Genomic DNA, 57,671 nt, shown 5'->3' with positions numbered 1-57,671 from the left:
CGGGCATATCGGCTGAAACATAGATCGCCTGCTCGTCTTCGCTGATATCGACCTTGAAGGAAGGCGTTATCATGGAAGAAAAGAACGGCGATACCTTGTCGTTGAAGACATCCTCGAACATCTTCAGCGGGTCCCTTCCATAAAGCTTCAATGACATGGCTGACTCTCCTTTTAAAAGTGCTATCAAAAACAGATACACGTATAAAAAAACAATAACGCGCCGGAAAGCAGAATAATTCCATCGCACGCAAGCCTTTATATCGTAAACGGTTATAACTGTTCTATGACTTTATCCCTTTTTTCTTTTTTGCGCCGCTTCCGATGCCGAGCAGGTCGGCGATGTTTGCTTTCGGGTCGATGACCGGCCTGATTAATGGTTCGGCAGAGGTCATGATGGTGGTGACTCCGGGGCCGTGGCCGGCTTCGAGGCAGTCGCTGTGGACGACGATGCCGATGGAGACGGCTCCCTTGCGGTATGCCCTGCCGTACCGGTTGTCGTGGTCCATGAGCGCAACGAAATCGCCGAAACGGATCCTGTCGATACCGTACTCCCTGACGGTTTCGGGGTCGCTGGTCATGATATCGTAATCACCCTTGGCCACATGGGCGGATCCGATGCCGGAACCCATACAGACTGCCGGTACGACCGTCGTGACCGGCACTTCGAGCACTCCGTCGCCGGTTTCGCGGATTTCAAGCTTGCGCAACAGATCGGGGTCGAGATTGAACAGCGTTATGCCTGTATAGTCGGAGAGTTTCAATCCCTGGCCTTTCGCCCTGATCATGATGGTGTCGCTGTAGGTCATTTTTTCCTTCACGTCGCGAGCAAATTCCACGATGAGGTGTTCGGAACCGCCATGGTGGCCGATGACCGTGCCTTTCTCGCCTTTCGCTTCTCCGGAGGTCAGTGTGGCGCTGTTGCCGACACAGGAGTACAACTGGAGTCCGACGTTGGGATGTTCGAAGGGCTTATGGGTATCGGCCGTACAGCTGACGCCCGGCTCCACATGGTCTCCGGCCCATCCGAAGGCCGGATCGCCGACCTGCACGTTCAGGGTTATGCCTCCGATCGAGGGAAGCAGAAAGGGTTTTCCCTGATGGTCAACTTCCCAGTTGCCGCGAGTTCTCGGCGGGCCGGGCTGGCATTGCAGAAGAAATTCCACAAGAGAGGATTCGTTTGTTTTCAGCATGGCAAAGCGATAAAGATAGAGTGATTAAAAAAAACAGTCCGAGGGTTACCTGCGGTCAATCGTCGAGGCCGGGTCTTCGGAAACTCCTGGATCCGGGAAAAAGCGCTTCCACGGATTTGCGCAGCCGATCGAGATGAAGCAGCATATCAAGCGCCGCATCTTCGTATTCAGGATACTCCCGATAGACCATCCCCCATGCGGCAAGGGATCGGTCAATGGCGATAAGAACGGTTTTTGCCGTTCCTTCGGCTCGCTCTCCGGCTTCTTCCGGGTTGTCGTGGCCGGAATTCGTCGTCATGCCGACCTCTATTGCCCGGACAAGTTTCGGGTAGAGAAAGCAATGATAGTGGCGGATTATCTCCCCGGCTTCTCCGGGAAACAACGGCCAGATTTTTCCGGAATCCTTCCACCCGTCTATCATTCCGGCATAATGCAGGGCCGCCTTCGCACAAGGATGCTCCCTGGCGGATTGATGCGGCGATGGCGCAGGAAAAGCCGAAGAAGGGCCCGGCTCTTCTTCCGCTATTCCTTTCAAGAGTACCGAGAGCTGTTCGTCGAGTTCGATCCAGAATGCCGCATTGAAAACATCGGGCTTGTCAAGTGCGGCATCCGGGCCGGACTGGCGCTCGATATGATAATGACGGCAATGCGACGTAAACGCACACCGTTCGCACCATCGGTCGCAGTATCGGTCTATTTCCGGTATGAAAACGTTATGATCTGGCATGATTGACGGTTCCTGTGTTGCCTGGCGAAAGGAAAATTGCATGTATTAACATGCTTTATCAAAGAAAAAATCCCCGGACAAACGCACTTGATGCGTATTTAAATTATTTTTCTTAAAACATATATGTAAATTTCCTGCTTTAATTCCGATTTATGCAGAGTCGCTTTATGCCGTTCTGAAACCGATTGCGTATGAAACCGTTGAAACCGTTCATTTCCAATGCAGCAAGGCAATTCAGGCTCTTTGTGAGCCGTCCGGATCGTACGGTCTGGCTCCCTCTGTCAGCCGCAGCCCTCGTCCTTATTTTATTCACAGCGAACATATATCAGTCGGCGCCCGGCACATGGGCCGATGAACTCGGTTTTACAGGTCACGACGACTACGTGGTCATCGACGATGCCTCAAAGGAAGTAAAACCCTCGATCCATAATAAAACTGTCCTGTCGGGCGAATCGCTCTACACTATCCTGACGTCGAACGGCCTTACTCCGACTGAAGTAAACGCTGTAACCAGACAGCTCAAGGGCAGCTTTTCAATCCGCGGATTCAAACCCGGCCAGCGGTACGAGCTCGAAAAAGGCGCCTCCGGAGATTTCAGGCGATTCACCTATTTTCAGAATCGTGCCGTCACCATACATATCGAGCGGGAATATGAAAACGGCGACATGAAGGTACGGCGCGACGCAAAGGAATATGAAAACAGAACCGCAGCAATAGAAGGTACCGTATCGGAAAGCCTCTCACGCGAGCTGGCTTCGATGGAGCGCTCCGGACTGATGCGTCCCTTAAGAAAACTGTTTGCCAGCCAGGTCCATTTCAGACGGGATATAAAACCCGGAACGAAATTCAGGATCCTGTTCGAGGAGAAATGGCTCGATGACGAATTCATCAGCACCGGAAAGGTGCTTGCTGCAGAACTGTCGGTTGCCAGGAAGCAATACAGCGCATACCGATTTACCGATTCGAACGGGGATACAGCTTATTACGACGACAACGGAAACCGGCTCGATGAGCGAAAAACTGCGCAGTTTATACAGCCCTGCAACTTTAAGCGGATTTCGAGCGGTTTCGGCTACCGGATCCATCCTATCCACAGAACCCGGCACTTCCACGGCGGTGTCGATATGGCCGCAAGCACAGGTACTCCGGTTAAAGCCATAGCCGATGGCGTCGTTATTTTCAGGGGAAGAAAAGGCGGCGCAGGCAATATGATCACCGTCCGTCACAGCGGGGGATACCACAGCCAGTATCTGCACCTGAGCCGCTATGCTCCGAAAGCCGGAAATGGAAGCAAAGTCCGGCAGGGTGAGGTAATCGGCTATGTCGGCTCGACAGGCACATCAACCGGACCCCACCTTGATTTCCGCATGATCCACAACAACAAACCGATCAATCCCGTTACGGCGCTTGCTATGTCGAAACCGGAACCCGGGCTTTCGCGCCGCGAAAGAAACAACCTGCTGGCTGAAATTTCGGTATTGAAAGCACAGCTCGAAAACAACAGGATACTGGTCGCCGAAACGGCGAAGAAACAGGCTCCGGTGATGTAAATTGCGAGTCGGCCTGACAGCTGAATAGCTTGAGGGCCGAAAAGTCATTCCGGGTCGGCCGGATTTCCACTCCTCGCGGAAGCAACGGACCAAAAGGACAAGCAAACACAACATCTTCCATTCGTAACCTTACAGATCGATGCGTTTTCGCATCGCTTTTGTTTCCGAACGCCTTTTCTTGATTTCGAGCCGTTTTTCCCTGGAACTCCCGGTCGGCCTGGTCGGCTTTCTCCTGACCGGGATCTGCAGTGCTCGCTGCAGCAGTTCCTGCAACCTGTGCATCGCATCCTCCCGATTCTTTTCCTGGCTCCTGTAGCATTGTGCCTTTATGATGATCACGCCATCGGCGGTAATACGGCGATCTTTCATCTGCAGCAACCGCTCCTTCACCGGTTCGGGCAGCGTTGATGTTCCGATATCGAACCGCAGATGCACGGCTGTTTCCACCTTGTTGACGTTCTGCCCCCCTGCGCCTTGTGATCGCATGGGACGCAGTTCGATTTCGCTTTCCGGTATCCGGATGGACGATGAAATAAAAAGCATCGCTCGGGCAACCTCCTGCACCCTGAAATAATTACCTGATCCGCATCTCCTGCAATGCCTGGCTCCAGTTCCTGAAGCGAACCGCCCGGATGCCTGCGGTGGTCGCGGCGCGGCAGTTGTCTTCGCGGTCGTCGATCAGCACAAACTCTCCGGCATTCCTGCCCGAAACGGAAAGCAGTTCCTGAAATGCCTCTGGCTCCCTTTTGAGATAACCGCGTTCGAAAGAGAGCCAGTATCGTTCGGCGGCCCTCAACACCGGAAGAGTATTGAGAAGCCGGGTGAAATGAAGAGGATCGGTGTCGCTCATGATCCAGACCCTGTGATCCCGCAGAATCTCGCCCACAGAATCCGAAACATCCGGTTTCGGGACGAAAATATTCTGCCATGCCGTTTTAAGCTCATGCATGCAGACAGCGCGGGTATCCGGATCGCCGGCAATCGTTTCGAGATACGATGAGGGCGCTATCGCGCCTTTATCGAAACGGTTTTTCAGTTCGCTTGCGCAATATCGGCCGTATATGGCCTCGGCACCGACTTCGCCGTTACGCGAAACCTTTCTGCAGAATGTCATGAAATCGACATCGACGAGCACGTTGCCGATATCGAGAAGAACGATGCTCATGAATTTTCAGCTTATGGGCGTTACGCTATTCCATTATTTTTTTCCGTAATATCCAGTGAACCTCTTAAAAGTTATTACGCACTCAAATTGCTCGGGTTGGTCGGTGCTCGAAATCCTCATGTACTAAGTGTACACTCCGGTTTCTCCGCTCCGTCCGCCTTGCACGTTGATCGCTCATCACACTTTTTAGAGGTTCACTCCATAACTTACACAAAGAGCGGGAATTTGCGCAGACCGCCGATACATCCGACTAACCATTTAACCCTGCAACCATGGACCTCTCATCACTGCTTCAGCTTGGCGCTTCGGTCATCCAGGGAAACAGCGACAGGAACACCACTGGCATTCCTGTCGAACAGATCAGTTCGGCTCTCGGAAGTCTTTTCGGCGGAGAAGGCGGAAAGCCTGATTTCAGATCGCTGCTTTCCGGCATGCAGGCCGGAGGTCTGGGAGAAATAGCGGCATCATGGCTTGGAAAAGGCGAAAACAAACCCCTTGCGCCGGATGCCGTGTCAGGAATCGTCGGACTCGATAAACTCAGGGAGTTCGCTTCGCAACTCGGACTTTCGGAAGAAAGCGCGAAAACCGCGATTGCCGACGCATTGCCTCAAATCATCGACAAAGCCAGCCCGGAAGGTTCCCTGCTCGATACTCTCGCGGACAATTTCGGCGGCAGCGGCCTGGGCGGGATTTTCGACGCAGCAAAAAAGTTTCTCTGAGCATGGCGAATCATGCCGGCAGGAACCATCTGCCGAACTGTCGCAACGACTGATATGCAAGAAGATCGGTATATCCCATGCTGACGGCAAGCTCCGTCAGCATGAGGACGGAAGGGTTTCTGCTTGTACACAGCATCACAGGACGCCATATCGGAGCGAACTTGTTTTTGAACCGGTACAGCGCTTCATGGTCGTATGCGTATCGAAGAAAAGATGCCGTCGCAACCATGAACTGCTCAAGAGAATTACGCGATTCTCCCGAGGGCTGAGAGGGCATCATGAACGGTACCTCTCCAAGACTCCACTCGATATATCCTTCGTTTTTCAGTGCCGCATGAACGGCGAATATAAGACACTCCATAATATCTCCGGGAGCATCAACATGCCGTAACATCAGTTCCGTATGCATCGCCCGCTCTCCTCTTGACGATAACGTTATCGCTGCATACCATTTGCCGGAAAACGACCTGAAAACGAACAAACGACACCCGGGATAAGGCTCCTGCCTGAACAGGTGCATGAGCTGCGGTTTTGCGGCATGTTGGGTTTCGTGCCTGAATTGCTCGAAACGATGCAGGTTTTCGTCATTAAAAAACACCTCTTCGACATATCCATGCCTTTTTCCTCTGGCAAGGGAACCCGCAACGGTTTTTCTGACCGGGGCCGCTTTCCGGAGATCCAGTACCGCTTCCGAACCTGTCCTGAGTATGCGGCAACTCCTGTCGAGAAAATAATCAGCCATTGCAGGAGTACAACCGCGAAAAACGAAGCCTGCCGGATATGCCTGCACCAGGTCTTCATAAAGAGTCCGCAGGGAAAATGCGTGTGGAATATCGGCACAGGTGATCCAGCGGATGCGGGACAAAGGAAGCGGAATATCCCGGTAAACCGGACGGATACACGCTGTTCTGGTCCAACTTAACGGCAGCAGATCATGCATATACAATTTCCGTCTCTCAAAGCCTGAGCAGATAAGCTCGTCGTGCTACATGGCTTTTTTCTGTTCTCCTTTGGGTTTCAACGGATTATCCATTCCCTTGAACGCCTCTGCAGCCTTGAAAACAAGCGAACCCGCCGCAAAAATACCAAGCCCCACCACGGCAATGCCGGCAAGTCCGTGCAGGAGAGGCGGCGCGACCGGAGCAATCAACGCTGCCCCGCCTGCAACCCCGACCGCGTTTTTCACCATAGTTGCTGTATCCGATTGAGCCATAACAATCACCTGTTTAATGGTTTTTCAAGATAACGATCCCTGAATGAAAAACAGGGCGTATTAAAAGATCTCCCGTTCGCGTTGCCGTACTGAAAACAGATAACGGACGGACTCCCTCTCGAGCAGCAGCCATTTGATGCAATGCCACCCAAACCGTAATTCCCTGAATTTTCTGCACTCTGACAACATGTGAGTTCTGAAGAAATTTGAACCGTGTATACCCGTAATTCAGTTGAGTTTGGGCTCACACTTACGGTTTCCGTTCATTACGCTCCGACTGTATTTTTCGCCTGAAACAAAACCTTCAATAAAAACGATCTCGGCGAACTCTTCGAGCGTCATCCCCATACTGATTTCCTGACTGAGGTAATTTTCCATCCTGTATGGCTTCATACTGTTGTTCATCCTTTTCACGTATGAACTCCATGCCCCTTTGACAGCCTGCATCCATAAGATTCTTGACATCGCATAAATGTTATTGAGAGGTTTAAGAGATCGAGGACATCCGTCTTGCCCCGCAGTATCAGATATTGGCCTCCGCCGCAATAGGGATGCGATCTTCATTGCCTGACGGCAACTCCTCGACAACAGTAACGGTAATGGGTACAGAAACAGGTAATTCAGGGACAGCCTTTGCGATTCTCCGGCGATGCCCTGAGGCAGACATGTTCGTCGCCTGAAATATTTTTGCAGCGATCGGACTCACGACTGTTGAAACCGCCGCGAAACCAGCACCAGTAATGACTGCGCCGCCGACAGCATGCAGCAAAAGAGGCAAACCAACCACGGGGGCCATCATGGCCAGGCCTTGTATGCCATCCGAGGGAAGCTGAACGGGTAACGTATCCGATCCTGTCATGGGTTGGATTGTATGTTAAAAGGTTAAAAGCAATAAGCCGGAAAGCGCCCCTGCTCCGCATCACAAGGCGCTTTTCCGATCGGCGTCACCTCTTATTTTTTCGGAGCAATAGCCGACGATACGTTCTGCAATGCCTGATTAATGGCATTGACGACGTTGCCTGCAAGGTCAATGGATGATTTACTCAGCGGTTCGAAAGCCGAAGAGGCAGATTTAATGCCGCTCGTAACCAGATCCACCTGCATCTGACCGATCTTGCCGACAGATTCCATCAGGTTGTCGATTGCGTTCCGGAACTCGTTTGATGTTTCGTTTGCCATAGCTGTTATGGTTTAAGGTTTGGATTATCCGAGAGGAACATAAAGAAAATCGCACACCCGCATCGTTAATCGCTAAAACGGTAATTCGTTCAGGAACGATACCCGGTGATCTGTCCCCACGGGGTTTTTCCGTTGTTCCGATAGCCCTCGTGAGGACTCCTGTTATAGGCGTGCAGCCATTGATCGAACTCATGCTGTACTTCGGCGACGGTATCGCAGGCAACCGGGTCATACAACCGGAGCTTGAAAAAATCTTTTGCGGCCGTTCTCCTGAAACGTTCGACAAACCCATTGACGTGCTCGACGCCGGCGTTATTGTTCCAGCCGATGCTGTTAAGATTCAGGTAATGACCGTAAGTTTTATCGACATCTCCGAATAAACCGGACGGTCCGGTCGTTATGATTCGGGAAATATTCAGATGACGCCGCCGGTAAAAAGGAAATACCGTTTGATGCAGTAACGAAACCGCGGCTTCGGGAGATTTCGAACTATGCAGTATTCCAAACGCATAACTGCAATAGGCATCGACAACCGCATGAAGATAGATGCGCCCGATTCCTGCGCATGAACCCATGAGAAATGCCGCCTGACAAAGCGTCTCTCCGGGTCTGGAACTCATGCAATGCCGTTCTCGAAACTCAGGATTCCGAAGTTCCATGAAAGCAACCTGCCCCGGGTTCAGCACAATCGCATCTTCGGCCCATTTTTTTTCAAGCTCGATCTGACGATCATGCCGGGAACCAAGGCCTTTGCGTTCAAGGATCTTCTGGATGGTGACAAAGCTTACCCTGATGCCGTCAGATGCAAGTATCGACTCAAGGTAATTGGGCCCTCTGCCAGGATACTGCAGAGCCAGCATTATGATTTTATCAGCAACCTCCTGCGGCGTCTTATTGGGATGATACTTCGCAAGCGGAGGGTGGTTCCGCAAACCATCGGACCCCTCAGCCTCGAACCTCTTTTTGTACTCGTAAAACTGTGATCTGGATATTCCTGACTGGCGGCAAGCCGCAGAAACATTGCCAAGCGACTCCGCCAGTTTTAACACAGATATCTTGCGCTGGATCTCCTTGATTTCCGACATCATCTCTCCAAGCTAACGGATCAAAAACCGCAGTTCCGGAAACGCTCCGTTCAGATAACGATCGGCCGCACCGAACAGAACAATTCTTATAATTATTATATACAACGAATACAAAACACCTGTAGTGCATCCGCGATAACCGACGGAACAAACCTGCTGTAAGACAGGATAATTTAGAAAAGACAAAAAACGCGCCGTAACCGCCACAAAACGTCTTCCGGTATCGGCTGATCCGATTTTCTCATTTTTATGATATTTGTAATAAAAGTAATATATTTTTTTAAATTTGAAAGCACTTGCATCACTCGGAAAGAAAGATTCATGAACCAGGAAATGCTGCAGTGTTCGGGACGCTGGATCGGGACGCAAAACCCAAGCATCGACATCCCCCTGCTCCGGCTGAACGAAAAGAATGATGAGGCAGAAAGAGAAAGACAACGGATTCGGTGCATATGTGCGGACACAGCAGACCGGCGATACAGGCAGATGCGGATTTGTAACCGGAACTCATTACGAAATCAACCAATACGGAAATAACGACATGACAATAGCGCAATCAAAGGCATTGTTCGAACGGTTGCGAGGGGATGAATTGTTTCGTAACAGGATTCTCGGCGCCGATAACCTGGATGAGTGCATGAAGATCGTTGAACTCAACGGCTATGACTGTTCAACGGACGAAGTTCAAATGGCGCTCAATAAATACACTTCCGACAACACTTCGGATTCCTGCGGCAATTTTACGCTATGGGGTAACAGAATTCCGGGATGAAGCAATTGACCTGATTTCATGCAATCTTATCTGAAACACCTATTAACATTGTAACTCATGAAAAATATGCAGGGCGCTTTCGTACAGGGAGCTGAAGCTTACGGGCGGTTTCTCGAAGTCTTTATCGATGGCCACTGGTGGGTTGTGGGCGATTACCTTGAAAATGTCGGGAAATGCACCAAAAGGCTTGGCGCCAATGCCTATCCCCAGCTTTATGGCGGTGCGCCGCTGACCGGCGGTTTCCGCGGAAGTTCTCCCGATGTATCGGGTTATGCAACCCCGACCAAGGAAATCACAAAACGGTTCGATTCCTGAAGCGTCATACGCTGCGAAAGCGCAATCAAGAGGTTACAGAAGTAATTACGACTACCAGAGAACAGAGCGGATGGCCGAAGATAACAGCAGGAACACCGGGACGACACTTCATGAGGTTATTGCGGAATCCTTGAAACAGCTTGCCGCAGAAAAGAAAAACAGAAAAAAATGGCTGCTCGTACAGCCTAAAAGCTCTACGAGCATGATGGTGGATTCAGGGAGCGTCAGCATGCCCCTGAATCTCATCATGGTCGCCACGCTTGCAGGAGAGCTTTTCGATGTTACGCTTCTTGACGAACGCATCGGCGACCGGATTCCCGATGATTTTTCGGCATATGACGTCGTCGCCATCACATCGCGAACCCTCAACGCAACAAGGGCATACCGGATTGCCGATAACGCCCTTGCCCGGAATAAAATCGTCCTGCTCGGAGGCGTACACCCGACCATGCTCGGAGATGAAGCCGCAGAGCACTGCACCAGCGTCATCTACGGCGAGGTGGAGTCCGTATGGAACGAACTGGCCCGCGATATTCTGCAGGGAACCATGAAACCCCTTTATCGCGCGAACGATCTTTTCCCCATGACCGCAATGCGGGGCCCTGATTTCAGCTATGCCCTGAATTCGGCAAATGCCGGCCGATACAGTTCCCGCATCCCGGTTTTAGCTACCAAAGGATGCCCCGTGGGTTGTAATTTCTGCACCACGCCTACCGTATACGGCAAGAGCTACCGGTACCGCCAGATCGATCTGGTACTCGAAGAGATGCAATACCACCAGGAACGTCTCGGTAAAAAAAATGCTACATTTTCATTTATGGACGACAACATCAGTTTCCGTCCTCAATATTTTACCGAACTCCTCGAAGGCATGTCGAGAATCGGCGTCCGATGGAATGCGAACATATCCATGAATTTCCTGCATAAACCCGAAGTGGCCGAAATCGCCGGCCGGTCGGGATGCGATCTGATGAGCATCGGTTTCGAATCGCTCAACCCGGATATTCTCAAAAGCATGAACAAAGGGGCCAACCGCCTGCAGAACTATTCGACTGTGGTCGGCAACCTGCACAGAAACGGCATCGCCATACAGGGCTACTTCATGTTCGGATTCGACGACGACAGCGAAAAGAGCTTTCAGGCAACCTACGACTTCATCATGGATAACCGGATCGAGTTTCCGGTATTCTCGCTTGTAACGCCGTTTCCCGGAACTCCCTATTACGAGGAAATGAAACCGAGAATCAGACATTTCGACTGGGACAAGTACGATACTTACCATTTCATGTTCGAACCGAAAAAAATGCAGGGAGAAAAGCTGCTGGAAAACTTCGTCAAACTGCAGAAAGAGGTCTATAAAGGTCGGGCGATCCTGAAGCGAATGCAGGGAAAACCGCTTAACTGGGTCTGGCTGGCCAACTTCAAAATGCACTCTTTCACCAGAAAACTGAGGCCGGATATCTATCTCTGAAATACGGAAACACAACCGGCTTCCCGAAAATCAAGCAAAAGCAACATCACAATCGCCGAAATGCATACTGATTCATTAAATTACACGACAATCTTCGCTCCGGTCGCTTTCTTTTTCGGAGGCATTTTTATCGTACTGCTGCTGAACAAATTTATCGGAAAACATTCCGGCCAGCAGAAACATGACTGAATCGCCCGACAAAACGGAACGGCCCTGTTCGAACAGATCAAGAGACACTCTTTCCAATAAAAACACCACGCGCCATTGAGTTCTTCTTCCAGTTATTGCCGCAGCAGTACGGATCAGCAGCCAAAAAGGGTTTTTGTCGCCGGAGCTACCGGCTATATCGGTAAATTCGTGACCAGGGAGCTTGTTGCAAGGGGATATGATGTCGTGAGCTTTGCAAGAGAGCGCGCAGGCATAGACGGTTCGAATACAGCCGGGCAGACATGCAGTCAGCTGCAAGGTTCGGAAGTCCGCTTCGGAAATGTCTGCGACAGCGAATCCCTGCTCGTTTCGGGTATCCGCAAAGAACATTTCGATGTTGTCGTATCCTGTCTGACCTCACGCACAGGAGGAATCAAAGACTCATGGATGATCGACTACCAGGCAAACAGAAACCTTCTCGACGCAGCTATGGCCGCAGGAGCCGGCCAGTTCGTTCTGCTGTCGGCCATATGCGTCCAGAAACCGCTGCTGGAGTTCCAGAGAGCCAAGCTGAAATTCGAGAAGGAGCTCATGGATTCAGCCATAACCTATTCTATCGTCCGCCCTACGGCTTTTTTCAAATCCCTCGCGGGACAGGTGGAAAACCTGAAAAAAGGCAAGCCGTATGTGATGTTCGGCGATGGCGAACTGACCTCATGCAAGCCCATCAGCGAGGCGGATCTTGCGCGTTTCATGGCCGACTGCCTTGAAGACCCCTCTAAACAGAACGAAATACTGCCGATCGGCGGGCCCGGCGAACCCATCTCTGCCAGAGAACAGGGGGAACTCCTTTTCGAACTGATGGGAAGAAAACCGGATTTCAGAAAAATCCCCATCGCGATTTTCGATATCGCGATTCCGGTGCTGAGCCTGCTCTCGAAGCTGTTTCCGATGTTCGAGGATAAGGCGGAATTCGCCAGAATCGGGCGATACTACGCTTCGGAATCGATGCTCGTACTCGATCCGAAAACAGGGATTTACAACGGTACGGCAACCCCTTCATACGGAAAAGACACCCTCAGGGAATTTTATACGCGGATACTTAAAGAAGGATGTGCAGGTCAGGAACTGGGTGCCCATTCGATGTTTCATTAACAAACGTCAGGATTTCGTCACAGTACTCATGGAAACAACAGCAAAGTCAATTCCGGTCAGACCGATCGGGTTTATCGGTAAAATCAAAGCCCATATCGAACTCCTCGATCCGGTGACCTGGATCAGTGTCTCTCCCTGCCTTGCCGGAGGCGTGATGGCATCCGGCGCCATGCAGTCGAGCCTGCACGACTATCTGCTGCTATTTGCGCTTTTTCTGATCTACGGGCCGCTCGGAACGGGTTTCAGCCAGTCGGTCAACGACTATTACGATCTCGAACTCGATCGGGTAAACGAACCCACCCGGCCTATCCCTTCAGGACGGCTGACCAAACAGGAGGCATTATGGAACTGGGGTATCGTACTTGCCATAGCCATAATGCTGGGAGCATTGATCAGTCTGCATGTCGGCGGCCAGCGGGGCTGGATCATATTTCTCTGCCTCTTCAGCGGCCTTTCGCTCGGGTATATCTATTCGGCCCCTCCGCTCAAACTGAAAAAGAACATTCTTCTTTCGGCGCCGGCTGTCGGCATCTCCTACGGCGTCATAACCTGGATATCGGCCAATGCCTTTTTCAGTGAAATACGACCCGAGGCGCTATGGATGGCCGGTCTGAACTTCTTCATGGCAACCGCTCTCATCATCATGAACGATTTCAAATCACGGGAAGGCGATGCGAAAGAGGGGATGAAATCGCTCGCCGTGATGATCGGCCCGAAAAACACGTTTCTTGTCGCATTCCTCATCATCGATATGGTGTTTACCGTATTCGCCTTGCTCGCATGGAGCTGGGGATTTCATATACTGTTGTATATACTGCTGTTGGCGCTGGCCATCAATATCGTTGTCCAGATACAGCTGCTGCGTGACCCGAAAAGCAGCATATCCTTTATGAAAGGCACCGTCGAAGACGGATTCGGCAATGCCATCGGCAAAAGCGAAATTCACGAACATAATGCGTTCCTTCGTTTTCAGGTGGTCAACAATATCCTGTTCCTCGTCAACCAGTTTATCGCGGCAGGGCTGATCGGCATGAAATACATGCATGCCTACTGATTCCAATTGTAATGCATTCAATCACTCATGAATCCGGCATCATGCCGCGATGGCATGGAAAGACGGGAATAAATATATCCTTGAATACCCGAGGGGTTCATGTCGTAAGCCCCCCTGCTGCGGAACAAGCAATGGTCAGTTGCCTCGGGTGCTGAACCGATCTTCTCAAAGGCAATGCGCACGAAACACACTCATTCCGGAAGCAATGCAACTGAAACCGAAATCGGGGCATTGCTGGAATCCTTTCCGGAGGCAGTCCTGCTCATGGATCCGCAGGGCACGATACTCAATACCAATAATATATTCGCCAGACGATTGAACCTGTCGGCATCCGAATGTATTGGTGAAAATTATTATGAACTGATTTCAAGCGTGCTGCAGATGCCGGAACTTGCCGCCAGCCGTAAAGAAAAGGCGGAGTACGTTCTCAGTTCAGGAAAACAGATTACATTCGAAGACAGGCAGGGTGGCCGTTTCTGGAAAACCGCCATCAACCCTGTACTTTCGCCGGACTGCATCGTCACGAGTCTTTTCGTCAGCATCCAGGATGTAACCCGTCAAAAGCATGTCGAAGAGGAGCTTGAAAAAGAACGGGCGCTGAAAACCGCCCTGCTTGAGGCCATGCCGGGCTGCGCCATCATTCTGAATGCGGAAGGACAGCTCATTGTCTGGAACCGGTATGCCCACGACATCATCTTCGGCAAAACCGACGCCTCAACTGAAAGCGTCGATCCCATAGAGACAATCTGCGCCGATCATATTTTTCCCGTTAAAAAGAAGTTCCTGAACATCCTCAACTCCGGCGCCGAGGACAGCAGCGAAGTTAAAATCTGCCCCCCGGGAAGCAACGCTCCACTCTGGCTCGCAACCAGAGGAAGAAGGGTCATCATCGACGGAAAACCCTGTGTCGTTGCTGTCGGCGTTGATATCAGCAAGCAGAAACAGCTTGAAGAGGATCTCATCGAGAGCAAGATGCGCTTCAGCTATGCACTTGATGCCTCTCATTCAGGAATCTGGGAGTGGAACGTCGAAACAGACCGCCTCACCTGGTCGGATCAGGTATGGGCGTTGTACGGATTGCAGGTCGACAGTCTGCCTCTGAACCATCAGCTCTGTGTGGATACAATCCACCCGGAAGACAGGCAGATGGCCTCCTGGATCATAAAGAATGCCATCAATAACCAAAACCCGGCATCCGTAGAATACCGGGTCTGCCATCCGGATGGATCCATCCACTGGCTTACTTCCCGCGGGATGCCCCTGCATAACGAAGAGGGCAAGGTGATCCGTTATATCGGTACCATCATCGACATCACCGAACGCAAGCAGATTGAGCTTGAGCTTCTGGAAAACAGAAGCCGGCTCAGCCAGGCGCTCGAAGCCGCACGCGCAGGAGTCTGGGAGTGGGATCTGAAAACCGGCGAAAATATATGGTCGGATGAGATCTGGCCATTATACGGAATCAAAAAACATACAGACGCACCGTCTTTCGATCTGTGGTGCAGCACGATTCATCCAGACGATCGTGAGATGGCCATCAGAAACGTAACCTTTGCCGCTGAACATCATACCGAACTGAGTGTCGAATATCGCACTGCTCATCCGGACGGATCAATACACTGGCTGATGTCACGAGGGAAACCCGTTCAGGAGGAAAACGGAAAGATCAACCGCTATATAGGAACGATTATCGATGTAACCGAAAGCAAACAGATCGAAATCGCGCTCAGCGACAGCAAAACAAGACTCAACCAGGCACTCGACGCAACAAATGCCGGCATATGGGAATGGAATGTCAAGGCAGATAACGTATTCTGGTCTGATCGGGTCTGGAAGCTCTACGGACTTGAACCGGACAGCATGAAGTCCTCCCATAAGCTCTGCGAAACCAATCTGCACCCCGAAGACCGGGACGTAACCTTCCAGAAGGTCATGGACGCAGCGCTACGGGAAGTGGAAATCAATGTCGAATACCGGGTGATCCACAAGGACAGCTCCACCCACTGGCTCATGTGCCGGGGAATGCCCCTGCGCGAGAATGACGGAGATGTATCCTGTTATATCGGCACCGTGATCGACATCACGGAAAGGAAAAATACCGACCTCGCCCTTGCCGAAAGCGAATCGAAATTCCGGAGCATTTTCGACCATGCGCCTGTAGGGATAGGAATCTGGGACCTTAAGGAAGGCGCTCTTATCAATGTCAATGCAACCTGGCTGAAGCTCTTCGGTTTTACAATCCAGGAAGCCAGGGAACATCCTGTCACGGATCACACCCTGTATGTTGACAGGGAAGAATGGAAACAGATCGTTTCGGTGCTCAAAAGCCATGGCCACCTCCTGAACAGATCTGTGCAGCTCAGAAAAAAATCCGGGGAAGTTCTCAACGTCCTCTATTCCGCGGAATTCATCAACCTGGAAGACCACTCGATCCTGCTCGTCATGATGACGGACGTCACGCTGCAGGAGCTCCAGCAGCAGAGCATCAATCATCTCGAAAAGGCCGTCGCAGAACGTACGGAACAGTTACAACTCGAAATCGAACGGCTTGAACGGTTCATAAGCATGGTTTCTCACGAGTACCGCACACCGCTGGCGATCATCCGGGGAAATCTGGATCTGATCGAAATCAAGCATCAGAGCGGTAACAGGCTGATCAAAACCGAAATCAACAAGATACATCGCGCCATCGACCGGCTCGTCGAAGTCATGGAAGTTTCCATGCACGAAAGCCGTATGATCGAAACACAGGAAATATCGGATAAAACTCATGTTGCGATCGCCCCGCTCATTTACTCGCAGATAGCATCGTTCAAGAACATGTGGCCGGATGTGGACATCCGTTTCTCGGAACGCCTTGACGAGAGCAGGATACTCGGGGAGCCGTCGCAGCTGAAGCTGGCTATATACAACCTGGTCGATAATGCACGGAAATATTCGACACCTTACACCCCCATCGCGGTAAATTGCAGGAAGGAAGCCGATGAGGTAATCATCTCGATCCGCAACCGGGGAAAAACGATCTCCAGGGAGGAAAGCGAAACGCTCTTCAACAAGTACCAGCGTGGCAGAAACTCCATGAACACCAGCGGAGCCGGTCTCGGGTTATGGCTGGTAAAAAAAATCATCGAACAGCATAACGGAAAGGTCTCGCTCAGAGGATTCCCGTCCGGCGTAGAAGCAACCGTGCGCCTCCCGGTTGCCGACGGTGCCGGCTGGAGCACGAGTCTCGGCAATGAACAGGAAACTGTCGACCATTCCCGAGACATCGCCGGGTAATGGGTATATTGACAAATCGTTCACAACCATAACAATTCATGCTGCCGCAATGCCGGACAATCAAATCATCATTGTCGAAGACGATCAGGATTTCCGCGAGAGCATTATAGAGTATCTTGCGCTTGCGGGGTTTGATGTTACGGGAGTCGCATCGGCTCTGGAATTCTATCAGAAAATAGCGCAGAATCGTTTTCTCATAGTAATTCTCGATATATCGCTGCCGGATCAGGACGGTCTTGTCCTTGCCGAATACGTCCGCAAAAACACCGACATGCGCATTATCATGCTGACTGCCCAATCATCCCAGAAAAGCAAGATCATCGCTTATGAATCCGGTGCGGATCTCTACCTGACCAAACCGGTCGATTTTCCTGAATTGTCGGCATCGATCACCAGTATTCTGGGACGTCTCGGCAACTCGCACGCCGGTGAGCACGAAACGGAAAAAATCGAAACCGCGGCCAACCGGGAAATCAAGCCCTGGGAGCTCTCCAGAAAAGAGTTGGCGCTTTTCACGCCTGAAGGGGAAAAGATCATTCTGACGCCAAAGGAATTCGATTTGGTGGAAAAACTGGCCTCCTGCCCAAGGAAAGTGGTTGAACGGGAAGTACTTCTGCAAACTCTCGATTATGAAAATACCGCATCGGGCAATCGTTCGCTCGACGCGCTGGTACATCGCATGAGACGTAAAAAAGGAAACGGCGATAACTACATACCCGTCAAAACCTCACATGGCGCCGGATACTGTTTTTCCGCGCCGATCGTCTTCATATAAGCCGGTTGCCTGGCGCCCCGGCATTAATCCTGATGCCTGCAAATCAGGGAGTAATTCATTCCTTTCCTTCCTGCTTCTTTCCGTCACTCATCACCGCTTCCCCACTGTTCGTCTTTTCATGTCATCGTTGCATGGTACTGAAAACAAACCCGATCCCGAGACAAATACGATGTAAGATTTATAATAATCGCAATAATTCTCTCGTCAATCCGTATGTAAATGGCGCGATATTGGATTTTTTTCAAAAAAATCATAACCTTTATAAGAATAGAGTACTTCTTATAACCAAAACATATCAACAATGGCAAACGAACCGGTAAATCAGGCAGCATCAGGAGTCAACAACCTTGCTGATGCCGCAGGAAAAATGAGTCAGATGTCGGTGGACATCGTCACCAACATGATGACATCTTCTGTTGACGCATTCCGGACAGTAAACAAAATTTCTGTCGATCTCACGGTAAATGCCATCAATTCCCTGAATCAGGTTCTGCAGGGCATCTCGTCGGCAATTGCCCCTGAAAAGTAACAGTGTCAAACAAATACCCCGCAGCAGAGCTACGGGGTATTTGTTCATGTTTGAGATTACCTTCACGAAGCAAAGCTTCGAGGAATATACCCCATAGCGATTTAACAGGAAACACCGCCGACTTTAATGTGGTGTTTCCTGTTCAGGTGAGCGTATTACGCGGTATATACCTGATGGGAACCGGCTTTTGAGCGTTTTTTCGCGTAGTCTCCTGTAAAAAAGGAATTTTAACCGGCAACTGAAATGGCAGGGGCAACTGGATTTGAGACGGCAGCTGAACAGGCAGCTTGCTGACGATGCCCATTACCTGCTCCTTGAACGGCAGATACTCCGGCAGTGTTTCAACAGCAAGACCTATCAATCCGTCAACCGACTCCTTCAGGTCTTCAAGTTCATTCTCGTTGACAATCTCTCCCGTCACGATTCGGCTCATAATGTTGCCGATACCCGGAATAACCTGTCTGGCAAAATTACTCCCCATTTCAGCGCCATAACTGAACAATGGCATCGGATTGGATAAAAACATCCTGCGGACTTCCTCCGGACGGGAAAGAATCCTGATCGTCCCCTCTTTTGCGATGACCGCCCGGCAGGCCATACGACCACCAAGCCGAATCTGGTGAGGAGAGAGAAAGGTTTTTTCAACGTCGTTTAGAGGAGAAAGACATTCAGAACCTTCCAGAACGATAACAAAACAGGTCTGACAAACCCCGTGTCCACCGCATACATAGCCGACATGGCTGTGATTGATCCGTGCCGCCTTCAAAAGAGTCTGGCCGACAGAGGAAACGCACGTTTTATCATTGATGATGACATTCATTGTCGTGAAGTTTTGCCGTGTTGCCTTATGACGCTGCCCGATTGAACGCGGGCAGAACTTATGAAAGTTAAGAATATTGCATACATCTCACAAATCTTACAGGCACGCGCTTTCACTGAGCTCATTCATGCACACGACGTGATGTTAACGCAACAAAATCATCCCGGCCATCCACAACATGCATGGTCACGCTCCGTTGCTGTCGTTCCGCAGTATAGCCTCACAGACAGCGCGACATGAGGACCCGTCGTTTCAGGGAGGCTCCATCAAATGAATGTATCACTCGGGCAGTCAGAATGATACCATGCTGAAATACTGCGCTTATCAGGGTTATGGGCATTTTCACATCGGATATCATTAAATATTTATCATTTTTATAATATTCTTTATTAATTTTCCGCATATCTTATAATAATCTCATATCCATTCACCGTGTGCCGGTTATGAAGGCAACTGCCACTGCCGGTTACTGATCGCTGTTCGATAAGGATTTCCAAACCGGTACCTGTCAGGGTCGGCAATTTTACACGCACGAGACTTTCAGCCGAAAGGCCGAGATCAACTGAAGTATTATTAAGGCGCTCCTTCTTTATACCGGAGAGCTTCAGAATGCCGCCCGTACAATATCAGCAGACTTTCCGGCTGATTCTGATCCGAAAGGAACATCTTTCTGTCAACAGATCGGGCGTTTCAGTCACACAAGTAAAGTGCACCTCTATGTATTGTCGTGAGAAGCACGAGGGCAAGGCGGACGGAGCGGAGAAACCGGAGTGTACACACAGTACATGAGGATTTCGAGCACCGCCCAACACAGCAATAGGGATTCGGAACAAATAAATAGAGGTGCCCTAAAAAGGAGTAAACATGATATTTCAGGAAAGCATGGTAATCCCTTCCCTTTATACACGGGAGGATCAGATGCTCATTGAACGCTGGATGCGGTCAGTTCCTGCATATCCTGAAAGGGATGACCTTGCGGATGCCAACAGGGTCGCGGAAATTGCTCTCTATTCCGTTCAATGCCGGCTCCCTCAGGGTTTGTCGATCAAGGAGGATGGATCTGCGACCCTCGGGCGAAAAACCTGGCAGAACCCTGTCGGCTTGAGAAACAAACTCGTTTTTCCGATCCATCTTCTGGAAGTTGACCGGGACGATTCACAGCTTGATATTAAATGCCCTGAAGCCTGCTACGCTACGCTTCTGCCCGGCTACAACGCATATGTTATCACAATCTCGCAGGATTCCGCAGAATCATATGGATATTTCGATGTGGCCATAAGCTGTTTTCAGGCTGTTGACGAAAAGAACAGCATAGCTGCTGATGCCTCGCTGATTTTGAGAGAATGGTGGCAATTTCAGCACAAGGAATTACGTAAGTCGCACTGGAACAGATTGTTAAAACAAGGCCTGATTGATGCCGGGTCGGCATTGCGGTTACGCAATGAAGTCTGGAGCGCCGTAGAAAACGCCGATGGCATTCTGTCCTGATCTTGTTCAGTGTGTCTCAACCCGATTACGGGAGATGACTGTTCCTGACAGGCATCAGCATTGAAATAACCGGCAGAATCGAGATGACTTCCAGGGAATCATTCCCGGTTCAGAGCGTTGTGCTCAAATTTACAATAATTATAATCCGATAAAGGAAAATTGCCATGCTTCAGAATCCTTTAGCCTCGGCGGCTGCCGCTTTAGGCATCGCAGGTGGAGCCGCGTTGCTTGCCCCGGTTGCCGCCCCGACGCTGCACGGCCTGGCAGGAATTGCCGTAGTCGGGTTCGGCGTCTATGCGTCCGGATCGACACTCGTCAATGCAAAAAATTTCCTTGGTGAAACCGCCTCGGGAATCCTTGCCGATGGCACGAATGCCGCAGGACTCATCAAGGATGCCTTGCTATCCAAACCCAAGCCGGGAAACCCGGTCAAGGAGATTCCATTCAAATGGTAAACGCACCGATGGCTGCGACAGAAAAGGCCCGCGTGCGTGCATCGCGAAATCGATGTGCGCGCAAGATCGTATTGCCATAACGTAAAGGATTCCTTTTCTTTGCCGTAACCTGATCTCCCTTGCTCAAACTCTCAGTTCCTGCGATACCGTCATTCATCCCGGCAGCTTGAAAAGCTGTCGGTAACCAGGCGCGATAGTATACCTGCCAGGATAATAATCAGAAGCGCTGAACGAAAGCGGTACGCACAAGGATAATTCATCGGGCATCCTGCGGTGCCGCGCCTGCCTGCGGCTGCAGAAATCGGACGTAACGAAATCACGAAAGAGACAAGGATGAAATCTGTCCCTTTCCCGATAATGCGGAGTAAAAAAACTATATTGGTAATAATTTTATAACGTTAACCAAGTATCTGCTTTCATGGCGGACAACAAACGCATCATCATTGTAGAAGACGACCGGGATTTTCGTGAAAGCATTATGGAGTATCTTGCACTTGCAGGTTTTGAAGTGACAGGAGTCTCTTCGGCGCTGGAGTTCTATCTGAATATCGCCGAAGAGCAATATCTTCTGGTTATTCTCGATATCTCCCTGCCGGATCAGGATGGCCTTGTGCTTGCCGAATACGTCCGCAAAAATACCGACATGCGCATTATCATGCTGACTGCGCAATCATCCCAGAAAAGCAAAGTCACCGCCTATGAATCCGGTGCCGATCTCTACCTGACAAAACCGGTCGATTTTCCGGAATTGTCGGCCTCCATAGCCAGCATTCTCGGACGCCTTAATGCGGGCACGGTCAACAGAATCGGGCAGGAGAAAAACGAATCCGAGCCGGATCATGAAAAAAAGCAGTGGCAGCTTCAGCGCAACAACTGGTCGATGCTGACGCCCGAAGGGGAACTGATTCAATTGACTGCAAAAGAATTCGATCTTATCGAAAAACTCGCATCTTTTCCGAACCAGATAGTTGAACGTCAGGTTCTCCTGAAAACACTCGATTATGAAAATGATGAATTCGGCAACCGCTCTCTTGACGCGTTGATACATCGTTTACGTCGTAAAAAAAACGGTTTGAGCTGCAGAATTCCCATTAAAACCGCCCATGGATCGGGTTACTGTTTTTCTGAACCGATCATTATCATATAAAATCCCTTTATCCGGAACTCCTCCCGTGTCGATTGCAGGCAGTCAAACCGTAAAAAAAACATCCCGGAGGGAACCTCTGAAGAGGTCATTACGCAACCATACTGCCGCGTTGGCTCGATAAGTCGGGACTCCGTCCGGCCTTGTGCTCTGATCGCTCAACATACGTTGCAGGGATTCCCTTCTGTAAAAGGAAAAAGCCCGGTAATTGGCTGAAACATTACCGGGCTTTTTCAATGAAACGAAGCCTGCGCAGGTTACTTGATGCCCCATAGCTTGATCTTGAAGTCGTCGCTTCCGCTGGCTATAACCCGACCGTCAGGAGAGATATCCACAGACTGAACCTCGTGAGTGTGCCCCCGGTATGTGTGCAGAAGAGTGCCGGATCTGACATCCCAGAGCCTGACCGATTCATCGTTTGCGGCACTTGCCAACAGAGTGCCTTCGGGATTGAAGCAGAGGCTGCGCACACCGTCTTCGTGGCCTTCGAGCACTTTGAGTATCCCGCCTGTCGATGCATCGAGAATCTTCACCCTGGCGTCGCGTCCGCAGAGCGCTATCAGACTGTCGTCCGGGCTGAAAGACACGTAATGGGAAAGGGTATCGCCGGTTTTGTAGTTGGCAATGTTTTTACCGGTTTCCACGTCCCAGATTTTCACGACCGGTTCTTCTCCGCAGCTGACGATTTTTTTACCGTCATGGCTGTAAGCCACGCACTCGATATAGGATTTGTGCCCGGTCACGGTTTTAAGTTCCTTTCCGGACTCGACGTCCCAGAACTTCAGGGTTGTATCGCGCGAACAGCTTGCAAGCGTTCTGCCGTCCGGGCTGAATGCGATCATACGAACCTCGGTATCGTGTCCCTTGCAGACATGGAGGCATGTTCCGGTGGCAACGTCCCAGATTCTCACCGTGCTGTCGATACTGCCGCTTGCGACTTTATCTCCATTGGGGCTGTAATCGACGCACTTGACCCAGGTCGTATGGCCAGCCATCGTATGCAGAGCCTGACCCCGTTCGACATCCCACAGCATAACTTTTTCGTCAAAGCTCCCGCTTACCAGTTTTTTACCGTCGGGACTGAACCTCACGCCAAGCACCCGATCCTCGTGGCCCTTGAGAGTCTTGATCAGTGCCTCGTCTTCCCTGACCTGGGGACGTTTGAGCTCGACTTCCTTTTTACCGAATATCTTTGATAGAAACCCCATGATGATCGATTCTGTTTTAAAATGAATTATGACGAGTTGTTTAATTTAAGAAAAAAAATAACCTTCCCCGAAGAAGAGGTGAGGGATATGGGAAGAGTGAGGTGTGAGAAAAATGGGACTTATAGGACATATAGGACGTATGAAAGGCTTCAAGAATCCTTTACGGGAAGTTCTATAGGTTTCATTCGTCCCATATGTCCCATTACCCATTACCCACTCCCCATTCCCCATTACCCATTGAAACGATAAGTTCTTCCCTTCCATTGGGGGCCTTTTCCGAAGCGTGCGATTGCGAAAGAGTTGAGCGCTATGGCTGCAAGAACGAGCTGCGAAAAAGGGTGCAGGATTGCGTAAGCGACCGGCTGGCGAAACCGCAGTGCAATGAGCAGCCTGCAGATAATTGCAAGAACGGCCTGAAAGAGCGGCATGAAAAAGAGGGGCAGAGAGAACTCGGCCTGAAGGAGAGCCGCCGCAAGAAAACCGTATGGAAAAACATGGAATGCCAGCGTGAGGGCAACGAGGGCAAACAGGCCCGCAGTGTGGTAGCCGAGACCGGCAAAGAGGTTTTTTGAAAAACCCCGGATGATGTCGCCGGGCGTACGGTACATCCTGCAACTTACTGCGTCGATACCGTTGAAAACCGCAACGTTGCAGCCGGCCTGCTTGACGGCCTTGCATAGCCATACATCCTCGACGATGTCCGCCCTGACGGCGCCATGCCCGCCGATCCTGCGGTAAGCGCCGCGTCGAAACAGCATGAACTGCCCGATAGCCGAGCAGAACGCGGTTTTGGAGGAAGTGCGCACCAGCCGGAGCGGCAGATAGCACATAAGTATAAAGTACACCAGCGGAATGACGAGCTTTTCCCAGAAACCCTGCATTTCCTGGTACGGAGTAAGGGTCAGCATGTCCGCGCCGCTCTGACGCAGCGCCTCGACAGCGCGGCGAAGGGCATCGGGTTCATGAAGGGTATCGGCATCGGTAAACAGCAGCAGTTCGCCCTCGGCGATGTCGCCGAGCTGCTGGCATGCCCAGGCCTTTCCATGCCACCCTTCCGGAAGCGGCTTTCCCTGAACGACGCGCAATCGCGCACCTGCAGATGCCTCACCTGCAGATGCCTCTATGCGACGCAGAATGTCGAGGGTTGCATCCGAAGAACCGTCATCGAGCACGATCAACTCATAAGACGGGTAGTTCTGTCCAAGCAGAGACTGAACACAGGCTTCGATGCCGGCCTCTTCGTTTCGGGCAGGAACGAGAATGGACACCTTCGGCAGGAACGAGGAATCTCCGGAAAGGTCGGGCAGACGGGAAAGCTCGAACAGGTTGAAAAGCAGAATGCCGGCAAATACCAGCAACGAAAACAGCACGATAATCTGATAGGCAAGAAGCGGCATGGTGGGTATCATAAACACAAGGCCGCCATTATACAATTGCGGCCCTGTTATCAATTGGATCGAAAAAACCTCAGTCGATCAGCTTGTTGATGTCGTACTCGAAAATGCCCTCGGCACCGGCGCGCTTCAGCTCGGGAATGAGCTTGCGAACGATCTTTTCGGTAACGATCACTTCGAGCGCAACCCACCCTTCGTCGGTAAGATGCGATACCGTGGGCTGACGAAGTGCGGGAATGATGGAAAGAATGGTGTCGAGCGAACCTTTCGGGGCATTCATCTTGAGGCCGACCTTGCCCTGGGCGTTGATGGCGCCCTGAAGCAGCATGGCCATATTCTCGATCTTTTCCCTCTTCCACGGATCGTTCCATGACGCTTTGTTGGCGATAAGCTTGGTGTTGGATTCGAGAATGGTATCGACTATCCTGAGCTTGTTGGCCCTGAGAGACGATCCGGTTTCGGTAACCTCGACGATAGCATCGGCAAGATCGGGCGGTTTGACTTCGGTAGCACCCCAGCTGAACTCGACCGAAGCGTTCACGCCGTGTCGGGCGAGATACTTTTTGGTGATATTGACCACTTCCGTCGCAATATGCCTGCCTTCGAGATCCCTGACCGACTGAACCGGCGAGTTTTCCGGTACGGCCAGCACCCAGCGGACGGGACGCATGGACGCTTTTGAATAAACCAGATCGGCAACCTCGACCACATCGGCATCGGTTTCGATGATCCAGTCCTTGCCGGTCAGACCCACGTCGAACGCGCCGAGTTCGACATAGTGAGCCATCTCCTGAGCCCGAATCAGGATTGCTTCAAGTTCATCGTCATCTATGGACGGAAAATAAGAACGGCTCTGGACGGAAAAATGAAAGCCGGCATGGGCGAAAAGATCGAGAGTCGAATCCTGCAGACTGCCTTTCGGCAAACCAAGCTTAAGAACGGAATTGCTCATATCGGAAATAACGGTTGTTGAAAAAAAATCAGAGTTCCTTCAGGAGGAACTCATCGTGACTGAACACGCCATAGGGGTATCGGCCGTCGATCCAGGTACCGAGATTGACGTACCTGCATGCGCCGTTCCTGAGCTGGTGCACTCCCTCGACATGATTGTGTCCGCATACAAAATAATCAAATTCTTGTTCCGCGGCTATGGATTCGGCAAAATTTAACAGTCTGTTCGACTCCCTGGGAATATCGACTGGTTTGTGATGACGACTCAGGTAAGAGAGTTTTTTCATCAGGGCGACGCCAAGATCGGCATGGAATGCCGTGAACAGTCCGAGATTGAACCGGTTTCTGACAAGGCGGGCAAACGCCTTGTACCCGACGTCGCCCTGGCCGAGCCCGTCGCCGTGCGCAAAAAGAAAGGTGCGGCCTGCATATTCGAAACTGTTTAGTCCGTAAAGCGTCGCTTTCAGACCCAGCTCGCGTTCGAAAAATTCGCCGAGATAAAAATCATGGTTGCCGGCCACATAGACGATATCGACTCCGCTGGCGGCAAGATCGCCGAGAAGACAGAAAAGCCGTGTAAACCCTTTGGGAATGACGTGACGGAACTCCATCCAGTAATCGAGAATATCGCCAAGCATGTAAAGCGCCCGACCATCCTCCCTGATCAATGCGAAAAGCAGTTCGAGTTTTTCCAGCTTCAGCCGCTCCTCGCCTTCTACCTGAAGTCCGAAGTGAATATCGCTGATGAAGTAAATGCTTTCCCGTTCCCGTTGTGCCATCCATCAGAGAAGCTGCGCCGACAGAATCACTGCGGCGGGAATGGTAAGGTTATCGACCTCTTTGGGGCTCATTCCCTCGACAATAGTGGCAATGAGGGCTATTATCAGGATTTTTCCCGCATCGAAGGCTTCGGGCACAACGAACCATACGAAAAAGAGGCCTGCCGCAACGCTTCCGGCAAGGAAAGCGAGACTGCCCTCGACGCTCTTGTCGCTGAGAATCCGGTACTTCATTTTTCCGTACCGGGTGCCGATCACCGGAGCGAGGCCGTCGCCCCAGCCCAGCACGGCCATGGCCAGAACGCCTTCGAAGGTCTTGTAATAGAGCGTGCCGCAAAGCATGGCGACCAGTACGAAATAGAGCGTGCCCTTGAGCAGTTCACGCTTGTCGCCTGTACGGGTCATGGTTTTCACTGCCTGGTCGTCGTCAGCAGCAAAAAGACCTTTCTGGACGAGCAGAACGGTCCAGACGGCAAACACCGTGATGTTCAGATATTGCGACCAGTCTCCGTCAACGAACAGCGGAAGAAAAACGATGACCGAACCCGCGCAGATATGAGTGATTTTCCTGCTGATATCCCTCGGCAGACCGTGGTTGGTTACCAGGTAGTCCATAAGCGGAGGTACGCTGAATACATAGACGAACGTCAGCAGGGTAACCAGCACGTTATGCCAGAGAGGGGAAAGGGAAAAGAAGGTGGTTTCAGACATGAGCATGGCACATCAGTGATTAGAGGTTATGAAATACGTCTCACTGGAGCGGAAAAACAATAAAAAAACCCAGACATACCGGAAGCCTGACGGTTCTCCCGGCGAGCGGACATTACATGTATTTCGAGCCTATCATGCCGGCCACTATCAGGTTGTTGAGAAGAAAAAGGATATTGTTCGCGACCTGATAGCGGAGGAACGCGTTGTGTTCCTGCACTTCGCTCTTGCCGATGGCATTGCCGAACCCGTCTTCGACGGTGCCTTTCATAAAGGATATACTGCTTTTCGGGTCACGCAGCAGCTGTATCTGGATGACGATGTTCAATACCAGGCCGATCAGCACCAGAATGACCGCGACCGTGAAACCCCAGCTCCAGGCAAGCCAGGCAAGCACGGCGAATACCAGATCGATGATGGTGAACGAGACGAGAAACGTGTTCCTCGATCCGATCATGACCGCCAGCGATTTCAGGCCGCCCTCCTTGTCACCCTCGACAGACTTGAAGTCGTTGAGAATGATGAGCGCTATGGCCATGAAGAAATTCAGTCCGGCAAGCCAGATAACTTCTGGCCGGATTTCGCTGAACAGCGCATTGGCCGAAAGAAAAGTGACAAAGCTGTAGGAAAACCCTACAGCAGGCGCTGAGGTAATGATGTTCTTCTTGAGTTTCAGCGGCGGAGCAGAGTAGATATAGGCAACGAAAAGAGCGGTCAGAATGGAGACGATGATCACCGTACCTCGCACACCGCCGATATACAGACCGAGAAAAACCCCCAGACCTATGGCGAGCAGCAGCACGACGATACTGTTCCAGAGCGCTTCGTTCACGCTCAGGCGTCCGGAAGGTATAGGGCGCGTCGGTTCGTTGACCCGGTCGAGCTCAAGATCGAAATAATCGTTGACAGACTGGCTGAAACCGGTACCGAGCGGACCGTAGAGCAGAAATATGGAGGCAAGCAGCAGGTAGTCGTGAAGGGTGGCCTGCATGGCACCCGATGCCATTACCCCTCCGGCAAGACAGGGAAAAACACTGATCCAGGTTACCGGATCGAGCAGCTCGAGGTGGGCTCTGAGTTTATCGGTAAATCCGGGTCGTCGAACGGCAACTGACATTATGCGGGTGCGTTAAAAAATGCTTTCGATTAAATTTTAATTTACGAATCGCTGTAAAGATAAAAAAACCTGCCGAATGCGGATAAGCTTTTTCGAAAGCATTCAGTAATTCGGCAGCGCGTCGCCTCTGAGCGTTGCCGAAGAGAAACCCGTGATCTTCACCCTGACAAGATCCCCCGGATTCTGCCGGCCGCGATCGAACACCACGACCCGGTTCGTTTCCGTCCTGCCCATGAGCTGCAGTGAAGAACGACGGCTTTCCGTTTCGGCAAGCACCTCGACAACCGTGCCGACCGCTTCGCCGAACAGTTCCGAGGAAATGGCGTTCTGCAGATCGATGATCTCCTGAAGCCTTCTTTTCTTGACATCTTCGGGAACATCGTCATGCATGCTGCGGGCCGCAAGCGTCCCGGGACGAACCGAGTAGTAGAACATGAATGCGGAATCGAACCGGATATCGCGCATCAGTTCAAGCGTTTTCCGATGGTCGTCATCGGTTTCGCCGCAAAATCCGGCTATAAGGTCGGTTGAAAACGATATCCCGGGAATCATGTTTCGTATCATGTCGATCCTGTCCCGGTACTCCTCGATGGTATGGCCGCGGTTCATCCTGCCGAGCATGCGGGTCGATCCTGACTGTACCGGCAGGTGTATATGATTGCAGATGTTTGGCCTTGTCGCCATGGTTTCTGCAAGCGAACGCGACATATCTTTCGGATGAGAGGTCGTAAAGCGTATTCGAATGCCGGGAGCTTCGCGACTGACCGCATCGAGCAGCATGGCAAAATCCGTTCCGGCAGCCGGATCGCAGTAGGAGTTGACGTTCTGGCCGAGCAGCGTTATTTCACGGCATCCGCTTTCGGAGAGTGCGCGCACCTCATTGAGCACCGCCCCTGAGGGATGGCTGCGTTCGCGGCCTCTTGTGAAGGGCACCACGCAGAAGGCGCACATATTGTTGCAACCGCGCATGACCGGAACGAAAGCAGAAAGCGAACCGGTCCTGGAGGGCTCGACCCCGACGTACGTTTCTGAAGTATCGAAATCGAGTCGCGAGACCCGTCGGCAGCCTGATGCCGCTTCGGCGATAAGAGATGGCAGTGCCCGGTAGGTGTCCGGACCGGCAAGAAAATCGAGCAGCGGAAAATCATCGAAAAGCGCTTCGCGCCGGTACTGCGGAATACATCCCGAAAGACCTACAAGCAGATCGGGGTATCTCTTCTTCACCCCCTTCAGGTGCTGGAGATAATGCGCAATGCGCTCGACGGCATTCTCACGCACTGCGCAGGTATTGAGCAGTATTATGCCTGCCTCTTCTTCCGATGCCGCAGCCTGGTAACCTTCGTTTCGGAGCAGCGTCGTGATAATATCGCTGTCTGCCTGGTTCATCTGGCAGCCGAAGGTGTGGATATGGAACTTCGCCGGATCTCTTTTCAAAGGGAAAACCTCCCGCAGCCTGACTTGATTTCGATCAAACCCCGAAATGAATATGCTTGAACTTTTCAAGCAGTGATTCGGCCTCATCCTTGCACTGTCCGCAGACCGTACCGATTTTCGTATGCTCCTGCAGTTCAAAATAGGTGCGGGCCCCTTCCAGTACGGCTTCCTCGATATCGTGATCTGTAATGCTCATGCACTGGCATACGGTCTTCGCCTGCTCCTGCCTGACCCTGTCATCCATACCGTTGCGGACATAGTAATTGTTTATGGCCGACCTGAGCGCCTTGTCGCCGAGCACCGAACAGTGAATCTTGTTATCCGGCAGTCCGCCAAGCTCTTTGGCGACATCCTTCGGAGAGATCTGGAATGCCTGGTCGAGCGTCATGCCCTTCACCATTTCGGAAAGTATGGAGGTGCTGGCGATGGCGCTGGCGCAACCGTAGGTCTTCCACTGACAGTCTGTAATGACCTCGCTCTCTTTATCCACCTTGATGACGACCATCATCTGGTCGCCGCACTGCAGGTTGCCTTCCATGCCGACGCCGTCGAATTCATCGGTATTTTCGCCCTGCATGATATTTTTCGGGCTCATGAAATGCTCTTTCAGTTTCTCGCTGTATGCCCACTCACCTGCTTGCAGCATGCGCTCCTCCTTTAATGTATGCCGTTGACATGTTTCTGATTCGTGTTATTGTTCTCGGCAGAACGTCAAGCATATACTCGACCTCCTGCATGGTACTGCCCCTTCCGAGACTGATTCTGATAGAGCCGTGAGCGCGCTCGGCATCCACGCCGGTCGCGAGCAGCACGTGTGAAGGATCGAGCGAGCCGGAAGCGCACGCAGATCCGGTAGAGACCGCTATACCTTCGAGATCGAGATAGAGCAGGATGGCCTCTCCTTCGGCCCCGGGAAACGATACGTTCAGCGTGTTCGAGAGCGAATCGAGCGGGTGACCGTTGAAATGGATATCGTCGATCCGCTCTTCGATGCCTTTCTTCAGCGCGGACTTCATTGCCGCAAAACGCAGATCTTCCCCCTCCATTTCCTGCCCACGCATCTCCACAGCTTTGCCAAGCCCGAGAATGCCGAGCGTGTTCTCTGTGCCGGCTCTTCTCCCACGCTCCTGATGCCCGCCGCGGATTAACGGACAATAGGGAGTGCCTTTTTTCACATAGAGCGCCCCGACACCTTTAGGGCCGTAAATTTTGTGAGCGGAAATGGTGAGAAAATCGACGCCGAGCAGGTTCACGTCTACCGGAACCTTGCCGACCGCCTGTACGGCATCGGTGTGCATCAGCGCTCCGCTCTCGTGCGCCATTTTTGCTATGGTCTGAATATCCTGCAACGTGCCGATTTCGTTGTTTGCCATCATTACCGAAACAAGACCGACATCGTCGCCAAGCATCTCTTCAAGCTGATCGAGATCTGCTTTTCCGTAGCGGTCGACATCGAGGTATTTCACCCGGGCGCCCCTGTGAGCGAGGCACTCCGAGGTTTCGAGCACACAGGGATGCTCTATTTTTGTCGTGATGATGGTGCTTCGCATCCTGGTGCCGGGAATGCACATGTTCGATGCACAGACAAACAGGGAAAGTACTGTATTGTTGGCTTCGGATCCGCTGCCTACAAAAACGACCTCATCCTGGGTCGCGCCAATGAACCCGGCGACCTTTCCGCGGGCATCCTCTACGTTGGCCCTTGCCTCGCGCCCCCAGGCGTGCATGCTCGAAGGGTTGCCGAACATCTCCATTGCTTCGGCCATCTCTTTTTTCACTTCCGGATGCAACGGAGTGGTGGCATTATGATCAAAATAGACCTTCATGGCAGCAGTAATACTTCATGTTTTGAAATTGAAACTCTTCAGTTAATCGCGTAAATATAACAAGATTCACGGCAGCTCATCGAAAAGCCAGGTGGAAAGATATCGTTCCCCGCTGTCAGGAAGAAGCACAACGATGGTTTTTCCTTCCATTTCTTCACGCATGGCTACGCCTACAGCCGCATGCAGCGCCGCACCGGAAGATATGCCGCACAGAATCCCCTCATGCCTTGCAAGATTTCTGGACATTTCGCCGGCAGCCTGATGCGTCACGGTAATCACTTCGTCTATTATCGAGCGATTGAGAATATCCGGAACGAAACCCGCACCTATACCCTGAATTTTATGCGGTCCTGGCTGACCTCCCGACAGTACGGGTGAATCGACCGGTTCGACCGCAATGATCCGGACTTCGGGTTTGCGCTGCTTGAGCGCTTCTCCTACGCCGGTTATCGTTCCACCCGTACCGACGCCGCCAACGAACACATCCACCATGCCGTCGGTGTGTTCCCAGATTTCAATGGCAGTCGTGGCGCGATGTACCGCAGGGTTGGAAGGATTGCGGAACTGCTGCAGAATAAGGCTGCCCGGAATCGAAGCGGCAAGCCGCTCCGCTTCGGCAATCGCAAGCTTCATTCCGCCCGATCCGTCCGTCAGAACCAGCTCGGCACCGAGAATCTGCATGAGGCGGCGCCGTTCGATACTCATGGTCTCGGGCATGACAAGCATGAGACGATATCCTTTGGCTGCGCAGGCAAAAGCAAGCCCGATACCGGTATTGCCGCTTGTCGGCTCGATGAGCGTCGTACCCGGCCCTATACGTCCCGCTCTTTCGGCATCCTCGAGCATGGCTACCGCTATGCGATCCTTGACGCTCGACATCGGGTTGAATGACTCTATCTTCAGAAGCACCTCTGCGCGGCATCCTTCACACAGACGCCGCAGACGCACAAGAGGAGTATTTCCGACCGTCTGCAGGATGCTGTCGTATATTCTCATTATCGGCCTTGTTTTATTAATTATTTCAATAGTCAGCAGCGACCGTATACCGGAACAGCCGCTCCGTGCAGCGCCCGGGAAGCGTCGGATGCAAGAAACACAATAACATCCGCCAGAGCATCGGGAGCAACCCAGGTCGAAAAATCCGAATCCGGCATATCCCTGCGGTTCTGCGGCGTATCGACGATGCTCGGCAAGACGCAATTCACATTGATGCCGTAATGCTTGTTCTCTTCTGAAAGGGTCTCGGTAAGACGGATTACCGTTGCTTTCGACGCGCAATAGGCGCCCATCAGGGCCTTTCCTGAAAGCGCAGATCTTGCCCCGACCGTCACGATCTTTCCATATCCCCGCTCGCGCATGTGAGGCACCAGGGCATGACAGACATTTGAGAGCGTGGAGACGTTCAGCCGCATCATGGACTCCCACTCCTTTGACGAAATCAGATGCAGAGGCGTTCCCATTGAAAATCCCCCGGTAAGCGCAACAAACGCATCGATCCGCCCGAAAGTCCTCAGAACATCCTCAACCATCAGATCCGCCGATTCCTGCGATGCAAGATCCATCTCAAGCACAAGAACCCGATCCGATCCATCGTACGTCTGCTGTAGCCCCTCTGCATGACGGTCGCAGAGAGCAAGGGAAGCTCCGGCTTCATAAAAAACCGCAGAAACCGCCCTGCCGACATTGCCTGCAGCACCCCCTACGACGACGATTCTGTCCGAAAACTTCCCCATAACACTCATTCCTGACTGTTAACCCTTCCTGCTGGTACCGTTTTTTATTACAGAAATAACGAATGATCTGCCATCTCTATTAATTCCCCAATAAAGACTTATTTTGTCCGATATTCCGGAAGCGTTCATTATCGCGCCCAAGCCGGAACGAATCACGAAAACTACTGAAATATCAGGGTTCTCTGCGTTGAAGGCGGCAGCTTTTTACCGTCAAGGTAAAGTTCGACGTAAGATGGACGCCCGATATTGATCCAGAACTTCTTTTCCGCAGTGAAACGCAGAACCTCTCCTTTACTGAACAGTCCGCCGGCATAGACCCGTGCACTGTCGTCGGCAACGACCTTTACCCATGTCTGATCCTCGATGATTCTTACCTCAAGCAACCTGCCCACCTTCGGCTTTTCAGCCTTGATGACCCTTGCTGAATCGGCTGAACGGGCGGCTTCCATGGCGACGAGCGAAGCAATCCGGCTGTTCTGCCGATCTGCGGCAGCCGAATCCCCGGAGGCAAGCGAATCGGCAGGCGGCAGAAGCGGCATGAACCCTTTATCGATAACCTGTTCGGCTACGGCGGCGGTATCGGCTTCGATCAGCGCATCTGCCGATGAACCGTCATTGACGCCGGTTACTGAGGGAGCGGAAAGAAAAAAACGGGGAATGACGAAAAGAGCTGCCAATACAAGAATCACCGTCAGTACGACCAGCAGCCGGCGCGGAGTTACGTGATCCTGCATACGCGACATGACGGAAACCGTACGTTCGTAAAAAAGGCTTTTTCCGGAATGTTCGGAAACGGCAGCGGAGACCGAAGCCTGTGATTCTTTCCTTCCGAGCAGAGCTTCGCGGAAACTATTGAAGTATTCTTCATTACCGATGCCAAGCAGAGAGGCATACTTCTTGACATACGCGAAAACATAAACACCGGGCAGAAAATCGAAATCGCCCGATTCAATTTTTTCGATGATGTCCCGGCCGATGCCGATATGCCTGCTGACCTCCTCGACAGTAACATTCTGACGTTCACGGGCATGTTTGAGTGCCGTCGCCAGCTGCTCCAATGAAAAAATGCCAGAGCCGCTCTCTTCCATGTGTTTATGGTTGAGTTAATGAGTGTCGGTTATCCTGGTTATGACGCAATAAACCGCAAATAAAAAAGATATGCCGGGAAATAAAACGGTTATTGACTATCAAAAGATAAATCTACGAAAATACCGGAGATCATGCCAGAATCAACACAAGAGTATTCGATAAACGGGACAGGTTCCATGCTGATAAAAGAATCTGCCCGATTGCCTCTCTGTATCAATCGGATCCATATGCGGAAATGAACCACCATGTCGCGTTATCGCCGCCATAGAGTCCGGAAAGCGCTGACGAGGAGGAACGCTCCCTTTCGTGAGCCAGCTTCAGGCGCCCGCGAAAGATCGCCAGTTCAGCATCTCCGAACGGCTTCCATAGAAGATATACCCTGTGACCAGGATTGAAAAGCAGATGCGTTCTGGCATCCGCCAGGCGATCGGCAGCAAAAAACCTCACCGGAGAACCGTCTTTGATGATGTCGGCATGGAGTCCGGCATGAACGATTTCACGAAAAGAGGATGTCATGGAAATCTTTTTTTCATCGGCACCGGTACGACCGGAACAGAACAGCTGAAACGGCACAGCAGGATCGGCAGCAACGATCAGATGGTCATACCTGCCGGAAACCGATCGTACCGGATCGGCCAATGCTGCTGAAAACCGCAGGTAGTCACGATCCCGCAGCAGCGGTTCAATGCCGGATCCGGAAAGAGACGCAATGCGTTTATATAAACGGCGAAGGCCGGAATCCGGATGGTAAAGAGAATCATACGGTACCGGCGTACCGGCAATACCGAACTCTCTTGTACCGATGGTCATCACCGCAAAAAACGAATCTGCGGGTACCGGCCTGATAATGAGCTGCCCGCTTTTCAGGACGCGCTGCAGCGTCTGAAGCGTTACCGGTGTCATCTGCAGCACCGATGCAGCGGAGGGATTGATCTTCTTCACCTCGCCAAGCAGCTCGAAAAGCCTGCCCCGCTTTGCCTGCAGGGCCGCTTCGGCAGGACGGTTCAACTCATAACCCCTTCCCTTTATGAAAATATCGGCTTTGCGCTGCAAGAGACCAGCAATGTCGCGCTGCAGAAGGCTCAACTCCCGTTCGAGCGATTCATGTCCCTCACCGAGATTCAGTTGATCCGAACGATCGGAAAGGCTCCGCTGCAGCGCAAGCATCTCATACTGCTGCAAGGCATCGTACAATTCGAAAATTCTTGCCTGCCGGATGAGGATCCCTGAAAGGACGCGCTCAGCATAACGTTCAAGCTGCGCCATTTCCGCGCCGGGATACCGCGGCTGGCAATTCTGATAGAGCATGAATCCCCTGCGAAGGGCATCGACCCGTTCGGAGGGGTTGAGATCGTTCTGGCTTGTGCCGAGCCGAAAAAGGGCTGCCGCTTCGGCAAACTGCATATTATTTGCAGCGAAATAATCGCCGGTCTCACGGTACGGCACAGGCTTCTGAACGACTGCGGTATTTGACTCGAAGCGAAGCAACTGCAGCAGAAAAGGATTTTTTGACCGTTCAGCAAGAGCGAGCGCGCGAAAAAGCAGATAGCTTGCGTTTCCACGGTGTTTTTCGAGCAGCTGCAGGCTGCCGGCAGCTTCACGAAGCGCCTGGATCCTTCTGGAAAAATCGCCTTCCATCGAGAGTACCTTTCCGGAGAACGAGGCGATCTGCATGGCAAGATCGTGAGCCTCCCTGCTGCCGGCCGGTCTGCTGTGCATGCTGCATGCAAGCAATCCCGAAAGCCCTCTGATTTTCGCCACCGGATCTGACTCATGCGAGACCGATTCCTCGTAGATTTCTTTGGCCCTGTCGGAATCGCCGAGTCGCAACCAAAAAGCCGCAAGAGCGAAACGCTTTTCTTCGTCGGGATTGTCGATTGCCGAAAGAGCTTCTGCCGCCCCCCTGAAATCGCCGAGTTCGGACAGCCACATGGCTTTCTCTTCGATCATGAAAGATCGAAGAGAGTCGGGCAGTAGATTTCCGGCATGCCGCTCAAGAAAACGCGTTGTTCGCATCGCCTCGTCGTAATTGCCGATCAATCCTTCCAGATGACGCTTCCTGTCGAGTTCGAGAACGGCCTGAGCGGAAAGTCCGCCTGCTGTATCGGAGGCCAATGCCTTGTCATAGAGCGCCAACGCCTTGTCGTACTCGCCGCTTCGCGCAAGGAGTCCCGCCTTTCTGTACAATTCGGGCGGATCGCCGCCCGTTTCATCCTGAATGGAACAACCCGATAACAGGATGCAAGCAAAGATCGCCGTTATTACAGGCAATAATCCCGCCATTATGGAAAAGACCTCCTCCCCTCAGAGCACACGTTTTTGAAAAAATAATGCAATCCATACCGCGAATGCACTTCATGGATGAACTCCATGGAGGAACTGCCCGGGATCTTTCTTAGTTTCCCGAAAGCAACATTTCGATTTCCCGCCGGGTTTGTGTATCTTCGCTCGATATTTTTTTCATTCACCATTGTAAATCCAGATCTTCACCATGGAAAGAACGCTTACCATTCTCAAACCGGACTGTGTGCGCAAACAGCTTATCGGCGCGGTTATCGATAAAATCGAACGCGCCGGGTTCCGCGTGGTCGCCATGAAAAAAACCAGGCTCACGACAGAGACTGCGGGAGAGTTCTATGCGGTGCACCGCGAGCGTCCGTTCTACGGGGAACTCGTCGAATTCATGTCTTCCGGACCGTGCGTGCCGATGATCCTCGAAAAAGAGAACGCCGTTGCCGATTTCCGCATCCTGATCGGCGCCACCGATCCTGCGCAGGCCGATGAAGGCACTATCCGCCAGCTTTACGCCGACAGCAAAGGGGAAAACATCATCCACGGCTCCGACTCAGCGGAAAATGCCGCAATCGAAGCGTCGTTTTTCTTCTCTCTGGAAGAGACGGTTCGCGTAAACTGACACTCATTCCGAAATCGGAAACCGAAAAAGCGGCCGCAATGCCGCTTTTTCGGTTTTCAGGCCCTTACGGCCCGATCTGTTTTTTCTCCTTGATGTCGTGCAGGTAATCGCCAAACGCCTCACCGTACATCTCCCAGACAGTGATGAACAGCCCGGCGATAATCGGCCCGACTATGAAACCAAACAGTCCGAAGAGCCCAAGCCCTCCGAGAGTGCCAAAAAAAATAAGCAGTTCATGCATTTTTGTATCCCGGCCGATGAGAATGGGACGGAGAACGTTGTCAAGCTGGCTGACGATGATACTGCAGAAAAGAAACACCGCGCCGGCCTCGGTATAGCGGCCCGTTGCGGCAAGGTAAACGACGGCAGGAAACCAGACAAGCGGAGGACCCAGAACCGGTATAACCGACAGCACCGTCATGATGGTGCCCCAGAAGAGGGCGCTCGGAATTCCGGCAAGGTGGAGGGCAAGACCGGCAAGCGAACCCTGAATGAGCCCTACAACCATGGTGCCTTTAAGGGTTGCCCTCGTGACAGACAGAAACCTTTCGAGCAGCCTGCGCTGGTCGGATTCAGCAAGCGGCATGTAATAGATGATTTTTTCAAGCAGGCTTTTTCCGTCTTTGAGGAAAAAAAACATGGTATAAAGAAACACGAAGAGCAGGAAAAGGTCGTTCACGGCCGAGACAGTGAGGGCAGAAATGCTGTTGAAAAGAAAACCGCCGGCCTTTCCGGCCAGTTCAGCGGCTCTCTGAAGAATCTCTTCCTGATAGAGCATGATCTCCTGATAGTAGGGAAACGTCTCAAGCATTGCATTATATGCTGCCGGTTCCTGCAATTGATGCTGGATCCAGGGAACGGCCGTACTGCTGATCGAGTATGCCTGAACGGCAACGACGCCGGCTATCGCCATAAAAGGAAGAAACACCATGACGAAAAGCAATAGCATGGTGAAGGCCGAACTCACGCTCCCGTGACCCCTGAAAAGACGATCGATCCTGCTGTAGACCGGCATGGCAAGCGCAGAAAAGATGGCTGCAAGAAAAATAGCCATCAAAAAGTAACGGATCATGGCGAAAAACAGCGCTGAGATCGCCAGAACGATCAGCAGAAGAACCACCCGGCTCGCTGTAGGCGTATTCATATGATTCATGTTGTAGGTGTTTCGGTAACGGGGCCGCATCCCCACTAAAACCAGTCCTCTTCCGCCTGCTCCAGAAGCCTCGCTCTGACCAGCGATACTGCAAAAATCGCTGCAGTTTCGGCCCGGAGCGTCGAACGGCCAAACGAAATCTCCTCAAACCCGGAGGCTTTGGCCTCTCTGACCTCCTCAGCGCTGAATCCTCCCTCGCCCCCTATCAGAAAAAGAACGTTTCCTCCGCTGAAGGTTCTGTCAGAAAGCGGCTGCGCGGACAGTTCATAGGGAATGAAGCGGCTGTCGAATCCTTCAAGAGCGATTACGGATGCGAACGAAAGCGGTTCACTTATATGAGGAAGATAGTATCTGCGAGACTGACGTGCAGCGGAAAGTACTATATTTCTCCATCTCACCAGCTTTTTGGCTGCACGCTCTTCCGCCGGCTGGGCAACCGTACGTGCGGTGATCATTGGAATGATGCCGGAAATGCCAAGCTCTGTAGACTTTTCAAGAAAAAACTCGAACCTTTGCGGAGCTTTCAGCAAAGAAAGCGCCACGGTTACCTTCGTCCGGGGAGGCGACTCCGTCCGTTCCGACAGAATATTCCCTTCGAGCGCGTGTTTTCCGATTGCGGCTACAAGCACGTCGAGGTGCAGTCCGCAACCGTCGGTAACATGAATCCTGTCTCCCGTTTTTTTTCGGAGTACGCGCACGAGATGGTGAAATTCGTCGCCGTCGAGAATCAGGCGTTTCCCCGTCAGGTCGATATTGGACCGCAATGCATAAAAAAGCTCCATGATACGCCTATTCTTTTACAGTGAGAGCAAGAGCAGCAAGCGATAGGGCGAGGACTCCGGCTTTTTTCAATGCTCCCGCAGCGGCAACGACGGTTGCTCCGGTAGTAACGACATCGTCAACGAGAAGGATGCGTTCAGGCATCGCTTCGGCAGTGGTCCTGAATGCCGCATCGAGGTTCTCCCGCCTTTCGGAGACCGAAAGGCCGGTCTGGGTTTCGGTATAACGACACCGCTCGATCAGATCGGTGCGAACGGGCTTGCGGAACGTTTCGGCTATCCCTTCGGCTATTTTTTCGGCCTGGTTGAACGAACGCTCGATAAGCTTGAGCCGGTGAAGCGGAACAGGTACAAGAGCATCTATACTCTCCGGTGGAATCACATCGGAGAGCCACTCCCCGAGTTCCCGGCCGAAAGCGCGGCAAAGCGTATAGTTACCCTCGTACTTCATGGCATGCAGGACTTTCTGCAGCGAACTGTGCCGGGAATACCTGTAGTGGCAGGAAGCCTGGCTGAGAAGCGTGTCGCCCATGACGAAATGCGACCGGATGGAGTGCATGAGCATATAGCCGGCTGCACGGGCATCGGTAAATCCGTCAAAACCCTCCCTGCAGTCGCCGCAGCATCCCTGCTCCCGGGGCATCAGCAGTTTTCCGCAGACAACGCAAACCGCAGGGAAAAGAAAATGGAACAGCCGGGCGCTCATCGTCAGGTAAAAGGAATCATTGAAAACACAATGCCGCAGCTCCATGCATTCCTGCCCTGTTGCCGAGTTCCGCAGGTACCAGTTCGATTCCGTCATGCATCGATGGAAGCGTGGAACGCAGCAGCTGCTTTCGCGCCGGATCGAAAATCAGCCCTCCCGCGGCCGCTATACCGCCGCCGATGACGAATTTCCTTATATCCATAAGGGCAGTGACGTTAGCGAATCCGACGCCGAGTACCGATCCTGCCCGCTCCCACACTGCAAGTGAAAGCGGATCACCCTGTTTGGCGGCCTGCTCGATGTGTCGGGGAGAGAGCATGGCGCGATCATGCCCGCAAAGACCCGAAAGATGCCTGCCCGCAACGGGATCTTCCGCAATGAGAGCCCAGGCATAGTCAACGATGCGCTCCTTTCCGATCATCCCCTCGATGGTGCCGCGTATCCCGGCATGTACTGAAGGCCCCTGAAAGTCCACGATCATGAACCCGATCTCGCCTGCCGTACCCCCGCTACCCCGATAAAGCTTCCTGTCGAGCACAATGCCGCCGCCGACGCCTGTGCCAAGCGTTACCATGAGAAAATCCCGAAAACAGCGTCCCGCTCCGTAACATGCCTCACCAAGCGCCGCGGCATTTGCATCGTTTTCGATGAAAAACGGCGAGGAACCGGGCGAAGTCCCCTCAAGCACGCTCGCAAGCGCATTGCGGAGGGGAAACGTTGTCCAGCCGGGCAGATTGGGCGGATAGCTCAGCGTCCCTTCCTCCGGATCCACCGCGCCGGGAGCCCCAAGCCCGGTTCCCGCAAAAGCATCGGGGCCAAGTCCGCCGGAAACGTCAGCGTAAAGCGCGGCGACAATCCCGGAAAGCTGGGAGACAATTCCTTCTGGTCCCGAAGATGTATCGGTAGGAACGCTCCTTTCCAGAATAATCCCGTCCTGAAAACTCACAACCGCAGCTTTGATTGCCGTACCTCCGAGATCGATGCCGATTGCCCATCGTGACATAGACGCTGTGATTGTTTCGTTAGCTGCTGAAGGGGCGGATGAACTTTCTGCCATACCTGCCCGATGCGAAAAACTCAAGAATCTCGAGAACTTCCGGTTCGGAAGGGCACTCGGAACGCACTCTCTCGAGCGCATTGCCAAGAAGCAGGCCCGACTGGAAGATGATGCGATACACGTCGCGGATAAGGGTGATTTTCTCAGGTGAAAACCCCCTTCTTTTCAGCCCTATGGCATTGAGCCCCTCATAGCGGAAAGACGCGTGTCCCCCTGCCATTACAAAAGGGGGTACATCGGACGAAGCGCGGGAGATTCCCCCGACCATGCTGTACCGCCCTATCCTGACGAACTGGTGCACCCCGGCAAGGCCGCCGATAACGGCATAGTCGCCCACCTCGCAATGCCCGCCGAACTGCACGGAGTTTGCGATCACCACATTGCTGCCTATAACGCAGTCATGACCTGCATGAACATAAGCCATAATCAGGTTATCCGACCCGATCACGGTTTTGCCGCTCGCTTTCGTACCGCGGTTGAGTGTAACGCATTCGCGGATTACGGTGCGGTCACCTATAAAAAGACAGGTTTTCTCTCCCGAAAACTTCAGATCCTGGGGCTCTCCGCCCAGAACGGCTCCGGTATGAATCCGGCAATCACTGCCGATACGGGTGCCCGCGGCGATATGCACCTGCGGCCCTACTGCCGTACCGCTTCCTATGATTACATCGTCTTCGATGACCGTGTAAGGACCGACCGAAACGCCTGCACCAAGAACGGCTTCCGGGCTGATAATGGCGGTTTGATGGATAGTGCTGATCATGGATTTATGTATTATTGCTGTTCCTTCTGTTGCTCAAAGGCTTCCCTGATGCGAGGCTCCTGCAGCTCCCTCGACAGCGATTCGATGACCCGCTCGGCGTCACGATCCCTGCCTGCGTCGCGATATGCTCCGGCAAGCACGAAAAACAGCTTCGGATCGGACTGGTAGCCGCTTCCTGCTGCGAGTTCCTCAAGATAGGCAATATACTGCGCGGCTTTCTGTTTCGAGCCCAGCCGGCTGTAGAGCGAAACGACCGTCCCGGCCAGTTCGGGGTTAATGGGATACCGGTCGGGAGGAAGCACTCGAGCTGCGGTATCGAGCACTTCGAGCGCAAGTTCGCCTCTGCCGGCCGTGCGCAGGGACTTCTCTCCGGCGTCGATCCTGAGCGTACCTCCGTCATCCCCGGCGAGGTCGAGCGCCAGACGGACAAAAAGCGGCGTATAGTTCGCGCTGAGCCGTCGGGAGGTCTCTTCGAGAGTAACTTCGGGATTATTGAGGTTCCGGAACCGGTAGACACTCATGAGGGAACGGTAGAGCCTTGCCGGATCGACAAAGCTCATCGGATCGTCGCTCCTGAGAGGAACAACCCTGTAGACAAGACCGTCAAGCCTCAGATGGCGCTGCAGCCCTATCATGCTCTCCTGATCGACCGTCAGGGCGAAACAGATCGGGCGGCGAGGAAAATTGTTGGCGACGATCTCGTAGACCGCGATATCCTGCGGACGGAGATATCCCTGGCCTTCATATGAAAAACCCGGCTTAAGCACCCATTCAAGGCTGTCGGAAGGCTTCGCCGGAAGAGAATACCCCCGACGGGAGGCTTCGCGGGCAAGCAGGATACCGTCCTGCCCGGCAGGAATCGATACATCCACCGAATCGACAGGAATATAGGTGACGGAAGCAAGCTCGCCGTCGCTGGCGCTGAAAGCGACCGGTTTTGCTCCTCTCGGGCTGGTATTCTTGAGTTGCAGCAGGTACCAGCCGGTATTGGCAAGGCTGAGGTTGACCACCCTGACATCTGTCCTTATGCGCTCGACCTCCTGCAGATACCAGAGCGGAAAGGTATCGTTGTCGCCGTTAGTGAACAGAATAGCATCTTTGTCGCAGCTCTGCAGCATGTTCCAAGCCCAGTCCCAGGGAACATAATTGCCCGACCGGTCGTGCACCCGATAATTCGCCTGCAGCATGCGCCCGTTGATGAGCAGCAGTGCCGCAGCGATAAGCGCACCTGAAAGCATAGCCTGCTGCCGACCTCTGACCGGGGTAAAACGATCCTTAAGCCATGCGGAGATGCTTTCGATGCCGATACCGATCCATATGGCGAAAGCGAAAAAGCTGCCGGCATAACTGTAGTCGCGCTCTCTGGGCTGCGGTTCGGTCTGGTTAAGGTAGATGACGAGCGCTGCGCCGGTCAGAATGAAGAGGGCGGTCACCACCATCCCCATTTTCCATTCCCGCCTGAAATGCGCCGCGGCGCCGGCAAGACCGGCAATGAACGGCAATCCCCAGAGTACCGACCAGTCGACGCCGGCGCCTTCCATGTCATGCTCACGGCCTATAAACTGCCATCCGAGATAACGCAGGTACATCCTGTTGAGCTGATAGCTCATAAAATAATCGAGATCGCTCCGGTACTGCTGGTAGAAGTACTGATGCACCGGCTCGGGCGACCACCGCCTCGGCCAGAGCGGCATCTCCCCGTACTGTTCGCGGTTCAGGTACGAAAAAAAAGCTTCGGGCGTCGAAGGGTTGTTCTCGTTGATCGGCGGCCCGGCCTGGGCACGCGCGTAGATCATCCCGTAGGAGGTGTACCCGATAATGACGAGAAACAGCGAAACAAGCAGCGTGTTCGACATCGAAAAGCGCTTCTTATGGGTATACCGGATGCCCCAGCCAAGCGCGGCGACAAGCAGCAGCAGACCCCACCACGAAGCGAACTGAAACAGGATGGGCAACCCTTTGATAATAACCTGATAGATCAGAAAAAAGAGCCCCGAAGCAGCGGCGACAAGCAGGGCAAACGATTTAAGGGTAACCTCGTAACGTCGGAAATAGTAGACCAGAGCTGCGGCGAACACCGCAAGCAGGCTCAGAAGATGCACCCCGATGGAGAGTCCCACCATATACATCATGAGCATCAGCCAGCGTTCGTGGCCGGGGTTCGGGTACTCCTCATACCAGCGAAGCATCAGCCAGACCACCATGGCGGTAAAAAATGACGAGAGCGCGTACACTTCCGTCTCTACGGCATTGAACCAGAAGCTGTCGGAAAAAGCCAGCGCAAGAGCGGCGACGAGGGCGCTTCCATATGCGGAAATCTTCTCGCCCGCACTCCAGCCGTCCGGGTCGCTTTTTCGATACATGATGATGAACCGCACGGTGATAAGATAGGTGAGCATCACGGTAGCAGAACTTGCGATGGTGCTCAGAAGATTCACCCGCGCGCCGATATCGTCGAAAAAGGGGATCATCGAAAACAGGCGGCCGACAAGCAGAAAAAGCGGCGCGCCGGGAGGATGCGGCACTCCGAGCGTATAGGCGGTAGCAATGAACTCGCCGCAATCCCAGAACGAGAGCGTCGGCGCCATGGTCATCAGATACAGCAGCTCGGCTGCGGCAAAAAGCAGCACTGCAAAAAGGCGGTTTAGTGCCCGGTGTGTCATAGGTTTCTTTTCGTTCGCGTCGTTATTTCGTTCGCTGTCATGGTTCCAGGGAAATCAGCTCTCCGGCTATATGGTCGGCAAAAAGGAATCCGCTGCCGGTAAGAAAAATGCATCCGTCTTCCAGCACAATCCACCCTTTTGCATGGAAACGTTCCAGCATACCCTGCAGGTTCAGCCCTAATTTATCGCGTTTTCGCAAAATCCCAACATCGAGACCCCGGTTTATACGCAACGTCAGAAAAACCTGCTCCACAAACCGCTCTTCCTCGGTCAGCGTCTCTTCAATACCGGAAGATGCCGGCGGCCCGGCAAGATAGCGGAGCAGGCTTCCCGCGTTAGCACGGCGTACCTCGACACGCCCCTTGCGGACGAAGCTGTGGGCCGAAGGACCGAACCCGAGATATGGCTCACGCATCCAGCAGGCAAGATTGTAGCGGGAATGATGACCGGGAAACGCGAAATTCGACACCTCGTAATGGCGGTATCCGCTGGAGCAGAGGGTCGCGACGGCCGACGAGTACATCGACGCCTGAACCGTTTCTCCGGGCACCGTTACAAGGCCCCTCGAAATCCTGCGCTCAAGTCGGGTTTTTGGTTCGACAGACAGCATGTAAACAGATACGTGCGGCACGGCAAGTCCCATGACATCCTGCAGATCCTTCTGCCATTCGGCGGACGATTCCCCCGGCACGCCGCAGATAAGATCCACGCTGAGGGTGTCGAACACCTGCAGCGCCTGGCCGGTTATCCTGCGAGCATCGTCCGCCGAATGCCTGCGACCGAGAGCGGAAAGCTTTCGCTGCTGAAAAGACTGTACGCCAAGGCTGAGACGGTTGACGCCCGCACTGCGCAGTTCGCGCATCGCAGGTCCGCCGAGATCCTCGGGATTGGCTTCGAGCGCTATTTCCGCCTCCGGCTCGAAATCGCCGATCGTCGAAAGAAGATCGAGCCATCCGGAGATAAAGCTCACCGGCACCAGTGAGGGCGTTCCCCCTCCTATATGTACCGCTTTCACCCTGCGGCCCCTCAGCAACGGTGCGGAAGCGAGCGTTTCGGACGAAAGAGCCCTGAAAAAAGATTCGACATGGTCGAGACGGGTAACAAGAAAAAAATCGCAGTAGCTGCAACGGGTCCGGCAGAAAGGAACATGCAGATAGATGCTGACCGGTTCTCCCTCCTCATGGACACGATCCGGAGAAAAACGTGCGTCAGGCAAGAATATGACCGGTAACGGCACGATAGAGGTCGTCGGCTATATGTTCCGGCATGATGCCCCGCTCGATGCACATGCGCTCCTCATTATGCCCGGTCCTCACCAGCACGGGCCTCAGTCCCGCCCGAAGACCGCACTCCACATCGACGATCTTGTCGCCGATAAAAAATGAACGGCTGCGGTCGACAATCTGACCTTCCGCAAAAAAATCCGCAATCGCACGCTCCACCATGCCGGGCTCGGGCTTGCGGCATCCTGCATCGCGATCGTAAAGCGGATTGGGATAATCGGGATGGGACGGGCAGTAGTAGCAACGGTCGTAAGAGGTACCCCATGCGGCCAGCAGCTCGTTCAGATAACGGTTCACGTCCTCGACCTGCTCGATGGTGGTAATGCCTCGCGCAACACCGGCCTGGTTGGTCACGACAACAATACGGAAACCTGCCGACCTGGCAAGGGCAACGGCCTCCGCTGCCCCTTCGATCAGTCTGAACTGCTCTCTGGACGTAACATAGGAACCGATATCCTCATTGATGGTGCCGTCCCGGTCAAGAAAAAGCACTCTGACGGTTTCAGCCATGCCTCTTACGGTTCAAGCAGTTGGCGGTAAAGCTGGTCGTACTCCTCTGCGGAACTCTTCCAGGCGAAATCGCGTCCCATGGCATCGAGAACAAGCTGCTGCCAGCGTTCTTCATCGTTATAGAGATCGAGGGCTTCCCTGATTTTGGCGATGAAAGCCTCGGCGGTATACTCATGGAAAAGAAACCCGGATCCGGTGCCATCCGTAATATCGGCTATGGTTTCGACGATACCACCTCCGGCATAGGCCACAGGAATGGTGCCGTAGCTCATCGCGAAGAGCTGCAGCATGCCGCAAGACTCTATGCGCCCCGCCATAAGAAGAATGTCCAGACCGGCAATCGCCAGATGAAGGAGCGTATCGGCATGATCCGGCATAAGCGCCACCTGCTCGGGATATTCTTCGGCAAACTTGCGGAAAACGGCTTCGTAGGATTTCTCTCCGGAACCGAAAATCAGCAGCTGCATATCGAGCCCGACCATCCGATCGAGGCTCTCCTTCAGGAGTTCGCCTCCCTGAAACGCGTCGAAACCGCCTATGACGCCGACCAGAGGGCGTCCTTCGGTAAACGGCAGGCCAACCTCCTCGAGAAGCGCTTTTTTGTTATCGAGCTTCCCTTCCATCCTGTCCGTACTGTACCGCTTCTTGATCAGCTTGTCGGTCGAAGGATTCCATTGCCGGGTATCGATGCCGTTGAGAATGCCATGGAACCGCTCCTTGCGCTCCTCTACGATGGGACCGAGCCCGTAGGTATCGTTTCCGTCGCTTACGATCGTATCGGCATAGCTCTTCGATGTCGTTGTCAGAAGATCGGCATGCTCGACGCCGGTGTAAAGCATGTTCACCTGATCTCCTTCGCGGTGCAGGCCGTTGCACACCTCTTCGGGAAGCAGCTTCTGGAACACCTTCAGCGGAAGCACTCCCTGGCGGTAGACGTTGTGAATGGTCAGGACCGTCCTGATATCGCTGAAAAAGCTGTTTTCCGCATAGACCGTCCTGAGCAGCAGAGGCAGCATGCCTGCATACCAGTCGTGGCAATGAATGATGTCGGGCTTCCAGCCGAGCCGCTGGAGAGTTTCCAGAACGCCGACATTGAAAAAAATCACTTTTTCGGTATTGCTCTTCTGATCCCCTCCGCTCTGTATATCGGTAAAAAGGCCGTTGCGCTTGAAATACTTCTCGTTATAGAGAAAATAGGTCTGGATCTTGCTGGACGGCAACGCCGTAACTTTAACATGAAGAAGTTCGGTTTTATCCTTCAGGTTAACCTCGATGTCCGAAAGCCGCAACACGTCATGCAACCGGAACTTCCTGTCGTTGATGGTGCCGTATTTCGGCATCATGATACGAGCTTCAAAACCTTCTTCTTCAAGAGCCTGGGGGAACGATGCCATAAAATCAGCAAGAGCGCTGATCCTTACAAACGGGGAGACTTCACCAGAGACATAAAGAACCTTGAAATTTCTTCTGGCCATCTATATATCAATCGATCTATAATTTTTCACCAAATACTTTCATAGAACTCCATTACTTTTTAATTTACGAATTTTTAAAGACAGATACAATCCGGGTACAAAGCAACCGGTTATCAGGAAGACAACGCTGAAACGCAACCGCAACATCATTCTCCTTCCGGTATTGGCTTTATTGAGCCTTACCGGAGGATGCGCATCGGACAAGCCCCCTTCGGGAGGCCCTGTCGACCGGTCTCCGCTTCAGGTGATCTCTTCCGATCCGGCGCACACTGCCACCGGCTTTTCAGGTAAAAGCATCCGCCTCGCATTCAGCCATCCGGTCAGCGGCCGCGAGTTTCTTGGCGCACTCGGAATCTCTCCCGCACTCGGCAACTACGACGTGGCCGTCAACGGCCGCGAAGCGGAAATACGCATATTCGAACCCCTGAAACCGGAAACCACCTACAGGATCATTCTGAACAGGCACATGCGCGACATGCGCGGCAACAGGCTCGGCAAGACCGCGGTCATCGCATTTTCAACCGGCGCGGCAACAGATGCCGGCTCAATAGAAGGCACGGTTTATGCCTACAACCTGGCCCCCGCTTCCGACGCGCTGCTGATAGCTTTCAGGGAAGACGGTAATGCAGACAAGCCGGACTATCTGGTTCAGGCCGACAACGACGGGATATTCAGACTCGACAATCTCGCCGGAGGAGACTACCGGGTAATAGCCGTGAATGACCGCAATCACAATCTGCGCTTCGATCGGGAAACGGAATCCGTCGCTGTAGCCCACAAGGCCCGCATCACGACGGGAACAGCCCCGCTTCGACTGCGATTCCCTCCAGTCACGGACACAACCCCCATGCAGACCATAACGGAGCAGGCGAAGCCAACCGATAAAAACGGCACCCTGTCCGGCTCCTGCAGGAGCGATGCCGACGCACTCACCATCGAAGCGCGACGAAAAAGCGACGACGCCTCGTTCCTCGCTGCAGCCGTAAAGGCGGCAAAAGGGCTCTTCATATACACATTCAAGTCCATTCCTCCGGGAACCTACACCGTCAGCGCCTCCGTACCCTCAGACCGGAAGCAGGGAGCGATACCGGAACCATGGAAACCAGGGAAACTCGAACCATTCACTCCCTCGGAACCCTTTGCCGTCTACCCCGATACCGTACGAATCCGGCCCGGATGGCTGACCGACGGGATCGATCTCATGCTCAGGCCATGAGAGCTTTCAGCCTTGACGTTTCCTGCTTATCTTCCTGCCGGAAATCAACTTGTTATGCAAAACAAATCCATACACTGACCCGTCATGAACGCACCTTCGAAAATAGGCCCGAACTCCATTATACAGACCGTCGCCGCGCTTGAAGAGCATTTCGGAAAAACCGAAGCTGAAGCCATCCTCAAACGAATCGGCCAGGGGCACTGGATCGGCAACCTGCCGACGGAGATGACCGAAGAATCAAAATTCCACAGCCTCGTAACGGCCCTTGAAAAAGAGATCGGCGACAACAAAACCGCCTCGATTCTCGAAGAATCGGGCCGCCGTACCGCCGCCTACCTGCTCAGGGTGCGCATTCCGGAATTCTTTCAGAAAATCCTCAGGCTGCTGCCCGCCGGGCCGGCCTTCAGCCTCTTCCTTTTTGCCATAAGCAAAAACGCCTGGACTTTCGCCGGCAGCGGCGAATTCAGTTATACAACAGGCAAGAATCCGGAGATCACGGTCCGGGTGACCCACCCGGGCACTCCCGTCGTCGGCAACTTTTACCTCGGCACCTTCGAAGCGCTGCTTGAAGAACTGGTAAATCCGAACACCGCCATAACCCCGACAATCAAACAGCAGAACGGCAGCATCCTCTGCACCTACCGCTGCAGGATTTAAGCCCATACAGGACGGACACGAGCCTTCACGGACAGGGGAGGACGAAAAACCGGAAGTATTGACCGTCGTATTTCTCTCCCGTTCCACGATAGTCCGGGAAGCTCCGGCGAACATCCGGCAGCGGGTGACCATTCCCTGTTGCACTCCTGCTGCCGGCAATGCATATTAGAGGAAACCGCAACCGTCATCGCATGAAACTTTCTCGCATCCATACCGGCCCGGTGCTGGATTTCTATACGGCGGATATTTCGTCGGAACTCGAGCTGCCGCTGGCGGGCTCGGGAATCGCTGCGGGTTTTCCTTCTCCGGCGGAAGATTACGAAGAGGTTTCGCTGGATCTGAACAAGGCGCTCGTCAGACACCCTGCGGCCACCTTTTACGCCCGCGTAAAGGGAACGTCCATGACGGATGCGGGTATCCTCGACGGCGATCTGCTGGTGATCGACAAGGCGCTCGAGCCGAAAGAAGGCGATATAGCGGTCTGCTTCCTTGACGGGGAGTTCACGGTGAAACGAATCGGGCGCATCGATGGGGAACTCTGCCTGCTGCCGGCGAACGAACGGTTCAGACCGATCCGCATCAGCGGGGAGAGCGAGTTCATCGTATGGGGCATCGTGACCTACGTGATCCACAAGGCCCGTTGAAACGGACAACGCATCGGGATAATGATTTCGATTTTCACCGGCATCAAAAAAAAGTGCCCGGCATGTTTGCCCTTATCGACTGCAACAACTTCTACGCATCCTGCGAACGGGTGTTCAACCCGGCCCTGATCGGCAGGCCGGTGGTGGTGCTGTCGAACAACGACGGCTGCTTCATCGCGCGCTCGGAAGAAGCGAAAGCTCTCGGCCTGCCGATGGGCGGTCCGGCGTTCAAATACCGGGAGTTGCTGCAAAAGCACCGGGTCTCGGTGCTGTCTGCGAATTTTACCCTGTATGGCGACATGTCGTCGAGGGTGATGGCCACGCTCGGGGAGCTTGCCCCGGAGATCGAGGTCTACTCCATCGACGAGGCGTTCCTCGATTTCAGCGGATTTCGCAGATTCGACACCATGCGGTACGCGGCGCACATCCGCGCGACCGTGCGGCGGCATACCGGCATACCGGTGAGCATCGGTCTCGGACCGACGAAAACCCTGGCCAAGGCGGCGAACCGGCTGGCAAAGAAGCTTCCCCGGTATGAGGGGGTCTGCATGCTCTCCTCGCCGGAAAAGATCAGGGAAGCGCTTGCAATGCTGCAGGTCGAGGATATCTGGGGTATCGGGCGGCAATGGGGCCGGCTGCTGGAGGCCGGAAATATCCGGACGGCGCTCGATTTCGCAATGGCTCCGGAACCCTGGGTGCGCAAACATCTGCACATCACCGGCGCACGGGTACAGGCTGAGCTGAACGGCCGCTCATGCCTGCCGCTCGAACAGGTACGTCCGCCGAAGCAGACCATCTGCACCTCCCGCTCGTTCGGCAGAACGGTCACCCTCCCCGACGAATTGCTGCAGGCCGTGGGCACCTTTGCGGGGGCTTGTTCACGAAAGCTCCGCCGCGAGGGTTCCCTTGCCTCGATGCTGACGGTATTCATCTGCACGAGCCCGTTCAACAAACCGGCTGAAAAGTACCGGGGAACGCAAACCGTCGCCCTGCCGTCACCCTCGCAGGATACCATCGCGCTGGTACGGGCTGCGGAACGCGCATTCGGAGCGATCTGGCGGAAGGGGTTCGGGTACAGGAAGGCGGGGGTGATCGTGAGCGGCCTGGAACCGGTGGCCTCCGCAGCACCCTGCCTGAGCCTGTTCGACGCGCCGGATAATGCAGCAGGCGAACGGCTGCAGCGGCTCATGGAGGCGATGGACAGCCTGAACCTCCGCTACGGTCAGGGAACGGTACGGCTTGCGGCGGAAAACGCTGAAGCGTGGAGGCCGAACCAGGCGATGCTTTCACCGCGCTATACCACGGCATGGGAAGAAATCATCACGGTACGGACGTAAAGAAAAAGGATAAAAGAGTCATCGCGAAAAACTTTTATCAGGGTCTCTTTAAGTCGCTCTTCATCGAAAACCGGCCATGGCGGGGGAACCTGTCTGAGCATGGTACGCCGGATCGCATCCGCCTGCTCCTGTTTGCCCTGCAGTTCGAGCTTTCTTGCCTCTTTCTGCCACTCTTCGATGGTTGATTGCGCATCGCCGACTTTCACCTGCCGGGTTACGGCAAGATCGAGCAGCCCGAAAAGGTGGTGCTGCGTATCTGCCTCGATGATATAGAGATTCCTGATTGCCCTTGTAAGCGCGACGTAGAAAGCGTTGATAAAAAACTTGTAAATCTCCATGGATTTATCGCTTTTATCTTTTGCTCTCGAGTAGCGCAGCGTTTCGTCGCCCAATCCCGGCTTTTCGACACCTTCGACTATTTCCGTGAATTCAGTCCGGTTGCCGGAGACAAACCTGAAGAGCACGATGTTGTCGTATTCGAGACCTTTGGCTTCGTGAATGGAAAAGAGCAGCGGTGTCGAAAAGTATTTTCGGGCCTCCGCCTTGTCTTCGTCACGCATGACAAGCACGGCAAAACGGGTCGAGTTGCGGGTTTTTCTGTTCAGGTCGCTTTTTACCGCATCGGTATCAGCCATCAGCACAACCTCTCCGCTCTCTCCGCCGACGGCATCGACAAGAAAATTGCTTTCGCGGTCAATCGAGCCGAACCGCTGCTGCTTGATTTGCAGAAGCCTGTTGGCAAGCCTGGTTGCTTCCGTTCCGTTGCGGAAGTTGGCGGTCAGGACAGAGAGTTGCTGCTGCCTGGCAAGATCGGCGTTGTTCCAGAAAAGGCTTTTGACCTGGTTCCATGAAAAGAAGTTCGGGTGCACGATCTGGTTGGAGTCTCCGCAGAGAAGAAAGCGGCCCTGGTGTTTCAGGGTTCCGAGTATCAGCGCCAGTTGAACCGGGGTCAAATCCTGCACTTCATCGACTACGACAAAATCATACCGGGAACGGGCGATCTCCTGCCAGCGGTGCGCTATGCTATTGAGATCGTAGAAACCCGCTTCATCTGTCCATTGCCGGTATTTTTCGAACAGATCGTAAATCACGCATCTTTCAGCACCAGTAAAGATCGACTGTCGGACGCCCAGATTCATATATGCCTCACGGCTCAGAGTTCCTTCGGCTCCGGCAGTTATGACCCCCCGTATCTCTTCGAATGCCTGATGGGCTCCGACAGTACGGGCGAGGTTGCGCATTCTTGCAAACCATCCCGAGAAGTCACGCCAGGTCACCTCTCTTCCGGCTGGAACGCGAATGGATTCGACGAACTCCCGATACGAGAGAAAGTGCGCTTCCTGGCCGGGATGCTCGAATCCGTTGGCATAGTAGAGGTTACGGGCATTGCCGGCAAGATATGCTGAATGGGTGACGTAGAGCACTTCGCCTTCGGTATGCTTGAGTTTCTCAAGCGTCAACGCGGTTTTTCCACTGCCGGCACTACCGACGATAATCAGCGGCGGAGACCGGTGATAGATGGTTTCCTGGGCATCGTCGAACGAAATCGGCTTGTCGAGCATGTACACCGTAGAACGTTCCGGATGCAGATAACGAACTGCAAGAGCCTCGGCAATCGCTTCTTCTGCCTGAATATCGGATATTTTCGACTCGTCGATGGCCGCACCCCGAAGAAAACGCGATCGGTCGTATGCATGGTTGGCAATAACCTCGAGCATCAGGATGCAGGTTTCATCGCCATGACGCACCATCGTGAAAAGCAGCCTTGCCGCGTCATCGAGCCGTGCCCGGTAGAATCGTCCGTGCGTAAGGTTGACAAGCTTCTTTACCTGCGCGGCACGAAAGTCGTGCTTCCGGAGAGCTTCGGATACTTTGTCGTAAGCTTTCCGATAACTGCCGGCATCGAACCCGGCATATTGAAGAATTCTCATTTGGTGATATTGTGGGTGGTGCGACGGAGGTTGCGGTATACCATCACCCCTGAAGCTCGTTCATTTGCGTTTCCATTGCGAAGGATCGATGCCGCGCAGCCAGTCGAGGGTTATCCGGAAGCCTTCGTCATAGGTGACTTTCGGGTTCCATCCAAGCTTATTTCGGGCTTTTGAGGTATCGAACATCGCCCGGGACGCAAGCAGCGTTACCGCCTGACGTGTCAGCATCGGGCGAGTGTCGCTTCCGGTAAACCGATAGACCATTTCCATAATCGAGGCAAGCAGATAGGCAAGACTGAACGGAAGATAGATGAACGGGGAGCGCACATCGATGCCCGAAGCGAGCCGATCGCAGAATGCCTCGAAGGTGGGGACGGTGCTGTCGCAGGCAAGAAACCCTTCGCCAGCCGCTTCAGGATGCGTTGCGGCAAGCATGACAAGATCGACAAGGTTATCGATATAGACAAGGTTCATGCGGGCGTGCCATGCCCAGTAGAAGAGCATTCCTTTGCTGAGACCATCGGCAATCAGAGGAAAAACGGTACGGTCTCCCGGACCGTAGACCATCGCAGGATAGACAACCGAAACTTCGAGCCCCCTAGCGGCATACTCCCATATCAGCCGGGTAGCTGCTATTTTCGTATCGGGATAGGGCTGGTTCCTGATATGGCAGGGCATCCCCTCGTCGATACGTTCGCTTTTCATATGGTCGAAGAGTTCGATGGTGCTGATGTAGACGAGACGACCGACCCGGGTCCTGAGGGCGGCTTCGGCAACATTGCGCGTTCCTCCGACATTGATGTCGATAAAATCCTGCAGTTCGCCCCAGTCGGATGTTACGGCTGCCGCATGAAAAACGATATCGCACCCTTCGACGGCCCGGCTGACGGCAGACGCATCGCGAATGTCCCCTTCGATGACGGTTACATCTCTATTCGCCAGATCGGGTATGGCGCCATTGCCTTTTCTGACCAGTACCCTGACCTGATAACCGTCCTTCAGGCATCTGTCGGCGATATGCGATCCGATGAATCCGGATGCTCCCGTAACGAGTGCAATCATCTCAGCTGTGTTTTCGTTTTTGTTCGGCGTATCCCGGTCCATCCTGCCCTTCCATTTTATGCATGCAGTCTCTCGATATATTATCGACCGTCCACCCTACGGCCCGCTCGAAAGGGGCTTCGCGAACCGGACAATCGCGTTTCGTGCAGATACAGCAGGAAAATCTGAGACAGGCATCGGTATGTACGAACAGTTCGACACTCTCTCCGAACTGCTGACGGATGATATGCTGCAGTTTGTTGATCTCTTTCTGGGATTCGCGGACGTTGAGATACCAGGGCAGGGTAAGGTGGCAGTCGAGATGAAGCACGCTGCCGTATTTGATGATCCTGAGATTGTGCAGATCGATCCAGTTTTCCCTGCGGCTCTGCTGCAGCAGAATAACGAGTTTTTCGAGCAGTTCGGTGTCGGCCTCGTCCATGATGCCGCCAAGCGAATTGCGCAGGATACGATAACCGGTAACAAGAATGAAGGTCGCGAACACCAGAGCCACGACGCTGTCGAGCCATGCCATACCGGTCAGGGCGAGCAGAACGAGACCGGCGATAATGCCGATGGTTGACAGGGTATCCGTCTGCAGGTGCCTGCCGCTTGCTACGAGGGCGAGCGAACTGTTTTTCTTTCCCTTGCGGACGGCAAGAGAACCGACCAGCCAGTTCGCCGCCGCGGTAATGGCCACAAGCGCAATACCTTGATCGAGCTTTCCGATGACCGCAGGATGCAGCAGGTTATCCACCGCTTCGTTGATGATAAGCAGTCCCGCGACAGTGATAAGGGTGCCTTCGACAGCCGCCGAGATGAACTCCACCTTGCCGTGTCCGTAAGGATGGCTGCTGTCGCGCGGCTTTGCGGAAATGTAAAGGCTGTACAGACCAATGAAGCCGCTGGTGACGTTGACGATGCTTTCGAGCGCATCGGTGAGAATTGCTACCGACCGGGTCATGTACCAGGCCGCAAACTTGACGACAAGCAGCACTACGCCGGTAACGGCGATGATTTTCTGGAAGTTGTAACTCTCTCTGGCTGTTGACATGAACCCGATTTATCTCTCTGCGGCAGAACGGCTCGGCCCTCTACCGCCGCTCAGGATCCACCGGAATCCTCTTCCGCTTTTCCTGAGTATACGGAATTATCGCCATAGAGATCTTCCATCCAGAGGCAAACCGGTAAAAAAAGCGTTCCGCCGTATACCTTCAGGGAAAAAAGGATACACGGCGGAACACAAGGTTAAACCGTTGACCGGACCCGGACAGCAGCTTACAGCACGATATCAGAAGAGCGCAGCGAGTTCACGCCTGAGAGACGGATAGCGAACTCCGCATCGGCATCACTGTCGGTATTGCCGTAAAGAATACCGGAAGCGCTGTCGAACCTGAGCTGGCCGGCTCCGCTGAAGGCATCGGAGCTGCCGAGAATGATACGGCTGAATGCCTGGTCTCCCGCGATGGTATTATTGGCGTCCATGCCGGACAGGTCGAGTCTGTCCTGACGGCTCCTGAAGTCCGTGATGACATCCATGGTCTCGGCCGTCAACCCGCTTTCGGTTTCGCTGTCGTACCGGAAAATATCGCGACCCGAGCCGCCGATGAGCCGGTCAGCGCCTGCGCCTCCGATCAGTACGTCATTGCCCCAGCCACCATCGAGGATATCGTCGCCGCCGTTGCCGATGAGCCGGTCATCGCCAGAGAGCCCTTCGAGTCTGTTGTCGCCCTCGTTGCCGACCAGCTCGTTGTCAAGCATGTTACCCGTCCCGTCGAGATCGGCCGATCCAAGCAGTTCGAGGTTTTCGATACCCGTGCCAAGCTCCCGGTCGACTTCGGATTTCACGGTATCGGTTCCGCCTGAACGGTTTCCGAAGAAACTGAAGAAGCCGCCAAAAGCGGAATTGCTTTCCCGGACGACATCGCCTTCGCTGTCCACATAGTAGGTATCATTGCCCCTGCCGCCCACCATGAGGTCGTCGCCGGTTCCACCGACGAGTATATCGTCGCCGTCGTTACCGGAAATCCTGTCGTTACCTGCGGAACCGAAAATCACATTATCGTTCCTGTCCCCTGTCAGCGTATCGTCTCCCTCGCTTTCGCCATACTCCCTGTCCGTTACGGTCAATGTAAAGACATCGCTTATCGAAGCACCGCTTTCATCGGCAGCGGTAACGAGGATCTCGTATATTCCTGCTTCCGATTTCTCCGGGGTACCGCTGAAGGTCATCGCTACCGGATAGGGGGTTTCGCCGCCCTTCGACGGATCGTAGCCGATAAGCGGATCGAAGGTCGCTTCGTCGTACGAAGCCACGTCTGCTGCAGCCGCGTACTTGTTGTATGCCGTCACGTCCCAGGTGGAGGCGTAGCCCGACCAGCCATCTTCCTCTTCGCTCCAGTCCTGCCACGCAAGACCGAAATCCTCGCCGTAGAGGTAACGGCTTCCGGCAATTTCGTGCTCGATGTTCATGCCGTCACCGATGAAGAGGATGACATGCTCGGCTCCGGCTTCTTTGGCGGCCTGCATCATCACGTCGTATATCTGCGTGTTGTCGATGATCTCCGTTCCGGCATAGATGTCGCCGGCGGCCTCTTCGAACAGATCGGCTCCCGCGCCGCGGGCATAGACGCTCACCAGCTCGTTGGTGTGCCCGCCGCTTCCGTAGGTCACTTCGCCGTCGGGATAGCTCTTGCCGCTCTGTGCAGGCAGGTCGCCGAGACCAAGCTCTTCCTGCGCACGCAGGTAGCTGTTCGAGTGGTCGCTCGTGACGATGATGAGCGTGTTCGACCAGCTGATGCCGTTCGAGCCGCTTTCGACGAACGTTTCGGCTGCCTTGACTGCCTCATCGAGGTCGTAGACCCCGCCTACCATATTTTCATAGTCGTTTGCGTGGTTGCTCCAGTCGATATCTCCCTGTTCGATCATGATGAAGAATCCGTCATCGTCCTGATTCAGCACCGAGAGCGACGCGTTGGTCACGTCGGCAAGCGTCGGGTCTTCGATGCCGCGGGTGATCGAAGGCGAGCCGGGCGTATCGGACACTTCGTAGTATTCGAAGTTGCCTCCCG

General features: G+C 53.4%; 55 protein-coding genes and 1 pseudogene (1 of these 56 running past the window's edge). 18 read left to right on the top strand and 38 right to left on the bottom strand.

Translation table 11 applies throughout. The features are described 5' to 3' along the window. From K4305_RS01875 to K4305_RS01865, 3 genes are all read right to left on the bottom strand, one after another. Positions 1–157 carry the 5' portion of an Hsp20/alpha crystallin family protein gene (locus K4305_RS01875; RefSeq protein ID WP_331560639.1) on the bottom strand. 263 nt of this gene lie to the left of the window's left edge, so the window shows 157 of its 420 coding nt (coding positions 1–157); it begins with the start codon at positions 155–157; the stop codon falls past the left edge of the window. 124 nt (positions 158–281) lie between these two features. Further along, a complete protein-coding gene (locus tag K4305_RS01870; RefSeq protein WP_331560638.1) occupies positions 282–1,190 on the bottom strand; it encodes a DUF4438 domain-containing protein in 909 nt (302 codons plus the stop codon). Between the two features lie 55 nt (positions 1,191–1,245). Then, positions 1,246–1,917 carry a hypothetical protein gene (locus K4305_RS01865; RefSeq protein WP_331560637.1) on the bottom strand — a complete coding sequence of 224 codons (672 nt, stop codon included), beginning with the start codon at positions 1,915–1,917 and terminating at the stop codon, positions 1,246–1,248. A 191-nt stretch (positions 1,918–2,108) separates the two neighbouring features. Between K4305_RS01865 and K4305_RS01860 the strand changes: the two genes are divergently transcribed. After that, the gene (locus K4305_RS01860) at positions 2,109–3,467 is read left to right on the top strand and encodes a M23 family metallopeptidase (protein ID WP_331560636.1); all 1,359 of its coding nucleotides are present in this window, start codon (positions 2,109–2,111) and stop codon (positions 3,465–3,467) included. 129 nt (positions 3,468–3,596) lie between these two features. On the opposite strand, the gene arfB is transcribed toward K4305_RS01860, so the two are convergent. Both arfB and K4305_RS01850 read right to left on the bottom strand, forming a co-directional pair. Further along, a complete protein-coding gene (arfB, locus tag K4305_RS01855) occupies positions 3,597–4,010 on the bottom strand; it encodes an alternative ribosome rescue aminoacyl-tRNA hydrolase ArfB (RefSeq protein ID WP_331560635.1) in 414 nt (137 codons plus the stop codon). Between the two features lie 31 nt (positions 4,011–4,041). Continuing rightward, positions 4,042–4,632, bottom strand: a complete 591-nt coding sequence (locus K4305_RS01850; RefSeq protein WP_331560634.1) for an HAD-IA family hydrolase — start codon at positions 4,630–4,632, stop codon at positions 4,042–4,044. Between the two features lie 272 nt (positions 4,633–4,904). Between K4305_RS01850 and K4305_RS01845 the strand changes: the two genes are divergently transcribed. After that, a complete protein-coding gene (locus K4305_RS01845; protein WP_331560633.1) occupies positions 4,905–5,351 on the top strand; it encodes a YidB family protein in 447 nt (148 codons plus the stop codon). A gap of 10 nt (positions 5,352–5,361) precedes the next feature. Here K4305_RS01845 and K4305_RS01840 read toward each other — a convergent pair whose 3' ends face one another. From K4305_RS01840 to K4305_RS01815, 6 genes are all read right to left on the bottom strand, one after another. After that, positions 5,362–6,291 (bottom strand): phosphatidylglycerol lysyltransferase domain-containing protein, encoded by a 930-nt coding sequence (locus K4305_RS01840; RefSeq protein WP_331560632.1) that lies wholly within the window; start codon positions 6,289–6,291, stop codon positions 5,362–5,364. Positions 6,292–6,336: 45 nt separating this feature from the next. After that, positions 6,337–6,564: a hypothetical protein gene (locus tag K4305_RS01835; protein WP_331560631.1), complete on the bottom strand. Its 228-nt coding sequence runs from the start codon at positions 6,562–6,564 to the stop codon at positions 6,337–6,339. 228 nt (positions 6,565–6,792) lie between these two features. Then, the gene (locus K4305_RS01830) at positions 6,793–7,029 is read right to left on the bottom strand and encodes a hypothetical protein (RefSeq protein ID WP_331560630.1); all 237 of its coding nucleotides are present in this window, start codon (positions 7,027–7,029) and stop codon (positions 6,793–6,795) included. Positions 7,030–7,087: 58 nt separating this feature from the next. Beyond that, entirely contained in the window at positions 7,088–7,423 is a 336-nt protein-coding gene (locus tag K4305_RS01825; protein ID WP_331560629.1) for a hypothetical protein, read from the bottom strand. Positions 7,424–7,515: 92 nt separating this feature from the next. Further along, positions 7,516–7,743 (bottom strand): chlorosome envelope protein B, encoded by a 228-nt coding sequence (locus K4305_RS01820; RefSeq protein WP_331560628.1) that lies wholly within the window; start codon positions 7,741–7,743, stop codon positions 7,516–7,518. 89 nt (positions 7,744–7,832) lie between these two features. Then, entirely contained in the window at positions 7,833–8,831 is a 999-nt protein-coding gene (locus tag K4305_RS01815) for a helix-turn-helix domain-containing protein (RefSeq protein WP_331560627.1), read from the bottom strand. 409 nt (positions 8,832–9,240) lie between these two features. Between K4305_RS01815 and K4305_RS01810 the strand changes: the two genes are divergently transcribed. The 8 genes from K4305_RS01810 (at position 9,241) to K4305_RS01775 (ending at position 18,325) form a co-directional block, all read left to right on the top strand. After that, complete coding sequence (locus tag K4305_RS01810) at positions 9,241–9,600, top strand: Nif11 family protein (protein WP_331560626.1); 360 nt, start codon at positions 9,241–9,243, stop codon at positions 9,598–9,600. 57 nt (positions 9,601–9,657) lie between these two features. After that, complete coding sequence (locus K4305_RS01805) at positions 9,658–9,915, top strand: bacteriochlorophyll c-binding family protein (RefSeq protein ID WP_331560625.1); 258 nt, start codon at positions 9,658–9,660, stop codon at positions 9,913–9,915. A gap of 70 nt (positions 9,916–9,985) precedes the next feature. Continuing rightward, entirely contained in the window at positions 9,986–11,386 is a 1,401-nt protein-coding gene (locus K4305_RS01800; RefSeq protein WP_331560645.1) for a B12-binding domain-containing radical SAM protein, read from the top strand. 264 nt (positions 11,387–11,650) lie between these two features. Continuing rightward, positions 11,651–12,688, top strand: coding sequence for an NAD(P)-dependent oxidoreductase (locus tag K4305_RS01795; protein WP_331560624.1), 1,038 nt, complete (start codon positions 11,651–11,653; stop codon positions 12,686–12,688). A gap of 28 nt (positions 12,689–12,716) precedes the next feature. Beyond that, positions 12,717–13,742 (top strand): (bacterio)chlorophyll synthase, encoded by a 1,026-nt coding sequence (gene bchG / locus K4305_RS01790; protein ID WP_331560623.1) that lies wholly within the window; start codon positions 12,717–12,719, stop codon positions 13,740–13,742. A gap of 174 nt (positions 13,743–13,916) precedes the next feature. Next, positions 13,917–17,021: a PAS domain-containing sensor histidine kinase gene (locus tag K4305_RS01785; RefSeq protein WP_331560622.1), complete on the top strand. Its 3,105-nt coding sequence runs from the start codon at positions 13,917–13,919 to the stop codon at positions 17,019–17,021. Next, positions 16,978–17,796 carry a response regulator transcription factor gene (locus tag K4305_RS01780; protein WP_331560621.1) on the top strand — a complete coding sequence of 273 codons (819 nt, stop codon included), beginning with the start codon at positions 16,978–16,980 and terminating at the stop codon, positions 17,794–17,796. Before K4305_RS01785 ends, K4305_RS01780 begins: the two co-directional genes overlap by 44 nt. Before the next feature lie 301 nt (positions 17,797–18,097). Further along, on the top strand, positions 18,098–18,325 hold the full coding sequence (locus K4305_RS01775) for a hypothetical protein (protein WP_331560620.1): 228 nt from the start codon (positions 18,098–18,100) through the stop codon (positions 18,323–18,325). Between the two features lie 142 nt (positions 18,326–18,467). On the opposite strand, the gene K4305_RS01770 is transcribed toward K4305_RS01775, so the two are convergent. Beyond that, positions 18,468–19,145, bottom strand: coding sequence for a 2Fe-2S iron-sulfur cluster-binding protein (locus K4305_RS01770; protein ID WP_331560619.1), 678 nt, complete (start codon positions 19,143–19,145; stop codon positions 18,468–18,470). Between the two features lie 864 nt (positions 19,146–20,009). Here K4305_RS01770 and K4305_RS01765 point away from each other — a divergent pair. The 3 genes from K4305_RS01765 to K4305_RS01755 all read left to right on the top strand — a co-directional run bounded on the left by K4305_RS01765 (position 20,010) and on the right by K4305_RS01755 (position 22,235). Then, entirely contained in the window at positions 20,010–20,633 is a 624-nt protein-coding gene (locus K4305_RS01765) for a hypothetical protein (protein ID WP_331560618.1), read from the top strand. Positions 20,634–20,797: 164 nt separating this feature from the next. Beyond that, complete coding sequence (locus tag K4305_RS01760) at positions 20,798–21,088, top strand: hypothetical protein (protein WP_331560617.1); 291 nt, start codon at positions 20,798–20,800, stop codon at positions 21,086–21,088. 418 nt (positions 21,089–21,506) lie between these two features. Further along, positions 21,507–22,235: a response regulator transcription factor gene (locus K4305_RS01755; RefSeq protein ID WP_331560616.1), complete on the top strand. Its 729-nt coding sequence runs from the start codon at positions 21,507–21,509 to the stop codon at positions 22,233–22,235. A gap of 254 nt (positions 22,236–22,489) precedes the next feature. On the opposite strand, the gene K4305_RS01750 is transcribed toward K4305_RS01755, so the two are convergent. The 13 genes from K4305_RS01750 to K4305_RS01690 form a co-directional block, all read right to left on the bottom strand. Beyond that, positions 22,490–23,440 carry a WD40 repeat domain-containing protein gene (locus tag K4305_RS01750; protein ID WP_331560615.1) on the bottom strand — a complete coding sequence of 317 codons (951 nt, stop codon included), beginning with the start codon at positions 23,438–23,440 and terminating at the stop codon, positions 22,490–22,492. A 230-nt stretch (positions 23,441–23,670) separates the two neighbouring features. Further along, the gene (locus K4305_RS01745; RefSeq protein WP_331560614.1) at positions 23,671–24,849 is read right to left on the bottom strand and encodes a glycosyltransferase; all 1,179 of its coding nucleotides are present in this window, start codon (positions 24,847–24,849) and stop codon (positions 23,671–23,673) included. 58 nt (positions 24,850–24,907) lie between these two features. Continuing rightward, complete coding sequence (hisG, locus tag K4305_RS01740) at positions 24,908–25,786, bottom strand: ATP phosphoribosyltransferase (protein WP_331560613.1); 879 nt, start codon at positions 25,784–25,786, stop codon at positions 24,908–24,910. 28 nt (positions 25,787–25,814) lie between these two features. Next, complete coding sequence (locus K4305_RS01735) at positions 25,815–26,564, bottom strand: UDP-2,3-diacylglucosamine diphosphatase (protein ID WP_331560612.1); 750 nt, start codon at positions 26,562–26,564, stop codon at positions 25,815–25,817. A gap of 3 nt (positions 26,565–26,567) precedes the next feature. Next, complete coding sequence (locus K4305_RS01730; RefSeq protein ID WP_331560611.1) at positions 26,568–27,281, bottom strand: diacylglycerol/polyprenol kinase family protein; 714 nt, start codon at positions 27,279–27,281, stop codon at positions 26,568–26,570. A 106-nt stretch (positions 27,282–27,387) separates the two neighbouring features. Next, positions 27,388–28,389: a (bacterio)chlorophyll synthase gene (gene bchG, locus K4305_RS01725; RefSeq protein ID WP_331560610.1), complete on the bottom strand. Its 1,002-nt coding sequence runs from the start codon at positions 28,387–28,389 to the stop codon at positions 27,388–27,390. Positions 28,390–28,491: 102 nt separating this feature from the next. Continuing rightward, the gene (miaB, locus tag K4305_RS01720; protein ID WP_331560609.1) at positions 28,492–29,823 is read right to left on the bottom strand and encodes a tRNA (N6-isopentenyl adenosine(37)-C2)-methylthiotransferase MiaB; all 1,332 of its coding nucleotides are present in this window, start codon (positions 29,821–29,823) and stop codon (positions 28,492–28,494) included. Between the two features lie 34 nt (positions 29,824–29,857). After that, complete coding sequence (locus K4305_RS01715; RefSeq protein ID WP_331560608.1) at positions 29,858–30,469, bottom strand: iron-sulfur cluster assembly scaffold protein; 612 nt, start codon at positions 30,467–30,469, stop codon at positions 29,858–29,860. Continuing rightward, entirely contained in the window at positions 30,453–31,649 is a 1,197-nt protein-coding gene (locus K4305_RS01710) for a cysteine desulfurase family protein (protein ID WP_331560607.1), read from the bottom strand. The genes K4305_RS01715 and K4305_RS01710 overlap by 17 nt, the downstream gene beginning before the upstream one ends. A 66-nt stretch (positions 31,650–31,715) precedes the next feature. After that, positions 31,716–32,645, bottom strand: coding sequence for a cysteine synthase A (cysK, locus tag K4305_RS01705; protein WP_331560606.1), 930 nt, complete (start codon positions 32,643–32,645; stop codon positions 31,716–31,718). 32 nt (positions 32,646–32,677) lie between these two features. Beyond that, a complete protein-coding gene (locus K4305_RS01700; protein ID WP_331560605.1) occupies positions 32,678–33,382 on the bottom strand; it encodes an SDR family NAD(P)-dependent oxidoreductase in 705 nt (234 codons plus the stop codon). A gap of 161 nt (positions 33,383–33,543) precedes the next feature. After that, the gene (locus K4305_RS01695; protein ID WP_331560604.1) at positions 33,544–34,470 is read right to left on the bottom strand and encodes a helix-turn-helix domain-containing protein; all 927 of its coding nucleotides are present in this window, start codon (positions 34,468–34,470) and stop codon (positions 33,544–33,546) included. Between the two features lie 214 nt (positions 34,471–34,684). Then, on the bottom strand, positions 34,685–36,754 hold the full coding sequence (locus K4305_RS01690) for a tetratricopeptide repeat protein (protein WP_331560603.1): 2,070 nt from the start codon (positions 36,752–36,754) through the stop codon (positions 34,685–34,687). A gap of 208 nt (positions 36,755–36,962) precedes the next feature. Here K4305_RS01690 and K4305_RS01685 point away from each other — a divergent pair, with 208 nt between their 5' ends. After that, on the top strand, positions 36,963–37,385 hold the full coding sequence (locus tag K4305_RS01685) for a nucleoside-diphosphate kinase (RefSeq protein WP_331560602.1): 423 nt from the start codon (positions 36,963–36,965) through the stop codon (positions 37,383–37,385). A gap of 64 nt (positions 37,386–37,449) precedes the next feature. Here K4305_RS01685 and K4305_RS01680 read toward each other — a convergent pair whose 3' ends face one another. The 9 genes from K4305_RS01680 to K4305_RS01640 are packed head-to-tail and all read right to left on the bottom strand — an operon-like array spanning position 37,450 to position 47,774. Then, positions 37,450–38,529 carry an AI-2E family transporter gene (locus K4305_RS01680; protein WP_331560601.1) on the bottom strand — a complete coding sequence of 360 codons (1,080 nt, stop codon included), beginning with the start codon at positions 38,527–38,529 and terminating at the stop codon, positions 37,450–37,452. Positions 38,530–38,573: 44 nt separating this feature from the next. After that, positions 38,574–39,320, bottom strand: a complete 747-nt coding sequence (locus K4305_RS01675; RefSeq protein ID WP_331560599.1) for a 16S rRNA (uracil(1498)-N(3))-methyltransferase — start codon at positions 39,318–39,320, stop codon at positions 38,574–38,576. A gap of 7 nt (positions 39,321–39,327) precedes the next feature. Continuing rightward, positions 39,328–40,068 (bottom strand): ComF family protein, encoded by a 741-nt coding sequence (locus K4305_RS01670; protein ID WP_331560598.1) that lies wholly within the window; start codon positions 40,066–40,068, stop codon positions 39,328–39,330. Next, the gene (locus K4305_RS01665; RefSeq protein ID WP_331560597.1) at positions 40,040–41,026 is read right to left on the bottom strand and encodes an ROK family protein; all 987 of its coding nucleotides are present in this window, start codon (positions 41,024–41,026) and stop codon (positions 40,040–40,042) included. The genes K4305_RS01670 and K4305_RS01665 overlap by 29 nt, the downstream gene beginning before the upstream one ends. Before the next feature lie 19 nt (positions 41,027–41,045). Continuing rightward, positions 41,046–41,843 (bottom strand): acyl-ACP--UDP-N-acetylglucosamine O-acyltransferase, encoded by a 798-nt coding sequence (lpxA, locus tag K4305_RS01660; RefSeq protein WP_331560596.1) that lies wholly within the window; start codon positions 41,841–41,843, stop codon positions 41,046–41,048. An 11-nt stretch (positions 41,844–41,854) separates the two neighbouring features. Continuing rightward, positions 41,855–44,506 carry a glycosyltransferase family 117 protein gene (locus K4305_RS01655; RefSeq protein ID WP_331560595.1) on the bottom strand — a complete coding sequence of 884 codons (2,652 nt, stop codon included), beginning with the start codon at positions 44,504–44,506 and terminating at the stop codon, positions 41,855–41,857. Between the two features lie 37 nt (positions 44,507–44,543). Beyond that, positions 44,544–45,722, bottom strand: coding sequence for a radical SAM family heme chaperone HemW (hemW, locus tag K4305_RS01650; RefSeq protein WP_331560594.1), 1,179 nt, complete (start codon positions 45,720–45,722; stop codon positions 44,544–44,546). Next, on the bottom strand, positions 45,715–46,299 hold the full coding sequence (locus tag K4305_RS01645; protein ID WP_331560593.1) for a D-glycero-alpha-D-manno-heptose-1,7-bisphosphate 7-phosphatase: 585 nt from the start codon (positions 46,297–46,299) through the stop codon (positions 45,715–45,717). Before K4305_RS01645 ends, hemW begins: the two co-directional genes overlap by 8 nt. A 5-nt stretch (positions 46,300–46,304) precedes the next feature. Next, positions 46,305–47,774 carry a starch synthase gene (locus K4305_RS01640; RefSeq protein WP_331560592.1) on the bottom strand — a complete coding sequence of 490 codons (1,470 nt, stop codon included), beginning with the start codon at positions 47,772–47,774 and terminating at the stop codon, positions 46,305–46,307. 172 nt (positions 47,775–47,946) lie between these two features. Here K4305_RS01640 and K4305_RS01635 point away from each other — a divergent pair, with 172 nt between their 5' ends. The 4 genes from K4305_RS01635 to K4305_RS01620 all read left to right on the top strand — a co-directional run bounded on the left by K4305_RS01635 (position 47,947) and on the right by K4305_RS01620 (position 51,628). Next, complete coding sequence (locus K4305_RS01635) at positions 47,947–48,990, top strand: Ig-like domain-containing protein (RefSeq protein ID WP_331560591.1); 1,044 nt, start codon at positions 47,947–47,949, stop codon at positions 48,988–48,990. 84 nt (positions 48,991–49,074) lie between these two features. Continuing rightward, positions 49,075–49,647 (top strand): bacteriochlorophyll 4-vinyl reductase, encoded by a 573-nt coding sequence (bchJ, locus tag K4305_RS01630; protein WP_331560590.1) that lies wholly within the window; start codon positions 49,075–49,077, stop codon positions 49,645–49,647. 191 nt (positions 49,648–49,838) lie between these two features. Continuing rightward, positions 49,839–50,291 carry a LexA family protein gene (locus tag K4305_RS01625; RefSeq protein WP_331560589.1) on the top strand — a complete coding sequence of 151 codons (453 nt, stop codon included), beginning with the start codon at positions 49,839–49,841 and terminating at the stop codon, positions 50,289–50,291. A 62-nt stretch (positions 50,292–50,353) separates the two neighbouring features. After that, positions 50,354–51,628, top strand: a complete 1,275-nt coding sequence (locus K4305_RS01620; RefSeq protein WP_331560588.1) for a Y-family DNA polymerase — start codon at positions 50,354–50,356, stop codon at positions 51,626–51,628. A 14-nt stretch (positions 51,629–51,642) separates the two neighbouring features. Here K4305_RS01620 and K4305_RS01615 read toward each other — a convergent pair. The 4 genes and pseudogenes from K4305_RS01615 to K4305_RS01600 form a co-directional block, all read right to left on the bottom strand. Further along, a pseudogene (locus K4305_RS01615) lies at positions 51,643–53,559 on the bottom strand (UvrD-helicase domain-containing protein); the annotation flags it as partial. Positions 53,560–53,619: 60 nt separating this feature from the next. Further along, complete coding sequence (locus K4305_RS01610; protein WP_331560586.1) at positions 53,620–54,621, bottom strand: NAD-dependent epimerase/dehydratase family protein; 1,002 nt, start codon at positions 54,619–54,621, stop codon at positions 53,620–53,622. A 1-nt stretch (position 54,622) separates the two neighbouring features. After that, a complete protein-coding gene (locus tag K4305_RS01605) occupies positions 54,623–55,654 on the bottom strand; it encodes a cation diffusion facilitator family transporter (RefSeq protein WP_331560585.1) in 1,032 nt (343 codons plus the stop codon). 224 nt (positions 55,655–55,878) lie between these two features. Continuing rightward, positions 55,879–57,671, bottom strand: a 1,793-nt coding sequence (locus tag K4305_RS01600; protein WP_331560584.1) for an alkaline phosphatase, incomplete at its 5' end; no start/stop codon positions are given.

It is taken from the genome of Chlorobium sp. (genome assembly GCF_036528655.1).
GTDB lineage: Bacteria > Bacteroidota > Chlorobiia > Chlorobiales > Chlorobiaceae > Chlorobium.
Note: the sequence above shows the minus strand (reverse complement) of the source record. Positions and strands in the feature narration are given on the sequence as shown.

Coding starts and splice junctions, on each gene's coding strand:
- K4305_RS01870 (WP_331560638.1), bottom strand. CDS start 1,190: ATGCTGAAAACAAACGAATCCTCTCTTGTGGAATTTCTTCTGCAATGC.
- K4305_RS01865 (WP_331560637.1), bottom strand. CDS start 1,917: ATGCCAGATCATAACGTTTTCATACCGGAAATAGACCGATACTGCGAC.
- K4305_RS01860 (WP_331560636.1), top strand. CDS start 2,109: ATGAAACCGTTGAAACCGTTCATTTCCAATGCAGCAAGGCAATTCAGG.
- arfB (WP_331560635.1), bottom strand. CDS start 4,010: ATGCTTTTTATTTCATCGTCCATCCGGATACCGGAAAGCGAAATCGAA.
- K4305_RS01850 (WP_331560634.1), bottom strand. CDS start 4,632: ATGAGCATCGTTCTTCTCGATATCGGCAACGTGCTCGTCGATGTCGAT.
- K4305_RS01845 (WP_331560633.1), top strand. CDS start 4,905: ATGGACCTCTCATCACTGCTTCAGCTTGGCGCTTCGGTCATCCAGGGA.
- K4305_RS01840 (WP_331560632.1), bottom strand. CDS start 6,291: ATGCATGATCTGCTGCCGTTAAGTTGGACCAGAACAGCGTGTATCCGT.
- K4305_RS01835 (WP_331560631.1), bottom strand. CDS start 6,564: ATGGCTCAATCGGATACAGCAACTATGGTGAAAAACGCGGTCGGGGTT.
- K4305_RS01830 (WP_331560630.1), bottom strand. CDS start 7,029: ATGTCAAGAATCTTATGGATGCAGGCTGTCAAAGGGGCATGGAGTTCA.
- K4305_RS01825 (WP_331560629.1), bottom strand. CDS start 7,423: ATGACAGGATCGGATACGTTACCCGTTCAGCTTCCCTCGGATGGCATA.
- K4305_RS01820 (WP_331560628.1), bottom strand. CDS start 7,743: ATGGCAAACGAAACATCAAACGAGTTCCGGAACGCAATCGACAACCTG.
- K4305_RS01815 (WP_331560627.1), bottom strand. CDS start 8,831: ATGATGTCGGAAATCAAGGAGATCCAGCGCAAGATATCTGTGTTAAAA.
- K4305_RS01810 (WP_331560626.1), top strand. CDS start 9,241: ATGATGAGGCAGAAAGAGAAAGACAACGGATTCGGTGCATATGTGCGG.
- K4305_RS01805 (WP_331560625.1), top strand. CDS start 9,658: ATGAAAAATATGCAGGGCGCTTTCGTACAGGGAGCTGAAGCTTACGGG.
- K4305_RS01800 (WP_331560645.1), top strand. CDS start 9,986: ATGGCCGAAGATAACAGCAGGAACACCGGGACGACACTTCATGAGGTT.
- bchG (WP_331560623.1), top strand. CDS start 12,717: ATGGAAACAACAGCAAAGTCAATTCCGGTCAGACCGATCGGGTTTATC.
- K4305_RS01785 (WP_331560622.1), top strand. CDS start 13,917: ATGCGCACGAAACACACTCATTCCGGAAGCAATGCAACTGAAACCGAA.
- K4305_RS01780 (WP_331560621.1), top strand. CDS start 16,978: ATGAACAGGAAACTGTCGACCATTCCCGAGACATCGCCGGGTAATGGG.
- K4305_RS01775 (WP_331560620.1), top strand. CDS start 18,098: ATGGCAAACGAACCGGTAAATCAGGCAGCATCAGGAGTCAACAACCTT.
- K4305_RS01770 (WP_331560619.1), bottom strand. CDS start 19,145: ATGAATGTCATCATCAATGATAAAACGTGCGTTTCCTCTGTCGGCCAG.
- K4305_RS01765 (WP_331560618.1), top strand. CDS start 20,010: ATGATATTTCAGGAAAGCATGGTAATCCCTTCCCTTTATACACGGGAG.
- K4305_RS01760 (WP_331560617.1), top strand. CDS start 20,798: ATGCTTCAGAATCCTTTAGCCTCGGCGGCTGCCGCTTTAGGCATCGCA.
- K4305_RS01755 (WP_331560616.1), top strand. CDS start 21,507: ATGGCGGACAACAAACGCATCATCATTGTAGAAGACGACCGGGATTTT.
- K4305_RS01750 (WP_331560615.1), bottom strand. CDS start 23,440: ATGGGGTTTCTATCAAAGATATTCGGTAAAAAGGAAGTCGAGCTCAAA.
- K4305_RS01745 (WP_331560614.1), bottom strand. CDS start 24,849: ATGATACCCACCATGCCGCTTCTTGCCTATCAGATTATCGTGCTGTTT.
- hisG (WP_331560613.1), bottom strand. CDS start 25,786: ATGAGCAATTCCGTTCTTAAGCTTGGTTTGCCGAAAGGCAGTCTGCAG.
- K4305_RS01735 (WP_331560612.1), bottom strand. CDS start 26,564: ATGGCACAACGGGAACGGGAAAGCATTTACTTCATCAGCGATATTCAC.
- K4305_RS01730 (WP_331560611.1), bottom strand. CDS start 27,281: ATGCTCATGTCTGAAACCACCTTCTTTTCCCTTTCCCCTCTCTGGCAT.
- bchG (WP_331560610.1), bottom strand. CDS start 28,389: ATGTCAGTTGCCGTTCGACGACCCGGATTTACCGATAAACTCAGAGCC.
- K4305_RS01715 (WP_331560608.1), bottom strand. CDS start 30,469: ATGCTGCAAGCAGGTGAGTGGGCATACAGCGAGAAACTGAAAGAGCAT.
- K4305_RS01710 (WP_331560607.1), bottom strand. CDS start 31,649: ATGAAGGTCTATTTTGATCATAATGCCACCACTCCGTTGCATCCGGAA.
- cysK (WP_331560606.1), bottom strand. CDS start 32,645: ATGAGAATATACGACAGCATCCTGCAGACGGTCGGAAATACTCCTCTT.
- K4305_RS01700 (WP_331560605.1), bottom strand. CDS start 33,382: ATGGGGAAGTTTTCGGACAGAATCGTCGTCGTAGGGGGTGCTGCAGGC.
- K4305_RS01695 (WP_331560604.1), bottom strand. CDS start 34,470: ATGGAAGAGAGCGGCTCTGGCATTTTTTCATTGGAGCAGCTGGCGACG.
- K4305_RS01690 (WP_331560603.1), bottom strand. CDS start 36,754: ATGGCGGGATTATTGCCTGTAATAACGGCGATCTTTGCTTGCATCCTG.
- K4305_RS01685 (WP_331560602.1), top strand. CDS start 36,963: ATGGAAAGAACGCTTACCATTCTCAAACCGGACTGTGTGCGCAAACAG.
- K4305_RS01680 (WP_331560601.1), bottom strand. CDS start 38,529: ATGAATACGCCTACAGCGAGCCGGGTGGTTCTTCTGCTGATCGTTCTG.
- K4305_RS01675 (WP_331560599.1), bottom strand. CDS start 39,320: ATGGAGCTTTTTTATGCATTGCGGTCCAATATCGACCTGACGGGGAAA.
- K4305_RS01670 (WP_331560598.1), bottom strand. CDS start 40,068: ATGGAGCTGCGGCATTGTGTTTTCAATGATTCCTTTTACCTGACGATG.
- K4305_RS01665 (WP_331560597.1), bottom strand. CDS start 41,026: ATGTCACGATGGGCAATCGGCATCGATCTCGGAGGTACGGCAATCAAA.
- lpxA (WP_331560596.1), bottom strand. CDS start 41,843: ATGATCAGCACTATCCATCAAACCGCCATTATCAGCCCGGAAGCCGTT.
- K4305_RS01655 (WP_331560595.1), bottom strand. CDS start 44,506: ATGACACACCGGGCACTAAACCGCCTTTTTGCAGTGCTGCTTTTTGCC.
- K4305_RS01645 (WP_331560593.1), bottom strand. CDS start 46,299: ATGGCTGAAACCGTCAGAGTGCTTTTTCTTGACCGGGACGGCACCATC.
- K4305_RS01640 (WP_331560592.1), bottom strand. CDS start 47,774: ATGGCCAGAAGAAATTTCAAGGTTCTTTATGTCTCTGGTGAAGTCTCC.
- bchJ (WP_331560590.1), top strand. CDS start 49,075: ATGAACGCACCTTCGAAAATAGGCCCGAACTCCATTATACAGACCGTC.
- K4305_RS01625 (WP_331560589.1), top strand. CDS start 49,839: ATGAAACTTTCTCGCATCCATACCGGCCCGGTGCTGGATTTCTATACG.
- K4305_RS01620 (WP_331560588.1), top strand. CDS start 50,354: ATGTTTGCCCTTATCGACTGCAACAACTTCTACGCATCCTGCGAACGG.
- K4305_RS01610 (WP_331560586.1), bottom strand. CDS start 54,621: ATGATTGCACTCGTTACGGGAGCATCCGGATTCATCGGATCGCATATC.
- K4305_RS01605 (WP_331560585.1), bottom strand. CDS start 55,654: ATGTCAACAGCCAGAGAGAGTTACAACTTCCAGAAAATCATCGCCGTT.